Raw genomic sequence first — 56,870 nt, 5'->3', positions numbered from 1 at the left:
GTTGCCGCTGCGTAACCTCGCAAAGCCGTGATCGTGTGCGGCTCAGGCGCCACGGTTTCGCCTGTTTCCGGTCCGATGGGGGCCTTGCCCGCAACGCTTTCGCGCCGCGAACGCTGAGAGGGCTCCTCCCCTGATCGACCGCGAGTAATGCGGCCGGCGCTTACTTAGGTGTATGAAATGACCTCCAGGAACTTCGCCCGCGTGGGCGGGATCGCCCTGACGACCGCCCTGCTGGCCGGCGTCGCCGCCCCGGCCATGGCCGGCTCCTTCTATGTCCAGGAACAATCGACCCGCGGCCAGGGTCGCGCCAATGCCGGCGTCGGCGCCGACAAGGGCGTCCAGTCGCTGTGGTGGAACCCCGCCGCCATCGCCGGAACCCAGCGCGAAGTCTATGTCGGCATGCACGGCCTGATCCTGGACTCCGACGTCGACAACCGCGGCTCCACGCTCAGCTACAACCTGCCTGCCCCGACGCCGCCGTTCCCGGCCGGCACCATCCTCAGCGGCTCAACCGTTGTGGCTGGCGACCCGCATGTCCACGACGTCGTCGAAAGCGGCATCGTGCCGAACTTCGCCGTCTCCATGCCGATCGGCGACCGCTTCAACGTCGGCCTGGCCGTTCAGGCGCCCTACAACTTCACCACCAAATACGAACAGCCCGACTTCGCCCGCTACGACGCCCTGACGTCGGAACTGCGTTCGGCCAACGTCAGCCTGGTCGCCGCCATGACGGTCACCGACTGGCTGGACATCGGCGCCGGCTTCGACGCCCAGTACGCCAAGGCGACCCTGTCGTCGGCGCTGCCGAACCTGCCGACCATTGCTGGCGTTGCTCCGCTGGTGCTGATCCCCTCGGCCACCGACGGCCGCAACCAGCTGGAAGGCGACGGCTGGGATTACGGATGGAACGCCGGCGCCCAGATGCACTTCGGCAAGCTGGACCTCGGTCTGTCGTACCGCTCCAAGATCGAGCACGAACTGGAAGGCTCGGTGAACATCTCCGGCCTGACTGGCGCATTGGCTGCGGCAAACGTTTCGGCCGACGGCCAGGCCAGCTTCAACACGCCCTGGTACGCCACCGTCTCGGCCCGCTACGCCGTCAACGATCGCCTCACGCTGAACGCCCAGGTCAACCAGATCGGCTGGAGCGAGTTCGACGCTATCCGCGTGACCTATGGCGCGAACGGCCGTTCGACCATCGTTCAGGACTATGACGACGTCACCACCGGCGCGATCGGCTTCGACTACAAGATCGATCCCTCGATGACCTTCCGCGCCGGCCTGGGCTACGACCCGACCCCGACCTCGGACGATCACCGCACCGCCCGTATTCCGGACGGCGACCGCTGGCTCTACGCCGCCGGCCTGTCCAAGACGATCGGTTCCATGACCTTCGACGGCGCCGTGACCTACATCGACATCGACACCGCGACGATCAACGACACGCGCGACGTCTATGGCAACGGCCTGGTCATCTCGAACCTGCGCGGCGAAGCGCAAGGCTCGGGCGTCGGCTTCTCGCTGGGCGCGACCTGGAACTTCTGAGTTCCGCTCAGCCCCGGCTGACATGAGAACGGCGGCTCCTTCGCAGGAGCCGCCGTTTCTTTTGTCTCAACATGAAGGCGGGGGGGAGCAAACGCTCCCCGACCCGCAGGCTCAGCCCTTGGCGGCGCCGCCGTAGCCCTTGCCGCCGTTCGACGGGCGGCGACGGGGGCGGCGCTTCATTTCGCCTTCGGCCGGTTTGACGTTGTCGTTGATCGAGGGCACGCGCTCGCCGGCCAAGGGGTTGTAGGCGCGCTCGGGACGCGGAGCCGCCGCCTCGCCGCCGGGACGGTTGCGGCGCTGACGGTGCGGCTGGCCGCCGCCTTCCGGACGCACGCCGTCGCGGTGGGGATTGCGACGGCCGCGACCACCCCGTCCGCCTTCGTTGCGTTCGCCGCCTTCGCGTTCGGGCAGGGTCGCCTTCTTGCCGACGCCGGTGGCCATGATGGTGGCGTCCAGCTGGCCCAGGGCCTTGTCGTTGCGGCGGTCGATGGCGGGGATCTTCTGGCGCGTGACCTTCTCGATGTCGCGCAGCAGCTTCATCTCGTCGCCGGCGACGAAGCTGACGGCGGTGCCGTCCTTGCCCGCCCGCGCGGTGCGGCCGATGCGGTGGACATAGCTTTCCGGCACGTGCGGCAGTTCGAAGTTCACGACGTGCGAGACGCCGTCCACGTCGATGCCGCGCGCGGCGATGTCGGTGGCGACCAGCACGCGTAGCTTGCCCTTCTTGAAGGCTTCCAGGGTGCGTTCACGCTGGGGCTGGCTCTTGTTGCCGTGGATGGCCCCGGCCTCGACGCCGCCGGCTTCCAGATAGGCCGCGACCTTGTCGGCGCCGTGCTTGGTCTTGGTGAAGACCAGGCAGCGCGTGTATTCGGGATCGCTGAACATCTCGGTCAGCAGGGCGCGCTTGCGGCCCTGTTCGATATAGACGACCGACTGGCTGATACGCTGCACCGTGGTCGACTGCGGCGTGACCTGGACCTTGACCGGATCCTTCAGCAGCTCGCCCGCCAGCTTGCCGATCTCAGACGGCATGGTCGCCGAGAAGAACAGGTTCTGGCGCTTGGCCGGGATCTTGGACACGATCTGGCGGATCGGCTTGATGAAGCCCAGGTCCAGCATCTGGTCGGCCTCGTCCAGCACGAAGATCTCGGTCGAGGACAGGTCCAGGTTCTTCTGCTGGATGTGGTCCAGCAGGCGGCCGGGCGCGGCGATCAGGATGTCCAGACCCTGTTGCAGGGCCCGCTCCTGGGCGCCGTATTTCACGCCGCCGAAGATCACCGCGACGCGGAAGCCCAGGTGCGCGCCATAGGCCTTGAAGCTGTCGCCGATCTGGGTGGCCAATTCACGCGTGGGGCTCAGGACCAGCACGCGCGTCGTGCGGGGCCGGGGCGGAATGCGGTTTTCGGCCAGGCGATGCAGGATCGGCAGGGCGAAGGCGGCGGTCTTGCCGGTGCCGGTCTGGGCGATGCCCAACAGGTCCTTGCCGGCCATGACGTCGGGGATGGCCTTTTCCTGGATCGGGGTCGGCTTGGTATAGCCGGTCGAGGCCAGGGCCTGCAGCAGGGCCTTGTTCAGGCCCATGGATTCGAATGTGGTGCTCACGGCAGTCTATCTTTCGCGTAGCGGCAGGGCGCTATCAGCCATGGCATGACGCCGTCGGGCCGCGCACCGCCAGTCCCGACGGGGCCTCGGGGAGGAGGCCTGCGGGGTGGATCGGGCGCCGCCCCGCGTGTCCGGGCAGCGAATGGATATGAGGGGCCGGCGGCTTCTACAGACAGGTCCGAAGGGGACCCACACGCGCTGGAGACGCCGGAGATCGCGAGTGTGCGACGCCGCGCAAATGGGCGCTTATCGCCGATAAGTCAACTGCGGCGCCCATCAGGGCGCGTATCGCGTCGCCGCCTCGGGCAGGCCGTCGGGCAGGCCGATGGCCGCGCGCCAGTCCTCGGGATGCAGCCGCGCCATCTCCAGATCCAGCCACGCCAGCGGCTTCAGCGCCCCGTCGTCGTCCCAGAACCGCTCGGCCCACGGCTGGCCCGTCTCGATCGCCCGCGCCCGGTCCCGCGCCGTCGCCTCGGGCCCCAGATGCGTCGCGCGCCAGTGATACAGCCACGGAATATGCCAGTGCGGCGCCCGGCTCAGCCGCTCGTCCGTCATCGCCGCCGCCAGACATTCCGCCAGCGCCCGCGCATCCTCCAACTGGGCGTTGAAGGCGTCGCGCCGCGCCTGGATATGCCGGTCCCAGCCCTCGGCCGGCTCGATCGGCGCCAGCGTCGGCTCGGGCCGTTTCCAGCCTTCCGCCTCGCGCCGCTTCCACAGGGCGTGCACCCCGACGTCATAGCGGGCGGCGACGGACCGCGCGGTCTCGCCGTCCTCCCACGCCTTCCTGACCTCGGCCCAGACGGCGTCCGGCCGGATCTTGCGATGTATGCCCTGGCTCATGGGTACAGGGGTGTCGCACGCCCCTGCGTCATCATCGGTCGCACCCGCGCCTCGTGCACAGCTGGCGCGTGACCCCTGACATGTCGCGAGGTGGAAAATCAAATCTCTAGCCTCGAAAATCGGCCTTCTTCCGGCCTGGGGTAGAGACCGCCCCATAATGCCCGCATGGAAAAACGCCGCTACAAGATCAAACCGCCCGAGGTCTGGACCCAGGTCCGAAAGGACTATCTGTCCGGCCTCGACGCCAAGACCGTCGCCGCCCGCCACGACGTGACCGAGGCCTCCATCCGCGCCCGCGCGACGAAGGAGGGCTGGTCCCGCCATCCGCGCAGCGAGGCCGCGACGCCTGCGCCCCAGCCCCTGTCGCCTCAGGACGCGGCCGACCTGTCGCCCGACGACCCCAACGATCCTGCGGCTCTCGCCCGCGCCGCCGCCCAGGCCTCGGGCCGCGCCCTGCACGCCCAGGACTTCGCCCAGGCCCGCGCCCTGGCGGCCCTGGCCGAGACCTATCGCAAACTGGCCGACCGCGACGGCCCCGGCCGCGCCGCCCGCCTGACGGTGAAGAACGCCCCCCTGCAACTGGTCTTCGACATCCTGACCAATGAGGCCGAGGCCGAGCGCCGCTTCGCCATGAACACCAGCGACAAGAGCGACTGGGAACTGCGTGGCCAGTACTGGCAGGCGAAGCAGAAGCTGGAGCGCGCCAACACCGAATGGGGCCACGCCCAACTGGCCCGCCGCGTCCAGCTGGAGCGCCGCATCGCCGCGCTCGAGGACCAGCTCCGCGCCGCCGGCCTCGACCCCGTCATCGAACGCGAACAGGACCGCCGCATCTCCCAGGGCCTCGACCTCTTCCTCGGCCCCCTGCGGGGGAGAGTGACGATGGAGGAATGGGAGAAGACGCTGGATGAGTTGTGACCACCAATCCTTCTCCCCTTGCGGGAGAAGGTGGCCGAGCGAAGCGAGGTCGGATGAGGGGTCGTTTCGGCTCAAACCACAAAAGGCGGTGAAATCCCTAATCTGATCTTGCTTCCAGCAGCTAATCTCTTCGGATAATCAGTAGGCGCAGTTATAGTAAATGTTAACGGCGCAACAAGTCAGTGGCAAAGTTGCCGCCTGATATTCCCGACATTTTAGTCAGCAGCAGCTATGGGATTGGCTTGAGCATCTCAATAGCTTGGGCTAGCCACGCAAATCTTTCAGGATATGCATTGGCGAGGGTAATGGCAACTTTACTTGTAAATAACGCGACGACTAATCCCGCCATACTTGTGCCGACAACCTTCGCCAAGTTTTCTCTGAAGCTAGTCCAAGCGTCGCCTAAAAAGCGCTTAGCTTCACGCACGATCCAGGTGATGAGGCTCCGGAAAAGGTTTTCGACGCTGGCAAAGGCATTGAAGACGGCAAGCTTCTGAGCATCATCACTTATATCGACTTCTTCCGCGACTATTTCGATAGCTCGTGGTACTTGAGACTCGCAAGCGTCTTGATAATTGTCCAAAACATTCGCTACTTCCGCACTGCTGTTTTTGGCCGCTTCCCGATCGTCGGTCGAATATGGAGCTAGCGCAGCTTCTTCTAAAAATGCCTTCCACTTATGAGACTGACTGATGAATAGGAAATGTTGAAGTAGGATTGCCCTCATGCTTCCGACAGCGTCAGGAAGCATTTCGGGAGCATCAGCATCATTGGACCCTGAAACAGCGGCAAAAATAGTCTGCATCTTTAATCCACGAACGCCGATCATGATGATGTCGCCATCATCTTTTCTAAGTTCCTCGACGTAACGATTTACCGCTCGGACCAATTCAGGAACGTTACCCCATCGAGGCATTAGTTGCTCGATGTCAGCAAGAATTTCTCTGCGCAGAGCAACGGGGTCGGCTGTTGATGCAAAATGCGCATCGCCAGGTTGTCGGGAAAGTTGGACGATACCGCCGATAACAGCAACTTCAACGCTGGCGGGTATGATGCGAAGATCTTCGATGCCTTCGTCGTCATTATGGCGCTCGCCTTCATAAATGTCCCAGCTTGCAGGCGCATAAAGGTGGTGTGGGAGACGAGTACGACCATCCCCAATAGCGTCATCAAGCTGCGCTTGGTCTAGTCCACGGGTGCTGCTTAAATCCACCCCGCGGAGGTCGCAGCCTATGATCGACGCAGACGTGAGGCTGGCGCGACGTAAGTCTGCACCTCGCAGATCTGCAAAGTCTAAAATCGCGCCTCTCAAGTAAGCGCGCGACAAGCGCGCATATCGTAAATTTGACCGAGAGAGATTTGCCTCGATCAGCCGGCATTCATGAAGATCTGCATAGGCAAGATCGACGCTCTCTAGGTTTGAGCGCGATAGATTCGACCGATAAAACGAAACATTTGTAAGATTGTATCCCGAAAATCGGCGATCGGTTAAGTCTGTGACTGAAAGATTTACGCGCGAACGTTGATGATCGCCAAAAATGTCGCTTTCCTGACGCCATGCGTTCCATGCGTCAGCATCGCCCGAGCGAGCAAGCTCGTAAGCGATGAGACGTTTGCCGCCTTTGATGAAGGTGCCGGTTCTAGAGTTCACAACTGATCAATCTACTTGATCGGAAGTGATTCGCGGAGTCGGCTTACAGCCGCCCCTTCCTGAACCGCTCCTGCGCTTCCGCCGCCGCCTCGGCGCGCCAGCGTTTGGGCGCGGACTTGTCGACGGTTTCGCCGGCGCCGGTCAGGGCTTCGTTGGCGAACTCCAGGTCCATCAGCTTCATGCGCTTGATCTCGTCGCGCAGGCGGCCGGCTTCCTCGAACTCCAGGTTGGAGGCGGCCTCGCGCATGCGGCCTTCCAGGTCGCGCAGGGCGGCCTGGAAGTTGGAGCCGACGAAGGGTTTGGAGGCTTCGGCCACGCCCGGCTTGGTCAGGCGATCCATCTCGCGCGACTCATAGGGGCTGTCCATGATCTCCTTGATGTCGCGCTTGACCGTTTCGGGCGTGATGCCGTGTTCGGCGTTGTAGGCCATCTGCCGTTCGCGACGGCGGTCCGTCTCGGCGATGGCGCGCTCCATGCTGCCGGTCATGCGGTCGGCGTACAGGATGACGCGGCCGTCCACATTGCGCGCGGCGCGGCCGATGGTCTGGATCAATGAGGTCTCCGAGCGCAGGAAGCCCTCCTTGTCCGCGTCCAGGATGGCGACCAGGCCGCACTCGGGGATGTCCAGACCCTCGCGCAGCAGGTTGATGCCGATCAAACAGTCGAACGTCCCCAGCCGCAGGTCGCGCAGGATCTCGATCCGCTCCAGCGTGTCGACGTCGGAGTGCATGTAGCGGACGCGGATGCCCTGCTCGTGCATGTATTCGGTCAGGTCCTCGGCCATCTTCTTGGTCAGGGTGGTGACCAGGCTGCGATAGCCCTTGGCCGTCGTCGCCTTGACCTCGTCGATGACGTCGTCGACCTGGTTGCGGGTCTTGCCGGAGACGGGGCGGATCTCGACCGGCGGGTCGATCAGGCCGGTGGGGCGGATGACCTGCTCGACGAAGACGCCGCCCGCCTGTTCCATCTCCCACGGGCCGGGGGTGGCTGACACGTGTACCGTCTGGGGGCGCATGGCCTCCCATTCCTCGAACTTCAGCGGGCGGTTGTCGATGCAGGAGGGCAGGCGGAAGCCGTATTCCGCCAGCGTCGACTTGCGGCGGTAGTCGCCCCGGAACATGCCGTTGATCTGGCCGATGGTGACGTGGCTCTCGTCCACGAACAGCAGGGCGTTGTCGGGGATGTATTCGAAGAAGGTCGGCGGCGGCTCGCCCGGCGCGCGGCCGGTCAGCCAGCGGCTGTAGTTCTCGATGCCGGCGCAGCTGCCGGTGGCCTCCATCATCTCCAGGTCGAACCGGGTGCGTTGCTCCAGCCGCTGGGCCTCCAGCAGCTTGCCGTTCTCGACCATCCAGTCCAGCGTCTCCTTCAGCTCCGCCTTGATGCCGGCGGCGGCCTGGTTCAGCGTCGGGCGCGGCGTCACATAGTGGCTGGCGGCATAGACGGTGATCTCGTTCAGATCGGCCGTCTTCTTGCCCGTCAGCGGATCGAACTCCTGGATCGCCTCCAGCTCGTCCCCGAACAGGCTGATGCGCCAGGCCCGGTCCTCCAGGTGGACCGGGAAGATTTCGATCACGTCGCCCCGCTTCCTGAACATGCCCCGGTCGAAGTTCAGATCGTTGCGCTTGTACTGCAGCGCGATCAGATCCGCCCGCAGCTTCGCCTCGTCGATCTGGTCCCCCACCTTCAGCGTGAACGTCATCGCCGTATAGGTCTCAACCGACCCGATCCCGTAGATGCAGGACACCGACGCCACAACAATGACGTCTTCTCGTTCTAGTATAGCCCGCGTCGCAGAGTGCCGCATACGGTCAATCTGCTCATTGATGCTTGAGTCCTTTTCAATGTACGTGTCCGTACGCGGAACATAAGCCTCTGGCTGATAGTAGTCGTAGTAGCTGACGAAGTATTCTACCGCGTTATCGGGGAAAAACGACTTGAACTCGGAATAGAGCTGGGCCGCCAGCGTCTTGTTCGGCGCCAGAATCAGGGCGGGGCGCTGGGTTTCCTCGATCACCTTGGCCATCGTGAAGGTCTTTCCCGAGCCGGTGACGCCCAGCAGGACCTGGTCGCGGTCCCCGGCTTGGGCCTGGGCCACCAATTCGGCGATGGCGGCGGGCTGGTCGCCCGCGGGCGTGTATTTGGTCTCCAGCCGGAAGCGGCCGCCCTTCTTCTTGCCCTCGTGCGAGGGGCGGTGCGGCACCCAGTCGGCGGGCGCGGCGACCGGCTCCTCCGGCGTCAGGCGCGGCCCGGCGACCGGGGCGAACATCGGCATCTTGCCGGTGTCGCGGATGAAGGCGGCCGAGGCCTCCTGCACCCCTGGATTTGGGACGTGAACGGGCTTGGCCGGCTTGGCGGCGGCGGGCTTCGGCGTCGAAGAACGGTTCATGAACAGAACTTAGTGAGTGAGGGCGTGTCTCGCCATAGCGCGCTGAGTTGCGCTGAGTTGCGGTCGGTTCAGCTTGACACCCTCGCACAGTATGTCCCATACACTGTGTGTCACACACTATGTGGCGTACGGAGGTGGTGGGTGAGCGAGAACGACGAGGCGCTGCTGTTCGAGAGCCTGCGGCTGGAGCTGCGGCGGGGGTCGTTGATCCTGGCCGTGCTGGCGAGCCTCAGGCGTGAGCAATACGGCTATTCGCTGCGGGTCGCCTTGGGCGAGGTCGGGGTCGAGATGGAGGAGAGCACCCTCTATCCGCTGCTGCGCCGGCTAGAGAGCCAGGGGCTGCTGGATAGCGAATGGCGCGAGGAGGAGCGGCGCAAGAAGCGGTTTTACCGCTTGTCGCCGCGCGGGGAGGCGATGCTGGAACGGCTCGCTGTGGAATGGCGCGGCCTGTCGGCCTCGCTGGAGAAGATGCTGTGAACATCGGGAAAGAGGGAGAGACCGGCATGGACCTGGTCGAACGTTATCTGAAGGCCGTGGCGGCCCAGCTGCGGAAGGACAACCGTGACGACATCGTCGCCGAGCTGCGCGACGAGATCATGGGGCGTCTGGAGGCGCTGGAGGCGCATTTGGGCCGGGCGCCCACCGACGACGAGGTCGAGGGCCTGCTGCGGGAAGTCGGTCACCCGCTGAGCGTAGCGGCGCGCTATCGCGCAGGACCGCAGGCGCTGATCGGGCCTGAGCTCTATCCGTGGTGGATGTTCGGGCTGAAAGTCGGGCTGACGGTGATGGCGGCCGTCACCCTGATCGGCCTGGCCGTGCGGGTCATGGTCGGCGACGTCTATGTGGGCCAGGCGATCGGGCAGGGGATCTCCAGCCTGATCAGCGGCGCGATCACGGTCGTCGGTTTGCTCACCGCCGTCGGCTTCGTGCTGGAGCGTCAGTCTAAGAAGCCGGACTTCATCGCCAAATGGCGCGTCAAGGATCTGGGCCTGTTCGAGCTGGGTGGCGATTTCGACGCCGAGCAGTGGGGACAGAAGCTGGCGAACGGCGACTGGTCGGGACGGAACATGGGTCAGGCCAAGTCAGGCCGCGCCGTGCGCAAGAGCGCCGAGATGTCGCCCGTGGCGCGTGCGGTGGCCAGCGCCATCGGCTGGACCGTGGTGCTGTTGTGGTGGACGGGCCTGTTACAGGTGGCGCCGATCCGGCCGGAGGAACTGGCCGGTGTCGTCGACGGCGTCGATTACGGGCGCATTCTGGCCGACATGGTGCGGGTCGCCTATTGGCCGGTCGCCCTGTTCGCCGCCTGCCGTATCGGCTTCGATCTGATGCGAGCGGCGTCGGGCGGCAATGTGCGGGTCACGGCGCTGGGCGACCTGGCTTTCGGGATCGCCGCCGCCTTGGGCCTGCTGTGGGTCTGGTTCTGGTCGGCGCTGTCGCCGCTGATCTGGGTCGGCAGCGTCACCGATTTCGTGGATCGGATTCGGGTGCTGATCGGCCGCTCCGGCGACGATGTCGGCGGGGTGGCGACGATCCTGATGGTCGTGGTCGTCTGGGCCTTTGCCGCAGAGGTGGTGCGGGTCATCCGGGCGGCGGCGCGACTGGTCGTCGGTCGATAAGGCGACATCCCCTCTTGACGGCGTGTAACCTATAGGTGATATGTAACCTCAAGGTTACTTCAGGAGAAAGTTGTGAACAAGGACGAAAACGCCGCAGTTCTGCGGGTGCAATCGAGCCGGCGTCGATACTGGTGGGGCGGCGTCGCCATGCTCGTCATCGGCGCCGCCGCCTTGGCCGGCGGCGCCGGTTTCGCGCTCATGCATGGAACGGAGGGCGATCAGGCGACGACCGCGGGCGTGGCGGCCGGCTTCGGTTTCGGGCTGTTGATCATCGGCGCCATGATGGCGTGGTGCGGCCGCCCCGGTCAGCCGATCGATGTGGCGGAAAGCCGTGACGGCGCCCGCCGCGAAAAGCTGCAGCGGGGGCGTACGCAACAGCTGGTCCTCTATCCGTTGGTGCTGCTGCTGTTCATGGCTCAGGCGCATCTCGCCATGCAGAGGGTCCTGGGCGGCGACCACAACCTCGGCGCCTATGTGCAGATCCTGCTGCCGGTTCTGTACGGCTGGCTGATTCCCGTGCTCGTCATGGGCTGGGATTGGAATGCGCAGAAAAATCGCCGCTTAATGGAAGACGAGCTGACGCAGGTGCTGCGGGCGCGATCGATGATCCTGGCCTTCGTCGTGCTGATGGGCGGGGTGACCGTAGCGCTGGGTCTGGGTCTGTGGCGCGCGGACTATGGCGTGCTGGCTCTGCCCTATGTCCTGGCGCTGGGCGGGGCGTCAGCGGGTCTGCGATTCGCCTGGCTGGATCGCGAGGCCGGTCGCGATGGGTGATCCCAGGCTCGGCTCGCGGCTGAAGGAGGCGCGCACCGCCGCAGGCCTGACGCAGCAGGGGCTGGCCGACAAGGCCAGCGTCTCGCGCAAGACCATCAACACGGTCGAGAACGGCGTCTTCGTGCCCTCGACCGTGCTGGCCCTGGAACTGGCGCGGGCCTTGGACACGACGGTGGAGGCCTTGTTCTTCCTGAGAGACTGATCCGATCCATGTCCGAAAACCGCGAGACATCGTCGGGCCGGCGGCGCATCCTGCGGGCATGGATCAGCTGTTGGATCAGAAGGCCTGCTGGCGCGCCGTCGTGGCGCGGGACGCCCGTTTCGACGGGCGTTTCTTCACCGGCGTCACCTCGACCGGCATCTATTGTCGGCCCGTCTGCCCGGCGCGGACGCCGAAGCGCGAGAATGTGGTCTTTCACCCCAGCGCAGCAGCGGCCGAGGCGGCGGGCTTACGGGCCTGTCTGCGTTGTAGGCCGGAGACGGCGCCGGAAATGGGCGCCTGGCGCGGCACGTCCAACACCGTCAGCCGGGCCCTGGCGCTGATCGAGGCGGGCGCGCTGGATATCGGCGACACGGACGCTCTGGCGACACGGCTGGGCATGGGGGAGCGGCAGCTGCGCCGCCTGTTCCGTCAGCACCTGGGCGCGGCCCCGGTCAGCGTGGCCCAGACGCGGCGCGTGCTGCTGGCCAAACAGTTGATCCACGAGACCGACCTGTCGATGGCCGAGGTGGCGATGGCGTCGGGCTTCGGCAGCGTGCGACGGTTCAATGAGACGTTTCAGACCCTTTACGGTCGCGCACCGTCCGACCTGCGGCGTCGCAAGGTCGAGGCCGAAGCGGGCGGGATGATCAAGATCGGTCTGTCCTATCGTCCGCCCTATGACTGGGACGCCATGATGACGACCTTGGCGACGCGCGGCGTCGCGGGCGAGGCGATTGTCGATGGCGTCTGGGCTCGGCGGCTACGCCCCGACGTGGATGGCGCGGAGGGTGCGGTGACGGTGCGCCCCGCCCAACCGGGCAAGGCGGCGGTCGAGGCGCGGATCGACAATCTGAAAGCCTTGCCGGGCGTGCTGGCGCGGGTGCGGCGGGTGTTCGACCTCGCCGCCGATCCCGAGGCGATCACGCGCGACCTGTCGGCCGATCCCGTTCTGCACGCCGCAATCAGGGCGAGCTCGGGGTTAAGGCTTGCGGGCGACTGGATCGACGCCGGCGAGGATGCGCCCAGCGACCGGTTGGCGACGACGGACGCCGCGCTGCTGGCGCGCGCCGAGCGATGGCGGCCGTGGCGCGCCTACGGCGCACTCTACTGGGCCCTGAGCGAGGAACGGCGAAATGACCGAGCAGCCTGACATGCATCTGACCCTGGATCGCATCCCGTCCCCCGTCGGCGAGGTGCTGGTCGTCACCGACGCCGACGGCGCGGTGCGGGCGCTTGATTTCCACGACTACGAGGCCCGTCTGCGCCTGCTGCTGCGTCGACACTACGGTGAAGTCGTGCTGACCGAAGGCCGCGCGCCGGAGCCGGTGCGCCGGGCGGTTGAGGCCTGGTTCGGCGGCGACCTGACCGCCTTCGACGCCATCACGGTCCGCACCGGCGGTACGGAGTTCCAACGCGCGGTGTGGAAGGCCTTGCGCGACATTCCGACCGGCGAGACCCGCACCTACGGTCAGCTCGCTGTGGCCATCGGCGCGCCAAAGGCCGTCCGCGCCGTGGGCCTGGCCAACGGCGCCAATCCGGTCGGCGTCATTGTGCCCTGCCATCGCGTGATCGGAGCGAACGGGACCCTGACCGGCTATGCGGGCGGGCTTGAGCGCAAACGCTGGCTTCTGGCGCATGAAGCGGGCGGTCGGCTGCTCTAGCGGATTGGTGGAGCAGGCGTCGGCGAGAGCGGAGAGAGCACTTGGGGCGCAGTAGGCGATGCGCCACCCTTCAGTTCAGCGATATATTCCAGTTCGCGTTTGGCGTTTGCGTCGTCCGGATCGATTTTAAGCGCGGCCTCATAAGCGGCCTTCGCCTCGTCCAATCGGCCTAGTTCGATCAGGCTGAAACCGCGCCGGCGATGGAATGGGCCGCGATGCAAAAGCATCAGCATATCGTCGTCCGCCAATGCGGCGTCAGCCAGAACCAGGGCGTCATTCCAACGTCTCAACCCCTGCAGAGCGGCGGCCTTTTCGACAAGCAACAACCAGTTTTTCGGCTGTACCTTCAGCACGCGATCTAGATAGCTGATGCCTTCTTCGTACCGACGCGCCTCGACGGCTTCCGAAGCGAGCATCAGGGCGATGTCGCCGTAGACATTGGGCAGGGCCGTCGCGCCTTTTGCGCCGCTTCCATCCTTGCCGGCGGCTGCCGATAGGCCGACAATCATCATCAGCACGTCGCCGGGATCGGAGACTCTCACAACGTGCTGGCCTGCTTGCTCGACCAACTGTCCATAATCCGCAGGCATCCGATCCAGCGCCTGACGGAGCGCGGGAAGACGCCGGGCGAGAGCGGGATAGCCCCGTCGTTGAAAGTCGGTGTTGGCCTGAACGAAAAGGTCGTGATCTCGGGATTCCTGGCGCGACATCTGTGGCGTAGCGGCTCTGGCCGCCGCGAGAGCCGGCGTAGGCGGCGTCGTCAAAGCAGCCGTCGAAAGCGCCAGTGCTGCAGCCAAAATTCTCAGCATGATTTTTCGCTCCCCATCAATCGTCTGACCATAGGCGCAACCTGGACGATTTGGCGAGGCTTAGCGCGCAGCGCCTGTCGTTAGCCCCGCGTGAACCGTTCAGGCGGCAGGGCGGCATGGGTGAAGCGGGCCTGACGCATCGCGCCCTTGAAGTAGTTCACGCGGTTGATGCGGCAACCGACCGAGGCGCGGCCTGGCCCTTGCGGCTTGAACTGCACCGGGTGCTCGCCCTGCAGGACCCCATCGACATAGGCCCGGTACAGGACGCCGTCGAAAGTCTGCGCGACGTGGAACCACTGTCCGCACGGATGGAGCCGCTCGGGGAAGATCAGGGTGTGGTTGTAGCCGGGGCCGCGCGTGAAGGCGTCCAGATACCAGCGGTCCCGAACCACGCGGATCTCGAACAGGAAGCGCGTCTGCGACGGCGGCTGACCGGCTGGCGCCTCTTCGGCGAGATGAAACCAGCGTTGCTCGAAGGCGCCGCCGTCGGGTCGGAAAAGAGCTTCGAAAGTGAAGGTTTCGGCCCCGGTCAGCGGATGCTGATCGATGAACAGGGCGTCGTCCACGCCGTCGAACTGAATCGCTCGGCCAAAGGGGCTGTCGATCAGGCCCGGCGCGCCCTCGACGCGGGTCTCGATCCCCCCGATGTCGGCCAGGCGATCGAAGGTCCATACCGACTGGCGCGGCGATGCAGCCGTCATGGTCGCGCACCCCGGCAGGATCGCAGCCGCGGCGCTTGATGCGCCCAGGGCCATCAGGCGGCGGCGGTCCAGCGGCAGGACGTCAGGCATGGTTCATCTCCCGGCGGTTTTGTCGCGCGACACTATGGGATCGGCGGCGTGAGGCAACGGCCTGCGTCCCGGTTCGTTGTCCAGGTCCCTACACACTGGAGTATCGACGATGAAACTTTCCAATGGCGCGCTGGTGGCGGTGGTTGATGGCGAGAAGCTGGCCCTGTTCAAGAACACGAACGCCTCGGACATCAAGCTGACGCCGCTGGAAACCCCGGCCATCGCGGATCGGGTGTCGGGTTCGGCCGGCCGCCGATCCAATGAGGCGAACCCCGACAATGACACCCAGGCCGAGGACGGTTTCGCCATGGGCGTCGCCGAGGTGCTGAACAAATGGTCGGTCACCAACAAGATCGACGAACTGCTGGTGATCGCCGCGCCCAAGACGCTGGGCGAGCTGCGCAAGCATTGGCGCAAGGACCTTCAGGCCAAGTTGGTCGGCGAGATCGCCAAGGACCTGACGGGCCACTCCAGCGATCAGATCGCCGCCGCCATCGACAAGGCGTGAAGACAGGCGGGCGCTGTGCGTGACGCCCGTCCCCTGATCAGGCGGCGTGTCTCGACTGCGCCGTCTGACCCAGATCAAAGCGACTGATCAGACCCTCCAGTTCGCCGGCCTCGTTCGTCAGGGCGTGGCTGGCGGCGGTGGATTCCTCGACCATGGCGGCGTTCTGCTGGGTGAACTGGTCCATCTGATTGATCGCCACATTGATCTCGCCAATGCCGACCGACTGTTCGCGCGTCGCGGCGGCGATGGTGCGAACCAGGGCGTTGGCCTCCGCGACCTGGACAGCGATGGCGCTGAGGCTATCGCGCGTCAGCGACACCTGATCGGATCCGCGCTGCACATTGCTTTGCGACAGGGCGATCAGCGCCTTGATCTCTTTTGCGGCGCTGGCTGACCGTTCGGCCAGGCCCCGCACCTCGGAAGCGACCACAGCGAAACCGCGCCCGGCTTCGCCAGCCCTGGCGGCCTCCACGCCGGCGTTCAGGGCCAGGAGGCTGGTCTGGAAGGCGATCTCGTCGATGACGCCGACGATCTGATTGATCTGGGTCGAGGACTGCTCGATCTCCGACATGGCGCCGATTGCGTCCTGCACGACGGCCTCGCCCCTGTCGGCCGCCGCCTGAGCGGCCTGAGTGATGTCTCGGGCGCGCTCGGCGTTTTCGGCGCTGCTGCGCACCGTTTGCGTCAGCTCGTCCAGCGCGGCGGCGGTCTGCTCCAGACCGGCGGCCTGCTGCTCGGTGCGGCGCGACAGGCTGTCGGCGGCGGCGGCGATGTCCTGGCATCCGCCGCGCATCGACTGGGCCGTGGTCCAGATGCCGGTCATCGTCGTGTGCAACTGATGCAGGGCGGCGTTGTAATCTTCCGGGATGCGACGCGTGTCGGCGGTGAAGCCCGCCTCTGGCATCCGCCAGGCCAGTTCGCCGGCGGCGAGACGCGACAGACCTTCGCCCAAAGTCTCGACAGCGCGCGTTTGCGAGGCGGCGAAAAGCTCGGTCTCCTCGGCGTGCCGGCGACTGTCGGTCTCGGCAGCGGCACGTTCGCGCTGTTGCTGGTCGCGCCGCGCCAGTCCGTCCCCAAGCTCGAGCCGGAACCCCTCAAGCGCCCGCGCAATCCGGCCCAGTTCGTCGGCCTTGTCCGCACCGGCGACGGGGATGTCATAGCGTCCGTCGCTCATGGTCCGCACATCGGCGGTCAGACGCGCCAGCGGGCGTCGGATCAGACGGTCGCTGGTGATCAAAAGGGCGACGATGATCGCGGCGATGATCAGGACGCCGCCGACCAGAAGCATCAAGGCCAACTGCCGCGCCGGGGCCTCGATCGTCTTGACGGGGATGTCCAGCACGACGGCCCAAGTCGCCTTCTGACCGGGTAAGACCACGGGTTGGATCAGACGTCGAACCGGCTCGCCGTTCACGCTGACGCCCTCGACCGCCTGGGCCTGTCGTTTGGCGATGACGTTGCGCACGATGTCCGCGCCAGCGTCGGCATAGGCCTGGCCTCGCACGGCGGCGTCGGGATGCGCGACCCAGACGCCCTTGTTCGACACCAATGTCACGCGGCCCGTGCCCAGCGGCTTCATCGCCGCCAAGCGCTGCGACAGGTTGGCCAGGGTGATATCCAGGCCCGCGACGCCGATGATGCGGCCGTTGGCGCGCACCGGATAGGCGACCGAGGTCATCGCGACCTTGCCGCCGCCAATGTTCTCTTCATAGGGCTCGACCACGACCGGCGCGCCGCTGGCCATCGGCTCGGTGTAATAGGCTTGTTCGAAGTCCGAGCCGTCAGCCTCGGGCTCCAGGGAAATCTGATCGTCGCGGCGCACCCAGTAGATGGAAAGTCGTCCGTTGACGTTCGAGCTGGTCGCCGCATCACCCATGTGGGCGGCGTCGGCGCCGACGGCGTCCGGGGCGGCCATGAACCAGGCACCCATCACTTGGTCGGTGGCTTCGGCGTTCGGCTTGACCAAGGCCATATAGGCGGCGCGGTCGGTCAGGCCCGTCTGTCGTGCGGCGCCCAGGGTTGCCGCCAGGGTTTTGGCGCCCGTGCCGGCCGAGACGATTTCGTTGCGGATCTCTTGCGAGGCCTCTTGCGCAGCGCTTTCGGCGTATCGGCTGGCCATGTCGCGGACGATCGCGCCGGAATAGGCCGTCACGCCAATGGCGGCGACGATCATCAAGGCGCCGATGGCGAGCCCCGCCACGACGGCGAGCTTCAGGGCGATGGACAGGCGATTGAACGAGAACATGACGAGCTCCGTAGGCCTGTCCCTATGCATCCGCGCCCGCAAACGCCCGGTTAAGGGCGCACTACGTAGTTACGCGCCGTCCAGGAACAGGCGGCACGCCGGATTGGCGGTCTCATCAACGTAAGGGTAGCCCAGATCGGCCAGGGCGGTGGTCAGTTGGTCCTGTTCCTCGGGCGGCACGCTGATCCCCGCCAGCACCCGGCCGACGTCGTCGCCGTGGTTGCGATAGTGAAACAGCGTCAGGGCCCAGGCGGGCTGCAGGCTGTTTAGGAACCGCAGGAAGGCGCCGGGGCGTTCGGGGAACTGGAAGCGCAGGATGCGTTCGTGGGGCAGTCCGACGGTGCGGCCGCCGACCATGTAGCGGACATGCAGCTTGGCGGTCTCATTGTCGCTCATGTCCTCGACCGCATAGCCGCCGGAACGAAGCGCCGCGATCAGGTCGTCCCGCTCGGGCGGACCGTTTCGCAGGGCGACGCCGACGAAGATTTGCGCCTGACCGTCGCCGGCCCAGCGATAGTTGAACTCGGTGACCGAACGACCGTCCAGACTGTCAAGGAACCGACGGTAGTCGTCGCGGTCGTCCTTCATCGCCACGGCCAGCAGGGCCTCGGCGCCCTCGCCGATCTCGGCCCGCTCAGCGACATGGCGCAGCCGATCGAAGTTCAGATTGGCGCCCGAGTTGACGGCGATCAGACTGCCGCTACCGGGATGGGCGGCGGCCCAGGCCTTCAGCCCGGCCAGCGCGACGGCTCCGGAGGGTTCGGCGATGGCGCGGCTGTCGTCGAAAATGTCCTTGATTGCGGCGCAGATGGCGTCGGTGTCCACCAGCACGATCTCGTCTAGCAGATCCTTGCACAGGCGGAATGTCTCGGTCCCGGCTCGACGAACGGCGACGCCGTCGGCGAACAGACCGACCTCGTTCAGGGTCACGACCTGACCCGCATCGATGGCGGATTTCATCGTCGGGGCATCCACCGGCTCGACGCCGATGATCCGGGTCTTGGGCCGCAGGAATTTGACGATCGCCGCCACCCCGGCGGCCAGGCCCCCGCCGCCGATAGGCACAAAGATGGCTTCGATCGGATCGGCGTGCTGACGGGCGATCTCAAGGCCCACCGTGCCCTGGCCCGCGATGACGTCGGGGTCGTCGAAGGGATGGATGAACGCCGCGCCGGTACGGCTCTCCAGTTCACGGGCGTGGGCATAGGCTTCGTCGAAGCTGTCGCCGTACAGAACCACCTCACCGCCCAGGGCGCGGACGGCCGCGACCTTGATGCCGGGTGTGGTGGTGGGCATGACGATGGTGGCGGGAATGTCGCGACGTGCGGCCGCCAGGGCCACCCCTTGCGCGTGATTGCCGGCCGAGGCGCAGATGACGCCCCTGGACAGTTCGTCCTCCGACAGGCCGGCGATCTTGTTGTAGGCGCCGCGGATCTTGAACGAAAAGACCGGCTGCAAGTCCTCGCGCTTCAGCAGGACGGGCCGGTCGAGCCGGGCCGACAGGCGGCGCAGCGGGTCGACGGGCGTTTCCTCCGCCACGTCATAGACGCGGGCGGTGAGGATGCGGCGGATGGTATCCTGCATGGAAATGTCGTGAATAGGCGCTTGGCGGCAAAGAAGTGGGCTGCCATCTAGGCGATATCCATCCACTTGGGAACGGTTTTTGCAAATCGCAGTCATAGATGACTTGCAGGAAGAGTACTGCATTTCCTCTTGCACACCGCCCGCATCGGCCTACATTGCGCCTGCTTATGCTAAATGTGAGCATAAGGGTATGGAGATGATCATGGCTGACGGCGCCTTTGGTCTGACGAAAGAGTTGGAGCGGGAAACCGCGGGGGTGTGGGCCAAGGTCAAGGACCACGTCACGCCGCTGGAATGGCCCGCGCAGGCGCGACTGATCAGCGAAATCAATCGGCTGAAGCGCGAACGCGACGCCGTAATCCTGGCCCACAACTATATGACGCCCGAGATCTTCCACGGGGTCGGGGACTATGTCGGCGACAGCCTGGGGCTGGCCAAGGAGGCCGCGCGGTCGGACGCGAGGGTGATCGTTCAGGCGGGCGTTCACTTCATGGCCGAGACGTCCAAGATCCTGTCGCCCGAGAAGATCGTGCTAATCCCCGACCTGCGCGCCGGGTGTTCGCTGGCTTCATCAGTCACGGGGGCGGATGTGCGGCTGATCAAGCAGCGCTATCCGGGCCTGCCGGTCGTGACCTATGTGAACACCACCGCCGATGTGAAGGCCGAGACCGACATCTGCTGCACGTCCGCCAACGCCGTTCAGGTGGTGGAATGGGCGGCCAGGGAATGGGGAGTGGACCGCGTCATCCTGATCCCGGACGAGTTCCTGGCGCGCAATGTCGCGGCCCAGACGACGGTCGGGATCATCGCCTGGAAGGGCCGCTGCGAGGTGCACGAGCGGTTCACGGTCGGCGATATCGCCGAGATGCGCGCCGCCTATCCGGGCGCCGAAATCCTGGCCCACCCCGAATGCCCTGAGGACGTGCTGGCGGCGGCGGACTTCGCCGGCTCGACGGCGGCGATGACCGACTATGTCGAAGCGCGCCGGCCCAAACAGGTGGTGATGATCACCGAATGTTCCATGGCCTCGAACGTGGCCGGCGACGTACCGGGCGTGCAGTTCATCGGCCCGTGCAACCTGTGCCCGCACATGAAGCGGATCACGCTTCAGAACATCCACGACTGCCTGCTGAACATGCAGTTCGAGGTCACGGTGCCGGCCGACATGATCGAGCGTGGACGCCTGGCGGTGCAGCGAATGATCGACCTGCCGCCGCCAGCCATTCCCGCGCGCTACGATCTGGTCAAGGCGCGCCACCACGTGGATGTGGAACTGATCTGAGCGTGACGCGGCGATCGGTCCCGGAGACGGGACGGTCGTCCGCGCCCATCTGGACGCCATGAGCAACACAGACACCACAGATCAGACGCCCCACCGCACGCCGGGGCCTTGGGACGCCAAGCCCGACGCGACATCGGCGCGTGAAACCGCGCCGGCGCCCGCGGCCGAGGCGCCGATCGAGAAGGACCAGAGCCTGGTGTGGGCGATGCTGTCCACGGCGTTGATGGGCGGCTTCCTGTGGTGGATCACGGGCAGCGCCATCGTGGCGGGCGCGGTGCTGATCGGCCTGTTCGTCCATGAGGCGGGCCACGCCCTGGCGATGAACAAGCTCGGCATGGGGCCGGCCCGCATCTACATCATCCCCTTCCTGGGCGGCCTCGCCAAGGCGCGGCGTGAGCCGAAAAGCGAGTGGGACGGGGTTCTGGTGTCGTTGGCCGGACCGGCCTTCGGCCTGCTGGCGATGATCCCCTTCGTCGGGGTCTGGATGGTTCTGGGGCAGGGAGAGTGGCTGATGGGCGCCTTCTTCATCGCCATGCTCAATCTGGTGAACCTTGTGCCTGCGCCGCCTCTGGATGGATCCAAGGCTCTTGGCCCGGTGCTGACGCGTGTGCATCCGCGTCTGGAGCAGATCGTGCTGCTAGTCATCGGCGTGGCGGTGGTCTGGTGGGGGCTGACGACCGGGCGCTTTATCTTGGCCGCCTTCCTGGCTCTGTCGGTGTTCAGCCATCTGAAGCGTGGCGTCTGGCGCGCGGCCTGGGGCACGCTGAGCTGGCCCGAGGCGGGCAAGAGCTTGGCCCTCTATCTGCTGACCCTCGCGATCTGCGCGGCGGCGGCCGTCGGCGCCTTGATGCTGATGACGGGGGGCGATCCGGCCGGCGCGGTGCAGTTCGGCCTCAACTATTTGGGCTTTGGACGATGAACCGAACGCGGCACGATGGACCTCTGATCGTCGGGGCGGGGCTGGCGGGGCTGTCGGCTGCGCTTGAGGCGGCGAAGGCTGGGGCAAAGGTTCTGGTCGTGACGCCCGAGCCGTTGCTGAACGCCTGTTCGTCCGCGTGGGCGCAGGGCGGGATGGCGGCGGCGCTGACAGGGCAGGACTCGGCCGCATTGCACGCCAAGGATACCGAGGCGGCGGGCGCGGGTCTGGTCGAGCCGGTCGCGGCGCGCGCCCTGACCGAAGCCGGGCGCGAGACGGTCGAGTGGTTGGCGGCCTTGGGCGCGCCGTTCGACCGGGATGCGGACGGCGGCTTTGTGGTCAGTCTGGAGGCGGCTCATTCCGTTCCTCGCGTGGCCCGGGTCGGCGGCGACGGCGCTGGCCGAGCCATCCTGTCTGCTGTCGTTGCGGCGGTGCGGGCTGAAAAGTTGATCGAGGTCTGGGACGACGCGCGGCTGAAGGCCCTGTCGCAGGATGCCGACGGCCGAGTGGTCGGGGCGATGGTCGTGCGCGGCGACCGCCTGGTCGAGATCACGGCGACGGCGGTGGTGTTGGCCACGGGCGGGGCGGGCGGTCTGTTCGCAGCGACCACGACCCCGGCGGCGTTGAAGGGCGAGGGGATGGCCCTTGCCGCGCGCGCCGGCGCGGAAATCCTCGATCCCGAGTTCGTACAATTCCACCCCACGGCTATCGACGTGGGACTGGAGCCCACGCCGCTGGCGACCGAGGCTTTGCGGGGCGAGGGCGCGCGGCTGATCGATGGTCAGGGGCGCTTTCTATTGGGCGAGGCGGACGACGCCGATCTGAAACCGCGCGACGTGGTGGCGCGGGCGGTCCATGCGGCGCGCGCCGACGGGCGAGGGGCCTTTCTGGATGCGCGGGCAGCGATCGGGGACGAGTTTCCGCACGCGTTTCCCGCCGTCTTCGGTGCCTGTATGCGCGCCGGTCTGGACCCGCGCGTCAGCCCGATCCCGGTGATGGCGGCGTGCCATTATCACATGGGCGGGATCGCCGCCGATGCCGACGGCCGCACGACGGTCGCGGGCCTTTATGCGGTCGGAGAGTGCGCGGCGACCGGCGTCCACGGCGCCAACCGGCTGGCGTCCAACTCTCTGCTGGAAGCGGCGGCCTTCGGTCGGCGCACAGGCAGGTCGGCGGCCCAGGAAGTCGGCGGCGGCCGCGCGTTGGCGACCGAGGTTTCGCCCGACCTGCCGGATGAGGCGATGGCCGAACTGCGGACCGCCATGACGGCGCATGCTGGCGTGGTGCGCGATGCGGCGGGGCTGCAGACCCTGACCGCCCTGATCGACCGGCTGGAGAGGCAGTGCGGGCCAGCGGCTGTTCTTCTGGCGGCGCGGCTCATCGCCCAAGCGGCGCTGGACCGGCATGAGAGCCGGGGCGGGCACTACCGCTCGGACTATCCGCAGACGGGTGGGGCGGCGGTGCATACGCGGGTTCGGATTCCCCATCCGGCGGCGCTGGAGGCGGCGGAATGAGACGACTTCCAGAAGTCCTGATCGAGCCCGTCGTGCGGCTGGCGCTGGCTGAGGACTTGGGTCGTGCCGGCGACATGACCGCCATGGCATGCATCCCAGAGGATGCGCGGATGAAGGCGGCCTTTGCGGCCAGAAAACCCGGCGTGCTGGCCGGCATCGACTGCGTGCGCTTGGCCGTGCTGGCCATGGACCCCAACGCCTCGGTCGATCTGCGGCTGAGGGATGGCGACGCCTTCGAGGCCGGCGCCGTGCTGGCGGTTGTCGAGGCCGACGCGCGGGCCTTCCTCTCGGCCGAGCGGACGGCGCTCAATCTGGTCGGACGGCTCAGCGGGGTGGCGACCTTGACGCGCACCTATGTCGAAGCCGTCGCCGGGACGAAGGCGCGGATCGCGGATACGCGCAAGACCACGCCAGGCCTGCGCGCGCTGGAGAAGCACGCCGTGGCCTGCGGCGGCGGTATCAACCATCGCTTCGGGCTGGATGACGCCATCCTGATCAAGGACAACCACGTCGCTGTCTGTGGCGGCGTCGCCGAGGCGGTGCGGCGGGCCAAGGCCTTCGCCCCGCATTTGATGAAGGTCGAGGTCGAGGTAGATGGGCTGGATCAACTGGGCGCCGTATTGGCCCTGATCGACGAGGGCGCGGTGCCCGATGTCATCATGGTGGACAACTTCAGCCTCGACGACCTGTGCGCCGCCGTGGCGCGCGTCGCAGGGCGGATCGTGCTTGAGGCCTCGGGCGGGGTCGATCTGACAACCGTGCGCGGCATCGCCGAGACGGGGGTGGACGTCATCTCGGTCGGCGCCCTGACCCATTCGGCGCCGGTTCTGGATATCGGCCTGGACGCGCTCTGACGGCCTCCAGGCCTCCGCCGATCAAGCGGGGCTGGAGGCCGTTTCGGCGACGTCGGTCTTGGCCGAGGTCTCGTTCGCCCGCGCAGGGCGGGAAGCCGGTTGGGACACGGCGGCGCGCGTGGCGGCAGGCGAGGACGTCGTCGACTGGGCCGCCGGCGCGGGCAGGGCGCGGCCTTCCTGCGCCAGCACCATCGAATAGGCGACCGCTTGTCCGGCTTGGCGCGCGGTTTCGACCGGGTTTAGGCCGGCCTGGATCAGGCGTGGCTGGTCCGCCGGCGCCGCGCGACGGGCGGCGTAGGTGAAGGTCCCGCCGGTGCTTGAACGGCCGCCGAAGCGATAGAACAGATGGCTGCCGACCTGGCTGACCTGCACCAGCGACGAACGCCAACCCGGCGTCACGGCGGTGGTGTGGAAGTGGGTCGCATTGCCGACGCGCGAGAAGACCGACCCCGACATGGCGTTCGAGGCCACGGTCCTGGCGCGGTTCCAGGCAGCCTGGTTGACGCGTCCACGCATCGCGCCGGAGCAGGTGAAGGAGAACTGGCAACCGGTGCTGCGCGCCGCCCCTTGGAAGACGACGCCGCAGACCGTCTTGGGGAAGGCGGGGTGGCGCACGCGGTTCAGGACGACCTGGGCCACGGCCTTCATGCCGTCGGCGCCTTCGCCACGGGCTTCATAATAGACGGCCTGGGTCAGGCAATCGAGATCGCGGCTGGCGTCCAAGGCGTTGGCGACGCGGAACGCGGGCGCGGCGGTCGGTGCGGTTAGGCTGGCGCGGCGAAGGTTGGGGTCGCCCGGCGCACGGAGTTGTTCGAGACGGGCGGCCAGCAGTTCGGCCTGGCGATCGCGCTGGGCCGAGCCCGCGCTGGTGTAGGGATCGTGTCGACGCGCGATGGTCAGGGCGCTGGCGTCGAGGCCGCCGGCGGCGGCGGCGAGAGCTTCTTCCGTGAAACCGGCGGCGGTGGCGCCTTGAATCCGTTCGGCCTGGGCGCGCAGCGTCGTCGCGCGCGCCGTCGTGCCGCCCAGATAGGCGCATCCGATCGCCAGTCCCAACAGACCGCCAAAGGCTGCAGCAGCCGTCATGGGCTTGATCTTGGCCACACGATCGGCGCGCAAAATGGCGCGCGTCTGCGAGGAATGCGACAACGAGATAGTCCTGTTCAGCAGGGCGAGAAACGCGGCCCCCGGGGTAGTCTTGCCGGCGAGGCGACCCATTGCGGTCGCGGTCCAGCCTGCAAATTCCGGCGCTCGGCTCAGTGGCCCGGGCGTCGAGGACGGGCCTTTAGCCAGCCTTTTATGGCCTCAATGTGTTCGATTTGCAATCCGATGGTTAACGCCTCGAATTCGGTAGGTATTTTTCAGTCGCGGCGACCCGTGTGGCTGCAAAACGGCAAGGCTAGATAAATCTATAGGCCGAATACTGTATCCATCAACAGTTGAACTTGTTATGTCTAGATATGCTGCATCGCAGCAAACTAACTGGAGCGAACAAAGCTGTTTAGAATTGTGGCGGTGGTCGTCGGCGCAACTAGAGCCTAAGCCAGGAACCGCTATGCCGCGCTCGCGTTCAAGCGTGGCCTTTGGAGAGAAACCCATGACAAAAATTATCACCGTGACCGTAGCGGCTGCGGCGGCCATCTCCCTGTCTGCCTGCGGCGCGACCATCGAACAGAAGGCCGCCAGCGGTGCTATCGCCGGCGCGGTCGTCGGCGGCCCGGTCGGCGCCGCCGTGGGCGGTGCGGCTGGGACAGCTGTCGGCCAAGCGCAAAAGCCGAACTAAGACCGCCTCGGTCGACGCACGCTCTTATCGCCGCGCTTGCGATCAGGGCTGCGGCACCTATCTGATCGAAGTGTTGCGGCCACGCCGCCGCGACGCTCCAAATGACGCATCAGGCCGATTTGCGGGCTGCGAACCTTGATTTCCGCGCGCTTATCGGCTTTGTGCGCCCCGCTTCGGGCCGTGCGTGGCGCAGCCTGACCCCCGACGACCGCCCTGGTCGCTCACAAGGAACCCTGACGCTTTCGCATGAAAGATCTGAAGACCGGATTCTCCGACCGCATTACCGCCCAGCAAGAGGCCAAGAAGGCCCTGCTCGCCAAATTCAAGCCCAAGGCCGCCGCGCCCGATCCCGAGTTCGAGCGTCTGGCTGAGAAGCGCGCCGCCGAAAAAGAGGCCCTGCGTCAGCAGCACGAGCTGGCCAAGGCCGAGCAGCGTCGTGAAAAGGCTGAAAAGGAAGCCGCTCGTCTGGCCGCCGAACTCGCCGCCCAGGAAGAGATCGACGCGGAAAAGCGCGCCGACCGCAAGGCGCGCAAGCAACTGACCAAGGAAGAGCAGAAGGCCAAGCGCGACGCGCGTTACGCCGCCCGCAAGGCCCGCCGCTAAATCCAGCTGCGGCTCCAAACAGATCGACGCGTCGCATCGCTGCGGCGCGTTTTTCTTTGGCGTTAGTTCCCTTGTTAGTTAGTTCGTCGGCGCGGCGCTGAGGCGTTCCAGCAGGGCGCGCAACTGGTCCGACGAATAGGGTTTGCGCAGCAGCGGCCAGATCGTGTCGGCCAGCACCGCATCCACGTCCTCGCCGACGTAGCCCGAGGTCAGGGCGATCCGCAGATCCGGCCAGCGCGCCGCCGCCTCGCGCGCCAAATCGATCCCGCTCATGCCGCCGGGCATCACCACGTCGGTCAGCATCAGATCGAAGTCGTCGGCCTGAAGGAACTTCAGCGCATCGTCGCCCGTCTCGGCCCAGTCGACCTCCAGCCCGAAACCTTCCAAGATTTCGAGCGCGATGGCGGCGACGCCGGCGTCGTCCTCCACCAGCAACATCCGCCCGCCCTCGACCAAGGGGGCGCCATCGGCGGCGACCAGGTTCGACGTCATCGCGGCGTCCTCTGCCGACAGGGGCGGCAGGAAGATGCAGATCTCGGCCCCACGTCCCGGCTCGGAGATGATCTGGACGCCGCCGCCTGACTGGCGTGCGAACCCATAGACTTGGCTCAGCCCCAGGCCCGTCCCCTTGCCGACGCCCTTGGTGGTGAAGAACGGTTCGAACACTCGGTCGCGTATGTCCGGCGACATGCCTTCGCCGTTGTCGGCGACGCTGACGCAGACATAGTCGCCGGCCGCCAGCTCGGCGATCTGTCCCGCCTCGACGGCGCAGGCCCGCGTCTGCACGGTGATGCGGGCCTGGCGGCCCTTGGCCCCGGTCACATCGCCCAGAGCGTCGCGCGCATTGACGATCAGGTTCAGCAGCGCGGCTTCGAACTGGGCCGGATCGACATTGGCGGGCGCGCCGCCGCGCTTCAGCTTGACCTTGAAGTCCACGGCCTCGCCAACGGCCCGGCGCAGCAGCGGTTCGCTCTCGCGGATCAGGGCGTTGAGATCGATCGGCTCGGGCCGCAGAGCCTGACGACGCGAGAAGGCCAGCAACTGATGCGTCAAGCTCTCGCCTCGTCGCGCCGCCGCCAGCGCCGCCTCGCCCAGCTTCTTGCGCTTGGCCGCGTCCTCGCTGCGCAGGATGATGTCCAAGGCCCCGATCACGACGGTCAGCAGATTGTTGAAGTCATGCGCGACCCCGCCGGTCAGCCGCCCGACGGCCTCCATCCGCTGGGCATGGACCAGTTGCGCCTCGGCCTGGGCCTTTTCGATCAGGGCCTCGTCGACCCTTTCTTCCAGCAGTTCATTGATGCGTTTGAGGTCGTCTTCGGCCCGCTTGGCGTCGGTCACATCCAGGCAGGCGCCGACATAGCCCTGGAAAAGACCCGAGGCGTCGAAGCGCGGCACGCCTTCAGTCCGCAGCCAGCGCGGGCCGAGCGTCGGGTGGTTGATCCGCGTCAGCGCCTCGAACCGATCCCGGGCCTCGAAGGCGCGCATGAAGGCGGCGGCGAAGACCCCCTCGTCGTCCGGATGGATCAGTCGCCTCCAACTGTCGGGCAGATGCGCGTCCGCCTCGACGCCGAAGAAGGTGCGGTAGCGCCTGTTGGCGAACACCATCTGGGCGGCGTCGTCGCTCATCCAGATCAGGGCGGGCGCGCTGTCGGCGACGGTGCGGAAGCGGTTCTCGGATTCCTCTAGTCGGGCCTGGGCCGTGCGCATGTCCGTCACGTCGAAAGCCACGCCCACGAAGCCGACGACCTCCTGGCCCGCCAGACGGGGACGGGAGAAGGACTTCAGCCACCGCCATTCGCCATCGTGACGGCGATAGCGCGCCTCCATCGAAAAGGGCTCGCGCGTCGCTTCCCCGTTAATCGATTCCGCCAGGATGCGCGCCTGATCCTCGGGATGCAGCGCGCTTCGCCAATCCAGGTTGAGGACGGTCTGATAGTCCGACCCATGGAAATCGACATAGGCGCGGTTCACGAAGGCGCGCGTGCGATCCTGTTTGGTGACCCAGATCAGCACCGGCGCGGTGTCGGCGATGGCGCGGAACCGCTGTTCGCTCTCACGGGTCTCGTTTTCCGCGCGGGCGCGCTCGACCTCGGCCCAGGTGCGCGCCGCGACTTCTTCGACAAGGCTGACCTCGGCCTCGGTCCAGTCGCGCGGCGTCGCCGAATGGACATAGAGAAACGCGCGCAAACGTCCGGTCCGGATCAGCGGCGCGCGCACCAGAGCGCGGGTCTGGATGGCGTCGAAGGCGTCGGCGACCGCCGCCGTGCGAAGGTCCTCGCGCACATCTGAAATCTGGATGGTGCGGCCTTCATTCAGGTCCGAGATCAGACCTTCGCCAAAAGCGTTCAGGCTGAATTGTCCTTGGGCGCTCTCGACGCCAGCGGTCCAATCGCGGCTCATGGAGACGACGCCCGCCGATTGATCGACCTCGCCATAGCCGACCCGGTCGACGTCTAGCAGCGCGCCAAGCGTGCTCTCCACATCGGCCATGATGTCTTCGGGATCGGTCAGGTCGCGCAGCCGGTCGCTGAGGTCCAGCAGGAACGCCTGACGTCGCGCGGCGCGCGCCGCCGCATCCAGCGCCTCACGGGTTTCGGTCACGTCGAAGGAAATGCCGGCATAGCCCACGAAGACGCCTTGGCCGTCGAAGCGCGGACGCACGACGGCCCGCATCCAGCGCCAGACGCCGTCCTGCCCCAGAACGCGCGCCTCCATCTGAAACGGCTTGCGATCAGCGGCGCCGGCCTTCTCGGCCGCCTTCACGGTCTCCAGATCGTCGGGGTGAACGGCCGTCTTCCAGCCGCCTTCGCGCAACGCCTCGATGTCCAGCCCGTGCAGGGTGAAGACGGCGGCGTTGACGAACTCGAACTCGCCCTTGGCGTCCAGCAGCCAGATCGGCGAGGGGGCGGTATCGGCGAGTTCGCGGAACCGGGTCTCGCTTTCACTCAGCCGCGACAGGGCCTTGCGGAGCGACGCCCCCACCGCCGCGATGAACAGGCCGACGAGAACGAAATTCCAAGTCGCCGCACCACCGATGGCGTCAAGCACGCCATCCCGGCCGGTCGCCGTCAGCGCGACGATCGCCCAGCCGCCGCCGGTGCACACCGCCAGCGCCGTCAAGGCTCCGGTCCAGCCGGCCGCCAGAGCCGCCAGGGTCACCGCCGGCAACAGGATGGTGAAGCCGGTCACCTCGCCATACAGCGGCGACGCCGCCGCACGGATCGCCAAACCCGCGAGGGCGACGCCCATCCCGATCAAAAGGCGATGCGTCGGCGAGGCCGTCGACAGGCGCGCCAGGCCGATCAGCCAGCGATCCATGACCGCGATCCGCCGTTTCGATCCGCCTGCGCTCATATCGTCGGTTCGTCCCACCAGCGACGCGTTTGCCCCGCTGGAACATAGTTTTACACCTTGCGTTTGGGGCGACCACCCCTGACGCGCAGAGGGGTTTGATAACGGCGGTCGTCGTGACGCCGGAAAATCGCCTATAAGTCGGACTAGATGCGCGATCTCAGCGAAAGGCCGGTGCGCCGATCGCGGCTATTGGACCCTGAATGACCCGGTTGCCCTGGAAGACGATGTGGAAGGCGCTGCGGCGTTCGGCGGCGGCCTTGCCCGCGGCCGGCGCGGTGCTGGGCGTCGCCATGGCGGCGGGGTCCAGCGTGCGGCCCGATATGGATCGGACGGCAGAGGCTGTCTCGCGCATCACCGGCGGCGACCTCGGCGCGGGCGGGTTGGCCGCGATTAAGGGGCGATTGACGCCGTCGCAGCTGGCCGTCGCCATGCGGCATGATCCCAACCTTCTGCAGCCGGCTCTCTACGGACTGACGCCGGGCTGGGAGAGCTTGACGCTGGCCGGCAAGCCAGGTCTGGAATCGGGCAAGAGCGGCCTCGAGGCCCAACGTCTGAACGCGGCCATGGCGCCCGCGTCCGGCGCGCTGCGTCCTGCCCTGCCGTTCGTGTTCAAGGGCAGCGCCGAGGATCGCAGGCGGGCTTTGCGCTGCCTGACCCAGGCGGTCTATTACGAGGCGGCGCTTGAACCGGACAACGGCCAGGCGGGCGTGGCGCAGGTGGTCCTGAACCGCGTGCGCGATCCGAACTACGCCAACACCGTCTGCGGCGTGGTGTTCGAAGGCGCCGAACGCGTCACCGGCTGTCAGTTCAGCTTCACCTGCGACGGCTCGCTGGGCCAGGCTCCGGTCGGTTGGGCCTGGGAGCGGGCGCGCAAGGTCGCTGAGCGCGCGCTGAACGGCGCCGTGGCTCAAGAGGTGGGGACCGCCACACACTATCACGCCGACTATGTGCATCCCTGGTGGGCGCCGACGGTGGCCAAGGTGACGCAAATCGGCGCGCACATCTTCTATCGCTGGAAGGGCGTCTATGGCGAAACGGCCGCCTTCCGCAAAACCTACAATGGGCGCGAGCCGGCGATCGACGAGGCGCGTTTTTCGCGTCCCCGTATGACGATCGCGGCCGGCTCTGCCACCGGCGGCGCCGATCCCGACGCTCCGCTGAAAGACGCGCCGTTGAAGACGGTCGAGATCGATGGTCAGCAGCGGGTCGTCGGCGTGGTCAGCCTGGGCGGTCGCCGCCTGCCGACGCGTGATGAAGTCGCCGCCATCAACGCGCGCTTGAACGCCTTGGAGCGGCCCGCATCGTCCACCAAACCCGCCGCCCCGGCGCCCACAGGCGTCACGACGATGGATGTGGAGGAAGTCGGTCGCCCCGCGAACTGACATCCTGCATTGCAACGCTTCGCCACTCCGAGCATTGATGTCGATGGCCGGACATGACCGGCCCAGCGAGGACGCCTGCTTGACCCACCCCGAAGTCGATTGTCCGAGGTGGGACGAAGCCGACCGTCTGAAGGCCCTCACAAGTTACGGCGTGCTGGACACGACGCCCGAAGGGTCGTTCGACGATCTGGCGTCGCTCACCGCGCGCATCTGTGAGGCGCCGATGGCCGCCGTCAGTCTGGTCGATTCCCAGCGTCAGTGGTTCAAGTCCGAGGTCGGTCTGGGCGTGCGCGAGACGCCGCGGCCGCTGTCGTTCTGCGCCCACGCGATGCTGGGCGACGACGTCATGGTCATCCCCGACGCGATGCAGGATGACCGCTTCATCGACAATGATCTGGTGACGGGCGCGCCGCACATCCGCTTCTATGCCGGCTATCCGCTGAGGACGCCCGACGGCGTGCCGCTGGGCGCCCTGTGCGTGCTGGACGACACGCCGCGCCCGCAAGGTCTGACCGAGCTTCAGCTGATGGCGCTCAAGACCCTGGCGCAACAGGTGATGACGCAACTGGAGTTGCGCCGCGCCCTGTTGGACCGGGACCTCAGCGACCGCACCGCGCGGTTGGCGATGGAGGCCTCAGCCTATGTCGGGGCCTGGGACTGGGACATTCCTGAGAACCGGGTGATCGCCGACGAACGCTTTGCGCGGATGTACGGCGTGGATCCCGAAGCGGCGCGCGAGGGCGCGGCCATCGAGGTTTTCACCTCCAGCGTCCATCCCGACGACGCCCAACGCGTCACCGACGAGATCGACCGGGCCATGACGGACGACGGCGCCTTCGTCAGCGAATATCGTTTGGGCCAAGGCGATGACGTGCGTTGGATTCTGGCGCGCGGTCAGGTCTATTTCGACGCGGAGGGCAAGCCGATCCGCTTCCCCGGCGTCGCGGTGGACATCACCGAACGCAAGACCATCGAGACGGACCTCGCCGAAACCGCCGTGGCCCTGAGCGAAAGCGAGAGCCGGTTCCGGGTCTTGGCTGACGCCATGCCGCAGATGGTGTGGTCCACCCTGCCGGACGGTTTTCACGACTACTACAATGCGCGCTGGTACGAATTCACGGGCGTGCCCCTGGGCTCGACGGATGGCGAGGGCTGGAACGACATGTTCCATGCCGACGACCGCGAACGGGCGTGGACTGTGTGGCGCAACTCGCTGGAAACCGGCGAGCCCTATGAGATCGAATATCGGCTGAAGCATCACAGCGGCGTCTATCGCTGGACTCTGGGCCGCGCGGTGGCGATCCGCGACGAGGCGGGCGAAATCACCCGCTGGTTCGGCACCCTAACCGATATCGACGAGTTGAAGCGGCTGGAGCAAGGCCGCGAGCTGGTCAGCCAAGAGCTGAGCCACCGGATCAAGAACATCTTCGCGGTCGTCACCGCCCTGGTCGCCCTGTCGGCGCGCCAGTATCCGGAGGCCAAGGCGTTTTCGGCCTCGCTGCGCACGCGCATCGCCGCCCTAGCCCGGGCGCATGAGTTCGTGCGGCCGCACACCGAGACGTCCAAGACCACGATCGGGGCGACGACCCTTCATTCCTTCCTGTCCGACCTGTTCAAGGCCTATGCGAACGAGACCGGTGGGGCGCGCGTCGTCATTCAGGGCGAGGACGCCGTCTTTGACGATCAGGCGGCGACCTCCGTGGCCCTGCTGTTCCACGAACTGGCGACCAACGCCGCCAAATACGGTGCGCTTTCCGAGCGTGGCGGCGTGGTCACCCTGACGACGGAACGGCAGGAGGACCGCTTCGTCCTGACCTGGTCAGAAACGGGCGGTCCGGTCGTCCAGGGCATGCCGCAACGCACCGGCTTCGGCTCATCCCTTGCCAGCCTCTCGGTCGAGGGACAGCTCGGCGGGCGTTTGTCGCGCGAATGGCGGCCAGAAGGGCTTCAGGTCATCGTGGACCTGCCGGCGACGGCTCTGTCCCGACGCCGAGCGGCGGGCGGATATACAAATTAGTCCTCTGTTGAAACCTATCCCTTACACTGACGTTACGTACGTTCCCGAACCCCCGATCGAGCCATGACTGCGCGTATCCTCATCATCGAAGACGAAGCTCTCGTTGCGATGGAGCTCAGGTTCGTCCTGGAGGATCTCGGTCACGAGGTTCTGGGCGTCGCCGCGACCGCGCAGGCCGCGCGCGATCTGGTGCGCGAGAACGACGTTGATCTGGCGCTGGTCGACATCCACCTTTCCGATGGTCCGACAGGGATCAACCTGGGTCGCGAACTGGGCCAGGACATGGGCGTCTCCGTCCTGTTCATGACAGCCAATCCCGGCATGGTGCGCGAGGGCGTGGCCGGCACCATCGGCGTCCTGTCCAAACCGACCGACGAACATGCGGTGCAGACGGCCGTGGATTACGCGCTGCGTCGGCGTCAGGGCCAACCGGTCGATTACGCGCCTCCGGGTCTTCAACTCTTCGGCTGACCGCCGCCGAGGCGGTTGCGGTCGTAGCGATGCGGCATATGTCGAGGGCTCCCCAGAGGAGACCTCCCCATGACAACCCTTCCCAAACGCAAGCTCGGCTCCAGCGGCCTGGACATCGCCCCCTTGGTGTTCGGCGGCAACGTCTTTGGCTGGACGGCGGATGAGGCGACGTCATTCGCCCTGCTGGACGCCTTCGTCGAGGCCGGCTTTGACGCCATCGATACCGCCGACGCCTATTCGCGCTGGGTCCCGGGCCATTCCGGCGGCGAAAGCGAGACGATCATCGGCAAGTGGCTGAAGGCGCGCGGTCGGCGCGACAACATCAAGATCCTGACCAAGGTGGGATCGGACATGGGGCAGGGCCACAACGACCTGTCGCCGGCCTGGATCGAGACGGCGGTGGAGGCGTCGCTGCGCCGGCTCCAGACCGACTATATCGACCTGTATCAAACCCACTGGCCCGATCCGAAGACGCCGCAGGACGAGACGCTGCGCGCGCTGGACAAGCTGGTGCAGGCCGGCAAGGTGCGCGCCATCGGCACGTCCAACCATTCTGCCGAACAGCTGTCCGAAGCTCTGGACATCTCGCAACGTGAGGGTCTGGCCGCCTATGCGACGATCCAGCCGCACTACAACCTCTACAGCCGCGACACCTTCGAGGGCGGGTTGCAGGATCTGGCCGTCCAGAAGGGCCTGGGCGTCATCACCTATTTCAGCCTGGAGAGCGGCTTCCTGACCGGAAAATACACGACCGTTGACCAGATCGCCGGGACCAAGCGCGAGGGCATGCTGAAGGACAAGTTCGATGAGCGCGGCGTGCGCATTCTGGCGGTCCTAGACGCCGTGGCGCAGAAGAACGAGGCCACGTCCGCGCAGGTCGCCTTGGCCTGGCTGCTGGCTCAGCCGGGCGTCACGGCCCCGATCGTCAGCGCCACCTCGACCGAACAACTGGCCGACACGCTGAAGGCGGCGACGCTTAAGCTATCGGATGAGGATCTGGCGGAACTGACAGAGGCGAGTGCCTACTGAAGGGGCAGGATCGGGGTCACCACACCCCGATCTTCTCCGCCTCGGCGTGGCTGATGGGGTGGTGGGCCTTAGCGTGGTCTTCCTCGGCGAGGAAGCGGCTGACTTCCAGCGCGGCCATACAGCCCATGCCGGCGGCGGTCACCGCCTGGCGATAGACGTCGTCCGTCACGTCGCCGGCGGCCCAGACGCCTTCGATTTCGGTCGAGGCGGTGCCGGGCTTGACCCGCAGATAGCCGCCGGCGTTGGTCTCAAGCTGGCCCTTGAACAGTTCCGACGACGGGGCGTGACCGATGGCGATGAAGACGCCGTCGGCGGGGATTTCCCGGGTCGAGCCGTCCTGGACGTTCTTGAGCCGAACGCCGGTGACGTTCTTGGCCATGCCGTCCACGACGCCGACGATCTCCTCGATCGCCGAGTTCCAGATCACCTCGACCTTGGGGTGGGCGAACAGCCGGTCCTGCAGGATCTTCTCGGCGCGGAACTCGTCGCGGCGATGAACGACCGTGACCTTGGAGGCGAAGTTGGTCAGGAACAGCGCCTCTTCGACGGCGGTGTTGCCGCCGCCCACGACCACGACTTCCTTGCCGCGATAGAAGAAGCCGTCGCAAGTCGCGCAGGCCGAGACGCCGAAGCCCTGATAGGCGGCCTCGCTCTCAAGCCCCAGCCATTTGGCCTGGGCGCCGGTGGAGATAATCACCGTCTCGGCCAGCATCTCCTCGCCACTGTCCAGCTTGAGGCGGAATGGGCGTTGCGACAGGTCGGCAGACACCACGATGTCGTGGATGACCTCGGTCCCGACATGCAGGGCCTGGGCCTGCATCTGCTCCATCAGCCAGGGACCCTGGATGGTGTCGGCGAAGCCGGGATAGTTCTCGACGTCGGTAGTGATGGTCAGCTGGCCGCCGGGCTGGATGCCGGCGATGACGACGGGGTTCAGCGAGGCGCGGGCGGCGTAGATGGCGGCGGTCCAGCCGGCGGGGCCAGAACCGATGATGGCGACGCGAACGGTACGAGCTTGGGTCATGGCCCCTATTTAGGCGGTGATTCCCGTTTGCGCGATGCTAGTCTCGCCCGACATGAAGGGGAGATGGGGATGACGAACAAGAACGCGGCCTTCCTGCCGATCGGGATCGGTCTGGGCCTGTCGATCGGCGTGGCGCTGGGCGTGGCCCTCGACAACGTTGGCCTGGGTCTCGCTCTGGGCACGGCCATCGGATCAGGGTTCGGCGTGGCTCTGATGGGGGCGGCGAACATGAAGGCCAAAAAGGGCGGCGGGTCGGACGGGGGCGCGGTCACGCCGCCGTCGGATACGTCGCAGCACAGCGCCTCAGACTGCAGCGCGGACAGCGGCTGTGACGGCGGCGGCGGGGGTGGCGGCGACTGAAAAGGCCACTCCGGAATCTTTTAGTGCACTTTCGTGCAGATTTTTGCGAGCCGTTCTTAGAAGGCCTCCCTATGACGGTCGCCACCATGGGGCATGGCGGCGTCAGGAACGGACGTAGGTCTCGCTATCGGGTTTGCATCGCTTCCAGAACGGCGCGCGCGGCGCGGTCGGTCTCGGCCAGCGGCTCGTAGGTCCAGCCGTCCAGCGCGCCGTCGAACGGACGGGTGGCGCCGCGCGATTGCAGGTCGTCGTACAGGCGAGCGAACTTGTCGCCCGCCTTCAGCGGGATCATCGGCAGGACATGGACCGGCTTGCCGGTGGAGGCGGCCTCGGCGGCCATGTTGGCGCTGTCCTCGGTGACCAGGATGTGGTCGGCGAAATGCAGGAAGCCGAACAGGGGATTTTCGCCCGTGCCATCCCAGATCCAGCCCGGTAAATCCGAAAGGCGAGCGGTCATGACGGCCTTGGCCGCATCGGGCGTGCGGCGTGAGAAGGTCAGCATCAGTGCGCCGCCCGACGCCCGAACGGCCTCCGCGATCTGGTCGGCCAGGTCGGCCGCATGGGCGGGGGGCAGGTCGAAGGCCTTGGACTTGCCGCCGATCAGCACCGCGATGCGCGGATGGGGCAGGGGGGCGATCCGGTCGGCGAAGGCGGGTGCGGCCTGGGCGATGCGCTGGGGCGTGATGCGGTGCGGCGAGCCGGTGATTTCAAAGACATTGTCGCCCGACAGACCGTCATGGGCGGGGGCGACGATTAGATCGTAGCGGTCGTTGGCCCAGCGGGGGTCCTGGGTCTGAACGACGAAGGTCTTGCCGCCGCTCCAGGACTTGACACGGGTCGACAGCGGCAGGGTCGCGCGCCCCGTGGCGATCCACAGATCGGGCCAGGGGCCGGTCAGCGGCGCGGACGCCAGCATAGCCGGGGTCTTCAACGCCGACGGGAGGCGGTCGAAGATCGACCGCCAGCGGACATGTTTGATCGTGATTTCGGCCGGGGTCAGGCGCTGAACGGCCTCGGCGAGACCCAGCGCCTGATTCTCGATGCCGGCGCGGCCGTCGGAGACGACCCAGATGGCCAAGGGATCGGAAGAGAGGGGGCGCGCGGACGCTGCCCCCGCCATCACTTTTACTTCCACTCGACCTTGAGGATCTCGTAGGCTTTCACGCCGCCGGGGGTGTTGACCTCCACGACGTCGCCGACCTCCTTGGAAATCATGGCGCGCGCGATCGGCGAGGCGATCGAGATCTTGCCCTTCTTCACATCGGCTTCGTGTTCGCCGACGATCTGATAGGTGGCCTCTTCCTCGGTGTCTTCGTCCACCACGGTGACCGTGGCGCCGAACTTGACCTGACTGCCCGACAGTTTGGACACGTCGATGACCTGGGCGCGGCTAATCTTGTCCTCGATCTCGGCGATCTGGCCTTCGATCCAGCCCTGACGCTCCTTGGCGGCATGGTATTCGGCGTTTTCGGACAGGTCGCCGTGCTCACGCGCCTCGGAAATGGCGGCGATCACGCTCGGCCTTTCGACCGACTTCAATTGCTTCAGTTGATCGTCGAGGACGCGGTAGCCCTCGGCCGTCATCGGCACTTTTTCCATTGTGTCGTGATTTTTCTGGTTCGCCCGGAGACTGGAAAGACGCGAGATAAGCACACAAAAGGCCGCGGGGCGGGCGCGGCCGGGCATCAAGACTAGGGTTTCTCGCTCAGCAATTCAAGAGCGTAACGCCCGCCCCGGTTGACCCCTCAGGCGCGGGCCGGCGGTTCGGGCTTGTGGTCGCGCCGCAGGACACCCTTTATGAGGCTGTAGGCCAGCCAACCCACGGCGGCGAGGCCGGCGAGCATAAAGACGCCGGAGATCAAGGCGGCTCCTGCCGCCATGAAGGCGAGGACGAAGGCGACGGCCGCAGCCAGTCCGGCCACGATCTGAATGGTTTGAAGGCGCATGAGACCTTAACGCCCTCGACCACGGCGGGTTGCGCCGTCGCGATCACGATCCGATCACGCGTAGCTGTAGGGACCGCCGCGTTCGAGCGCGCGCTGATAGGCGGGCCGCGCATGGATGCGGTTCAGGAAGGCCTTCAAACGGGGCTTAGTCTCGGCGTCGAAGGCGCGGTCGGCGCCCGCCTCGACCGGAAAGCTCATCATGATGTCGGCGGCGGTGAACTGGTCGCCCGCGAACCATTCCGAGCGGCCCAGTTCGTCTTCCCAGAAGCCGACATGGGTGCGCAATTGCGGGTCGACGAAACTGGTGATCGCCTTGTTGGCGACGCCATTGACGATGGGTTTCAGAAGGGCGGGCGCGCGGCGCGGCAGCATGCTGAAGACCAGCTTCAGCAGCAGGGGCGGCATGGCCGACCCCTCGGCATAGTGCAGCCAATAGGTGAAGCGACGGCCGTCTTCGGTTCCCGCCGCCGGACGCAGCCGGCCCTGTCCGTAGGTATCAAGCAGATATTCGACGATGGCCCCGGTTTCTGCGACCTTGACCGCGCCGTCCTCGATGACCGGCGACTTGCCCAGCGGATGAATCGCCAGCAGTTCGGGCGGCGCCAGCCGGTTTCCAGGGTTTCGTTCGTAGCGGACCACCTCATAGTCCAGGCCCAGCTCTTCAAGCAGCCACAGGACGCGTTGCGAGCGGCTGTCGTTCAGATGGTGGACTTTGATCATGGGTCGGCTCCGGGCAGCGAGGCGTGACTATTCGCAACGCCGCCCGAGAAGTCGAGCGGCGATTGCGGCCTCAGCGCGGACGGCGGCCGCTCCAGCGTCCGCGCGGCTGCGGCGCGACCTTGGGCTTGGCGCCTTCGCGGCGGTTGCGCCAGACCTCATAGGCCAGGGTCGCCAGGGCCAGTTTGCCGGCGTGACGACCGGCGACGCGGCGGCCACCCTTTGAGAGCAGCAGGCTGCCGATCAGCGGGACGAGTTTATGCAGACGGGACATGATTGAGTTCCTTTCGTCCCATCAACGCGTGGTGTGCGACCGGGGTTCGCCCTGCGACGACATGAACTGTCAGCGACCGACAGAAGGTTTGGCGCGCGCGATGCGCCAAGCGGTGCTAGCGCTAGGGCATGAGCCAATCCCGCATCGCCGCCTTCTTCACCTCTCTGAGCTTTTTCGTCATCGCGGCCCTGGTCGCCGGCGTCGTCGTCGGCGCCCTGGCGCAAGGGTCGCAGGCCGCTTGGCTGACCGGCGCCTTGGGCGTGGTCGAGAGCCTGGGCCAGGTCTGGCTGAACGCCCTGCGCATGACCGTCATTCCTTTGGTGTTCAGCCTGTTGGTGACCGGCATCGTGTCGATCGCCGATGCAGCGGCGACGGGCCGGATCGCGGTGCGATCGCTGGTGGTGTTCGCCGTCCTGCTGGTCGGGGCGACGATCTATGCGATCCTGGCGGGCCTGGGCCTGCTGGCGGTTTGGCCGATCGATCCGGAGGCGGGGCGTGGGCTGCTGGCGGGCGTCAGCGCCGAATCCTTGGCGACCGTGGGCGAGGCGGCGCGCACCGACGGCCTGCGCGCCTTCCTCGCCAGTCTGGCGCCGGCCAATGTCATCAAGGCGGCGTCCGACGACGGGGTGCTGGCGGTCGTGGTCTTCGCCGTCGCCTTCGGTTTCGCCGCGACGCGGATCAAGGCCGAGCTGCGGCGGCCCCTGGCCGGCTTCTTCGAGGCGGTGGCCGAGACCATGGTCGTCATCGTCCACTGGGTGCTGCTGGCCGCGCCGTTCGGTGTATTCGCTTTGGCGCTAGGCGTGGGTTTGCGGGCCGGACTGGGGGTGGCGGGGACGCTGGCCCACTATGTCGCCATCGTCTGCCTGAGCCAGATTGGGCTGATCCTGATCATTTATGTCGTGGCGATCGTGTGGGGACGGATTTCGCTGGCCCGTTTCGCGCGCGCCGTGGCCCCGGCCCAGGTGGTCGCCGTTTCGACCCAGTCGTCGCTGGCCAGCCTGCCGGTCATGATCGAGCGCGCGCGCGACTGGCTGGGCGTGCCGCAGACCTCCGCCGGCCTCGTTCTGCCGCTGGCGGTGGCGGTGTTCCGCATCACCAGTCCTGTCGCCAACCTGGCGGTCTGCCTCTATGTCGCGCAGTTGCACGGGGTGGAGCTGGGGCTCGGCGTGCTGATCGCCGGCGGACTGACGGCCATCGCCGTGTCCATCGCCTCGGTCGGTTTGCCGGGCCAGGTCAGCTTCTTCGCCGCCATCGGCCCCATCTGCCTGGCCATGGGCCTGCCGCTGGGCGTGCTGCCGCTACTGCTGGCGGTCGAGGTCATCCCGGACATCTTCCGCACCGTAGGCAATGTCACCGCCGACCTGGCCGCGACCCGGATCGTGGCCGGCGAAGATGGGGCAGGCGAGGACGGTCGCGTTACAGAATGACCCAGGCGGCGCCGCCCGCCAGCAGGATCAGGTGAAGCAAGACGATCAGGCCGAACTCGGGCCTGAACGGCTCCTTGCGCGTCTTGTGGCGCAGGATGTGCTGCCCCATCCAGGCGCCCAGCCCGCCGATCAGGCCGAACAGGAGCAGCGTCGATTCCGGCGTGCACCACAGGCCGGCCTTGGCGCGCTGCTTGTCCCTGGCGAAGGCGAGGAACCCCAGGACTTCGCCGCACAGGATGGCGATCAGGGCCAGATCGAGATTGGACATCGGCGTGGCTCCGGCGTTCGGCCGCTACAGCCTTGCAGCGTGCGGCCGAAAACCGGAGATTTCGTCAACGTCAGGCGTAGTCCTGGATCGCCCGCACATCCAGGTCGCCGGCCTTGATCGCGCCGATGGCCTGGGCCGCCGCCAGGGCGCCGGCGGTGGTGGTGTAGTAGGGCATCTTCATCATCAGGGCGGTGCGGCGCAGCGAGAAGCTGTCCTGCAGCGACTGCTTGCCCGATGTGGTGTTGAAGACCAGCTGGACCTCGCCGTTCTTCATGGCGTCCACGATGTGCGGGCGGCCTTCCAGCACCTTCTTGACCAGTTTCACCTCCAGCCCCTGTTCGACCAGATAGGCGTGGGTGCCGCCGGTGGCCATCAGGCTGAAGCCTTCAGCCAGCAACGTCCTGGCGGCGTCGACGATGAAGGGCTTGTCCTCGTCCTTGACCGAGATGAAGGCGCAGCCCGAGGTCGGCAAGGTGGTCCCGCCGCCGATTTGGGACTTGGCGAAGGCGCGGGCGAAGGCGGGGGCCATGTCGGTCTCACCCGGCCGCTTGAAGTCCAGGCCCATGACCTCGCCGGTCGAGCGCATTTCCGGGCCCAGGACGGTGTCCACCCCGGCGAAACGGGCGAACGGGAAGACCGCTTCCTTGACCGCGATATGGTCGTAAGGCTTGTCCGCCAGACCGAACGACTTCAGCGGCACGCCGGCCATGACCTTGGCGGCGATGGAGGCGATAGGCTGGCCGATGGTTTTGGCCACGAAGGGCGCCGTGCGGCTGGCGCGCGGATTGACCTCCAGCACGAAGATGCGCGGGTTTTCGCTGTGCGGCTCCTCGATGGCGAACTGCACATTCATAAGGCCGCGCACCTTCAGGGCCTTGGCCATTTCGGTGGTCTGGCGTTTCAGCTCGTCCACGATCTCGGGCCGCAGCGAGAAGGGCGGCATGGAGCAGGCGCTGTCGCCCGAATGGACGCCGGCTTCCTCGATATGCTCGAGCACGCCCGCGACGAAGACCATCTCGTCGTCGCACAGGGCGTCCACGTCCACCTCGGTGGCGCGGTTCAGATAGTGGTCGATTAGGACGGGATCGTCGCCCGAGACGCGCATGGCCTCGTGGACGTAGCGGTCAAGCTGCTCGCGGTCGTGGACGATCATCATGCCGCGACCGCCCAGGACGTAGGAGGGGCGCAGGACGACGGGATAGCCGACCTCTTCGGCCTTCTGCGCGGCTTCTTCCGCCGAACGGGCCAGGCCGTTGGGCGGCTGGCGCAGGCCAATGCCTTCCAGCATCTGCTGGAAGCGTTCGCGATCCTCGGCCAGGTCGATAGAGTCGACGCTGGTGCCCAGGACCGGAATGTCGTCCTCTTGCAGGGCGTGGGCCAGCTTCAGCGGGGTTTGGCCCCCGAACTGCACGACGCAGCCGATCAGCTCACCGTTCGAACGCTCGACCTCGATCAGCTCCAGCACGTCCTCGGCCGTGAGCGGCTCGAAATACAGACGGTCGGAGGTGTCGTAGTCGGTCGAGACGGTCTCGGGGTTGCAGTTGACCATGATCGACTCGACGCCGATTTGGTCGAAGGCGAAGGCCGCGTGGCAGCAGCAGTAGTCGAACTCGATGCCTTGGCCGATCCGATTCGGACCGCCGCCCAGGATGATGGCCTTCTTCTTGTCCGACGGCTCGGACTCGCACTCGGGGATTTGGCCGAGCGCGCCAGTCTCATAGGTCGAATACATATAGGCGGTGGCGCTGGCGAACTCGGCGGCGCAGGTATCGATCCGCTTGAACACAGGGCGCACGTTCAGGCCGCGACGGGCGGTCCGGACGGATTTTTCGCTTTGGCCGGTCAGCTGAGCCAGACGGGCGTCGGAGAAGCCCTTGGACTTCAGGCGGCGGAACTCGGTCGGGTCGGTCGGCAGGCCCTTGACCCGGACGTGGCCTTCCTCGCGGACGATGTCGGCGATCTGGCGCAGGAACCAGGGTTCGTAGGCGCAGGCGGCGTTGACCTCCTCGACCGTCAGGCCATGGCGAAAGGCCTGGGCGATGACGCGGATGCGGTCGGGGGTTGGAACGCCGAGCGCCCGCACGACGGCGGCGCGGGCGGTCGCATCATCCTCGGCGCCGGCCACCCCTTCGATCTCGACCTCGTCAAAGCCCGACAGGCCGGTCTCAAGGCCGCGCAGGGCCTTCTGCATCGATTCCTGGAAGGTGCGGCCGATGGCCATGACCTCGCCCACCGACTTCATCGAGGTGCCCAAGAGGGGCTCGGATCCCGGATATTTCTCAAAGGCGAAGCGCGGGATCTTGGTGACGACATAGTCGATCGACGGCTCGAACGACGCCGGCGTGACCTGTGTGATGTCGTTGGTCAGTTCGTCCAGGGTGTAGCCGACCGCCAGACGGGCCGCGACCTTGGCGATTGGGAAGCCGGTGGCCTTGGACGCAAGGGCGGACGAGCGCGACACGCGTGGGTTCATCTCGATCACGACCATGCGGCCATCGGCGGGGTTGACGGCCCACTGCACGTTCGAGCCGCCCGTCTCGACGCCGATTTCGCGCAGCACATTGATCGAGCCGGTCCGCATCCGCTGATACTCCTTGTCGGTCAGCGTCAGGGCGGGGGCGACGGTGATGGAGTCGCCCGTATGGACCCCCATCGGATCGACGTTCTCGATCGAGCAGATGATGATGCAGTTGTCCGCCGTGTCGCGGACGACCTCCATCTCATATTCTTTCCAGCCCAGCACCGACTCCTCGATCAGCACCTCGGTGGTCGGCGACAGGTCCAGGCCGCGCAGGACGATCTCCTCGAACTCCTCGCGGTTGAAGGCGATGCCGCCGCCGGTGCCGGCCAAGGTGAAGGACGGGCGGATCACGGCGGGCAGGCCGACGAACTCCAGCCCCTCCAGCGCCTCTTCCATCGAATGGGCGGCCTTGGAGCGGGGCGATTCCAGGCCCAGCTTGTCCATCGCGTCGCGGAACTTCTGGCGATCCTCGGCCTTGTCGATCACCTCGGCCTTGGCGCCGATCATCTCGACCCCATGCTTGGCCAAGGCGCCGGATTCATGCAGGGCCAGGGCGGTGTTCAGCGCCGTCTGGCCGCCCATCGTCGGCAGCAGGGCGTCGGGCTTTTCCTTGACGATGATCTTCTCGACCATCTCGGGCGTGATCGGCTCGATATAGGTGGCGTCGGCCACCTCCGGGTCGGTCATGATGGTGGCGGGGTTCGAGTTGACCAGGATGACCCGATAGCCTTCCGCCTTCAGCGCCTTGCAGGCCTGAACGCCGGAATAGTCGAACTCGCACGCCTGGCCGATGACGATCGGGCCGGCGCCGATGATGAGGATTGACTTGATGTCTGTGCGCTTGGGCATCGCCAGCTCTTCTTCTTATTGAACGCTAGTGGGTCACGACCGCGCATTCCCAGCCGTCATACTCCAGCTGGAAGGCCGCGGCCCAGGTCTGCATCATGGCCGAGGTCGCCGCAAACGACGCCTCGTCCACCGCCATGGTCGTTTCGAGCACCGTCATGTCGTCGGCGCCGCGCGTCAGGAAGCCGGCGCGCCGGGCGACCTCGTTCAGGTCGCCGTGGTCGCCCTCGCCATAGAAGTAGAACAACGTATGGCGCGGCGTCACGCCGCTGTCGCCCTGTTCGGCCAGCGCCGCGCGCACCATGGCGTCGCGTTCGTCATGACGGATGTCCGAGGCGTCCAAGGGAGTGCGTCGTCCTTCGTTCTCTGTCGTTCTCTGGGCGCGCGAGAAGTCCCCGCAGAGCCTGGCCCTGCGACGCTCACGTCTGCTTGTCGGTTAAGCGGCCCGTTTAGAGAGGGAGGGGCGAGGGGGCAAGATGGAAAGCGGAATTCCGAGTGTTCGGTCTCGGTCCGGATTGGGCAAAAGGAAAGGGGCGACCGTCGCCGGTCGCCCCTCGTTTCAAGATCACAGGCTCTGTGAGTCTTAGAACACCTTGTAGTTCAGGCCGATAAAGAAGCGGCGGCCATAAGGATCGAAGTTCGAATACAGCGTCGTGCCGAGGTACGGCGCTTGTTCCGAATCGAAGGCGTTCACGACACCGGCGCGGAGCGTCAGATCTTGGTTGACGTTGTAGCGGACGGTGAAGTCGTTGCGCACGAAGTTGCCCGTGTCCAGCTGATCGGCCGAACGGCCATCCGCATTGTTCACGTAGTCGCGGCGGAAGACGATGTTCTGAGCCGACTGCCAGTCCGCCGTCCAATTCACGCTCCAGGTTTCGTTGGGGGTCCAGGTCAACGAGGAGGTGAAGCGAACGCGCGGGTATTGCAGCGTGCTGGCCAGTTCATCGAAATCGCCGGGATCGGCTTCATTTAGGAACTGCTTCTGTTCGATCAGCCACGAGCCGGCGAGCGAGTAATCGAACACACCCCAGTTACGGCCGAAGCTGTCGCTGGTGTCGAGGCGATAACGACCCGTGAAGTCCAGACCGCGGGTTTCCAGCGACGCATAGTTGAACGAACGCTCGATGAAGCCGCCGATCGGATCGCTAGCCGGCGCGCCAATGCCGAACGGAATGTTCGGATTGTTGCGGAAGATCGTCGAGCAGGCATCGACGTTCAGTTCCGCGCCGTTCACGCAGTTCGCCGCCGCCGTGTCGGCGGTGACAGCCGCGATGACGCGGTCAATCTTGATCTCGTAGTAGTCGAGCGCAAGGCTGAAGTTCGGCATGAAGCGGGGACGCAGCACCGTCGAGAAGGTGAAGCTGTTCGACTCTTCAGGCTGAAGGTTCGGGTTGCCGCCGGAGACGCCCGAGATGCCCGAAGTGTAGGTCGGGTTGAAGTCGTCGGTGTTTTGCGGGGTCGCGCCGGCGAAATCGAATGTCAGACCTTGCTGCGCGGCCAAGGCCGTGCAGTTCCGGATGCGGTTCGCCTTCGTTTCATTGTCGTTGACCGCAGCGATCGCAGCCGTGGTGCAGGGATCAGTGAACGAGTTGAGGAAGGTCTCGCTGTTCGGAGCGAAGTTTTCGGCCAAGTCGGGAACACGAACCGACGTGTTGTAGCTGGTCTTGAAGGTGATGTCCTGAATCGGACGGTAGACCAGGTTCACGCCGTAGACGTCGACATTACCGACCGTCGTATAGTCGGCGTAGCGATACGAACCGCTGAGTTCGGCATATTCGCCGAGCACGCTGTCGCGGAAGAGCGGAAGCGAGACTTCCGTGAAGACTTCCTTGGACTCGTAGCTGGCTTCGGGGAAGTCAGGGCCAGAGTTGAGGAACAGCAGACGACCGTCGGTATCGCGGTCGCGACCCGTGGCTTCCGTCGTTTCCTTGCGATACTCACCACCCAGAGCGACACCGATCGGGCCAGCGCCCCAGAAGTCCCAGAGGCTGCCGGAGACCGACGCGATCGCCTGCTGCTGCTCATTACGCTCGGTGATGCCGATTTCGGCGCCGACATAGTCAAGCGCTGCGGCGCTCTGATTGCCCTTGCCAAACACGTTGAGCGGGGCGCATTGCGCCACCGAGTCACGACCATACTGCGTGTCACGCAGATCGCCGCCGCGCTGATAGTCGTCTAGGGCGGCGCCCTGCTTCAGCAGCAGTTGCGAACGGCAGACGATCTCGCCGGCTCGGCCATTCACAACACCCAGGGTGTCGACAACCGCGTCCGCTGCGAGAGCGAAGCGTTGACCATCCACCGCGCGTTCACGGTTTTCGATTTCGACCTTGCCGTAGGTATAGCCGATGTCCCAGCTGACGTCCTTGACGAACGAAATCTGGTCATGGTTGCCGCGGAGGCCCAGGACGTAACGCTGCAGTTCACGGGTGTTGTCTTGCGTACGATCCGGCCCGAACAGGGTGTGGCGCGCATTCTGAAGCAGGACGCCCGTTTGCGCGGCGCCCGGGTTGGTCGCGGTCGGCGGAGCATAAGGCGTGACCACGTTGGTACGGATCGCATCCTTAATGTTCTGCGGCAGGAAGGCGTTGTCCGACCAGCGCAGGTCGAAGTTGTTGACGGCATAGATCGGGTTTACGGCGTTCGCGCCGTAAGAGTTCACCAGATCGATGTCGAAGAAGGTCGGCTGACCCACGTCGAAGGTGTCTTCGGTCACATACTTCGCCTCGGCGTACGCCTCGATCGAGTCGGTGACCTTGAAGGTGCTTCCGACCTGATAGCGTTGCGATTCCGAGCGCGGAACGCGAGAGCCGGTCGAGAAGTCGGCCGGGTTTTCGCCGTCGCCGCCGATGTTGTACGGACGGTTGATACCGGTATTGCCGACCCGTTGGCCAAAGTCGGCCAGGCGCGCGGTCGTGCCGTCATACCAGTACGTCTTGCCAGGCGTCACACCGAAGCAGTTGGCGCTGTAGCTGAAGTTTCCGGCGTCATTGCCGCCCGGGAAGCAGTTTGCGTACGGGACGTTCGGATTCGTCAGATCGCTCGGCTGCTGCACATTGGCGAGCGTGGTCTGACCCCAGCGCGGGATGTCCAGGCGACGAACGCCCGTGAACAGGAAGGCGTCCTGACGACCGTCGAAGGGCGCCGAGGTTGGGTCGGCGTCGACGCCGATGCGGACCGGCGCGCGACGGATCCAGTCGATGTCCATCGACGTGACTTCGTCGACCTTCTCATATTCGGCATGAGCGTAAACGTTCAGGCGATTGTCGAAGAAGTTCTTGCCGATCAGCGCCGAGACACGCTGATTGGCTTCGCCGTCCTGGTTGATCTGGCCGTAGTTGGCGTCGATCTCCAGACCTTCGAAGTCCTTGCGCAGGATGAAGTTCAGCACGCCGGAGACGGCATCCGCGCCGTACACCGACGACGCGCCGCCCGTGACGATTTCGATGTTCTGGATCAGCAGGCGCGGAATGGTGTCGATATCCACCGAAAGCGAACCGCCCGACGAACCGACATGGCGGCGACCGTCGACCAAGGTCAGCGTGCGGTTGGAGCCCAGCGAACGCAGGTTCGGCAGCGACAGGCCGCCGTCGCCCAGGTTGGAGCCCGTCGTATCCGACGGAACGACCGAGTTCGACAGGGCCGGAATGGTGGACAGGTAATCGATGACCGTGGTCTGGCCGGTCGACAGCAACTCGTCGCGCGACACCTGGATCAGGGGGGTGGGGGCGTTGGTGGCGTCGCGACGGATACGCGACCCGGTTACCACGATTTCAGCAAGCTCGGCGGCTTGTTGGCCTTCAGCAACGGGGGCGGTGCTGATGGGCTGGTCTACAGTCTGGGCGAAGGCGCTAGAGGCCGCCAAGGCGCCCGCAAGGACCGTCGAAGTCAGAAGGAAGTTGCGCATTTACTCTCCAATGATCGCAGCAGGGGGGATCAGGAGTGCTAGTAGAGCCGTCGCTGAACTGCCGCAGGCGTGCCACAGACCGGACACATCCAAAGGGGTCAAGCGTCGCTTTGGACTTTTGTGTCAATATAACGCCGGTATTGCTATAATGTGGTCTCAATGCAACGCCTTATTTGCCGCATTGATTTTCAGTCAGATATCGTTTTCGAGTCCAAGAATGAGCTGTGAAGGCGTTCATTTATTGAGATAATATTGATCTGATGTTGGATGGAATCTATTCAGTATACCAACTATCGATTGCGTCCTTTAGCTCCGCAATGCTGGACAGAGAAGTATAGCGTGGCTCATCCACCGGGGCGTCGGCCAATTCGTGGGCCCAGGTGACGTGATAGGGGATGTGGACGCCGAAGGCGCCGGCGGCGATGGCGGGCAGGACGTCGGATTTCATCGAGTTGCCGGCCATGACGGCCTCGGCGGGGCCGGTGCCGTGGCGGTTAAAGACCCGCTCGTAGGTGGCGCGATCCTTTTCTGAGACGATCTCGACGGCGCTGAACAGGTCGCCCAAGCCTGAGGCGGCCAGTTTGCGCTCCTGATCCAGCAGGTCGCCCTTGGTGATCAGGACAAGTCGGTATTTCTCGGACAGTTCGGCGACGACCGCGTCCACGCCGGGCAGTGTCTCGACCGGGTGGGCCAGCATCTCGCGGCCGGCGGCCAAAATCTCTCGCACGACATGGGGCGGAGCCTCGCCGTTCGTCAGCTCCATCGCCGTCTCGATCATCGACAGGGTGAAGCCCTTGATGCCGTAGCCATAGAGCCGCAGGTTACGTTGTTCGGTTTCGGCCAGGCGCGCCTCGATGGTCGCCTCATCGCCGTGGTCGGCCAGAAGATCGACGAACCGCGCATGGGTCAGGCGGAAGATCGTCTCGTTGTGCCAGAGGGTGTCGTCGGCATCGAGGCCGACCGTGGTGATGCTCATGCCGCGCCCCTATCATGGGACGAACGGGGAAGGGAGACGCGATGAACGGATCGGCGGTGGTGATCGGGGCGACGGGCGGCATCGGCCGCGCGATGGTCGAGCGGATCGTGGCGGACGGCGCGTTCGAGACCGTGTGGGCGGTGTCGCGGTCCGGCGCGGATGTGGCGGGCGCGCTAGGGTTGGCCGCCGATCTGGAGGATGAGGCCAGTCTGGCGTCCGCCGCCGAACGGATCGGCCAGGGGCCGGCCCCAACTCTGATCGTCGTGGCGACCGGGGTGCTGCACGACGGACTTCAGCCGGAACGGTCGTTTCGTCAGTTGGATGCGGAACACCTGTTGCGCGACTACCGCGTCAATTCGGTGGGGCCTGCGCTGGCGGCGAAACATCTGCTGCCGCTGATGCCGCGCGATCGGCGCGCGGTGTTCGCGGCCCTGTCGGCGCGGGTGGGGTCGATTTCCGACAATCGGCTGGGCGGGTGGCATGCCTATCGAGCGTCCAAGGCGGCGCTGAACATGATCCTGCGCAATCTGTCGGTCGAGATGGCGCGCAGCCATCCGCAGGCGGTGATCGCCGGTTTGCATCCGGGTACTGTGGCGACGGAACTGAGCGCGCCGTTCCAGAAGGGGGTGGCGGAGGGCAAGTTGTTCACGGCCGACTATTCCGCCGGGCGGCTACTGGCCGTGCTGTCGAACCTGACGCCGGCCGACAGCGGCGGCGTCTTCGCCTGGGACGGGGCGCGGGTGCCCGAATAGCGCGCAGTCGTGACTTGAGCGAAGCGGGCGACTGACGTCAGATGGAGCTCATGCGTCTGAGCGTTTCTGCCCGGCTTTTCAGCCTCATGTTGCTCGGCCTGCCGTTGAGCGGTCCGGCCGTGGCCCAACCGGTCGATTCGCCGGTTGTCGATCCGGTGGTCGCCGCAGCGTCCTCGCGTGACCGCGTGAGGCTGAACCAGCGGGTGTTCGATCGGGTGTGGAGCGAGGTGCGGCGGGGCTATTACGATCCGACCCTGCACGGCGTGGATTGGAACGCCGCGCGGGCGACGTTCCGGCCCCAGGCCCTGGCGGCGCGCGATGAGCGCGGGCTGTACCGCGTCATCAATGCGATGCTGGATCTGCTGGACGACGGTCATGCGGCGGCCAGTCCGCCGGCGGCGGTGCGGCGTCAGGAGGCGCAGTTCGCCCGGCGCGCCGTGATGGGCCTGACCCTGATGCGGGGCGAGACGCCGGACGACTGGACCGTCGAGCGTGTCCGGCCCGGCTCACCGGCCGAGGCGGCGGGGGTGCAGATGGGCTGGGCCCTGAATTCGGTCGACGGGAAGCCCTGGGGACCGGATGTCGAGACCTATGACGGGGTTCCGGTGCAACTGGTCCTGACCGACGATGCGGGGCAGAGGCGCGAGATTGCCCTGACGCCGCGGGTGATGGAGGCCATCGAACCATTCACCGCCGACAAGTCGCGGCCGGGGGTGCTGGTGCTGCGGGTCGAGCAATTCGACAAAGGCCTGGGCGCCTGGATGGGCAGCGAGTTGGAAGGCCTGCCGCCGGATGTGGACGTGGTGTTGGACCTGCGCGGCAATCCCGGTGGGCGGCTGATGGAGGCGGAATCGGTCCTGACCTGTTTCCTGCCGCGCGATCAGGTCTGGGCGACGCGGACGGGACGCAGCGGTCGGCCGGTGGTGCTGAGGGCGGCTGGCGACTGCGGCGATCGGCGCGATCCCCTGGCCAATGATGTGGCGGTTCTGGTGGATCAAGGCAGCCGCAGCGCCGCCGAACTGACGCCGGCCGCCTTGCAGGAGGCGCGGCGTGGCATCGTGGTGGGCGAGAAGACCGGCGGATCGGTGCTGATCGCTCAGGAGACCAATCTGCCGGACGGCGGGCGGCTGATGCTCAGCCGAGCGGACTTCGTGACTTCGGGGGGGATTCGGCTGGAGAAGCGGGGGGTCACGCCCGACATCGCCGCGCCTCGCACCGTGGCCCAACGCCGCGCGGGCGACGATCCGACACTGGAGACGGCGATCGCCGCCCTTCAGGCCGAGGATCGCGCCAGGGCCGACACCCCCGCCAGCGGCCTCTAGATCAGCAGCATTTGAACCCGCCGGCGCCGCCAAAGCGGCGCTGCTCGTGCAGGCGGAAGAAGGCGGTCTTGTCCAGCGGCGGCTGGTCGGGATGGGTCGCCGCCGCGTGATCGACATAGGCCTGATAATCCGGCTGACCGATCATGGCGCCGGCCGTGCGCCGGACGCCGCGACCCCACCGCAGGGCGGCGTCGCGGCACAGGCACAGCAGGTCGTCTTGCGACGGGTTAGGCACGGGCCGCATCCGCAGCCTCGTCGGCCGCCGTGAACTGGTGGCTTTCCGGATATTCGCGCACCGTCGGGCGGTTGTTCGCATAGGCCTTGCGGCACGCCAGCACGCCATAGACGACCATGGTGACGACCACGAACAGGAAGCCCGCCGTCAGGGTCGAGTTGACGTAGTCGTTGACCACGATGCGGTGCATGTCGCCGATGCTCTTGGCCGGGGCGATCAATTCGCCGGCGCCCAGCGCCTCCTGATACTTCCGGGCGTGGGACAGGAAGCCGATCCGGACGTCCGGGTGGAACAGCTTCTGGAAGCCCGCCGTCAGAGTGCAGATCAGCAGCCAGGTCGCGGGAACGATCATGACCCAGGCGAATTTCTCGCGCTTCATCTTGAACAGGACGACGGTCCCCAAGATCAGGGCGACGGCGGCCAGCATCTGGTTGGCGATGCCGAACAGGGGCCACAGGCTGTTGATGCCGCCCAGCGGATCGACCACGCCGGTATAAAGGAAATAGCCCCACAGACCGACCGTCAGGGCCGTGGCGACGACGTTGGCGCCCCACGACTTGGTCTCGCGCATCTTAGGCACGGCGACGCCCAGCAGATCCTGGATCATGAAGCGGCAGACCCGAGTGCCGGCGTCGACGGTGGTCAGGATGAACAGGGCCTCGAACAGGATCGCGAAGTGATACCAGAAGGCCATCATGGCCTTGCCGCCGATCACGCCGGACAGGATGTGCGCCATGCCGACCGCCAGGGTCGGGGCGCCGCCCGCGCGCGACAGGATGGAGTGTTCGCCCACGTCGCGCGCCAGCTGTTCAAGCTCTCCGGGCGTGATGTGAAAGCCCCACTGGGCCACGGCGGCGGCGGCGGAGGCTGCATCCTTGCCGATGACGGCGACCGGGCTGTTCATGGCGAAATAGACGGCCGGGTCCAGAACCGTGGCGGCGATCAGGGCCATGACGGCGACGAAGCTTTCGCACAGCATGGCGCCGTAGCCGATCATCGGGATCTGGGCTTCGTTCTCCAGCAGCTTGGGCGTGGTGCCCGACGAGATCAGGGCGTGGAAGCCCGACACGGCGCCGCAGGCGATGGTGATGAACAGGAAGGGGAACAGGGCGCCGGCGAAGACCGGCCCGGTGCCGTCGATGAAGGGGGTGATAGCCGGCATCTGCAGGTGCGGACGCACGATCAGGATGCCGACGGCCAGGGCCACGATCGCGCCGATCTTCAAGAAGGTCGACAGATAGTCGCGCGGCGCCAGAAGCAGCCACACCGGAATGACCGAGGCGATGAAGCCATAGACCATCATCAGAATGGCCAGGGTCGGACCGGTCAGGGTGAAGGCCGGCCCCCAAAACGGATCCGCCGCGATATGGCCGCCGCCGATGATGGCCAGGATCAGCAGGACGACGCCGATCACCGACACCTCGCCCACCCGGCCGGGCCGCAGGAATCGGGTGTAAAGGCCCATGAAGATGGCGATGGGGATGGTGGCGGCGACCGTGAACGTGCCCCACGGGCTTTCGGCCAGGGCCTTGACCACCACCAGGGCCAGAACCGCCAGGATGATGACCATGATCATCAGGACGCCGACCTGGGCGATGATGCCGGGGATGTTGCCCATTTCGGTGCGGATCATGTCGCCCAGCGACTTGCCGTCGCGACGCGTGGACATGAACAGGACCATCATATCCTGCACCGCCCCGGCCAGCACGGCGCCGACCAGAATCCACAGGACGCCCGGCAGATAGCCCATCTGGGCGGCCAGCACCGGCCCGACCAGCGGGCCTGCGCCCGCAATGGCGGCGAAGTGGTGGCCGAACAGCACGTTCTTGGGCGTCGGCACATAGTCCAGCCCGTCGTTGCGCCGCATGGCCGGGGTCAGGCGCGCGGGGTTCAGCTGCATGACCTTGTTGGCCAGGTAGCGGCTGTAGAACCGATAGGCGATCGCATAGGTGCAGACGGCGGCGACCACCATCCAGACCCCGCTGATGCTCTCGCCCTGATGCAGGGCTATGACGCCGAGGGACACCGCCCCCAGGATGGCGATGGCGCCGAAGATTATGGGTGTGCTGAGTTTGCCCACGACAGATCCCTCCCGGCCGGCTGACTGCGACCCTCGCGCTTGGTTTGCACCACAATCCGGGACAAGGCCAATCGACTAAAGTCGTAGAAATGAGGGATCAGAAGTCTCCTCCCTGCGGAGCGGGGAGGGGCCGAAGGTCAGTTCCGAACGACCTTCACACAGCCTGCGGCTTCGCGCGCGCGGTCGCGGGCCTGTTCGACGTCGGCGCCGCGGGCGACAGCGACGCCCATGCGGCGGCGTTCGAAGGCCTCGGGCTTTCCGAACAGACGCAGGTCGGCGGTCGGGACCGACAGGGCCTCCGCCACGCCCTCGAAGGCGATGCCTTGCGCGTCCAGACCGCCGTAGATGACGGCGCTGGCGGCGGGCTCGCGCTGGGTCACGTCGACGGGCAGACCCAGGATGGCGCGGGCGTGCAGCGCGAACTCGCTCATGGTCTGGCTGGCCAGGGTGACCAGACCGGTGTCGTGCGGGCGGGGCGAGACCTCGGAGAACCAGACCTGGTCGCCCTTGACGAACAGTTCGACGCCGAAGACGCCGTAACCGCCCAGGGCCTCTGTGACCTTGGCGGCGATGTCCTGAGAGGCGGCCAGCGCAGCGGGCGTCATGGCTTGCGGCTGCCAGCTTTCGACATAGTCGCCCTTGACCTGGCGGTGGCCGATGGGCGCGCAGAAATCCGTGCGGGTCGAGCCGTCGGCGTCGCGCGAACGGACGGTCAGCAGGGTGATCTCGAAGTCGAAGTCGATCCGGCCCTCGACGATGACGCGGGCGCTGGCGACGCGGCCGCTGTCCTGGGCGTAGGTCCAGGCGTCGGCGATTTCATCGGCGCTTTCGACAAAGGATTGCCCTTTGCCCGACGAGGACATGACCGGCTTGACGAAGTTTGGATAGCCAACGGCCTGCGCGCCCGCCGCCAGTTCCTCGGCCGAGCCGGCGAAGGCATAGGGGCTGGTGGGCAGGCCCAGCTCTTCGGCGGCCAGTTTACGAATACCCTCCCGGTTCATCGTCAGTTGCACCGCGCGAGCAGTCGGGATCACCGTCGCCATGCCGGCGGCCTCGATATCGGCCAGGACCTCGGTGGCGATGGCCTCGATCTCGGGCACGATGAAGTGCGGGGCCTCGGCCAGGATGACGCCGTTCAGCACCTGGGCGTCGGTCATGGGGATGACGTGGCTGCGGTGCGCCACCTGCATTGCCGGGGCGTTGGGATAACGATCGACGGCGATGACCTCGACGCCGAGCCGCTGAAGCTCGATGGCGACCTCCTTGCCCAGTTCGCCCGAGCCCAGCAGCATGACGCGCACGGCGGTGTCGGAAAGCGGGGTGCCGAGTTTCATGGGCGTCAGGCTCCGGTAGCGGGTTCGATCAGGTCCCAGGCGTTGCCGTAGAGGTCTTCAAAGACCACCACCTTGCCATAGGTCTCATGCCGCGGGGTTTCGCGGAAGTGGACGCCGGCGGCAAGCCAGGCGTCGTGGTCGCGCATCAGGTCGTCGGTCTCCAGAAACAGCCAGACCCGGCCGCCAGCCTGGCTTCCGACCTGGGCCTTTTGGGCGTCGGTCGTGGCGCGCGCCAGCAACAGGCTGGTCTCGCCGCCTTTGGGGGTGACGCGCACCCAGCGTTTGCCGCCGCCCATGTCGGTATCCTCGCTGAGATCGAAACCCAGCTTTCCGACATAGAAGGCGATGGCCGCATCATAGTCGTGGACAAGCAGGCTGATCGCGCCAAGCCGGTGCGTGGGCCGACTCATTTCGCAGGCTCCGCAAAGAGCTGGCGGAAGGCGTCCAGGGCCGCGCCGTGATAGATGGTGGCGTGGCTCTCGGTTGGGCGGGGCGTGAAGCTCCAGCTCAGGCCGGGCAGGGCGTGGTCGCGCAGATTGGCCGTCAGGACGTCCATCGGCGCCTGCATTTCGGGGCCTTCGTCGCCCAGGGTCAGGATCAGGGTGCGCGGGTCGTTCGACTGGTCGCGCAAATGGGCGCCGGATTGACGCGCCAGTTCGCCCCCGTCCCACCACAGGCTGGGGCTGACGGCGACATAGGCGTCAAACAACTGGGGCTCCTTCAGGAAGGTCTCGACCACGAAAAGGCCGGCGAGCGATTCGCCCACGAGGGCGGTTTCGCCGCTGGTGCGGAAGCGGGTCTGGATAAAGGGCAGGACCTCTTCGGCCACGAAACGGCGGAAACGGTCCGAATGGCCCTGTGTCGGATAGCGGGCGATCAACTCGGGATCTGTGGTCGGCAGGGCCAGTTCGTCGCGGCGATCCACCGAGGCGATCCCGACCACGATGACGTCGCGGGTCGTGCCGACGACGGTTCCCAACTGGGCGAGGCCGGAGATGTGGTGGAAGTCCTGATCCTGACCGCCGTCGAGGACATAAAGGACGGGATAGGTCTTGCCGCTGTCGGCATAACCGGGCGGCAGCCAGACGTTGATCTCACGCGTCGCGCCCATGATCGCGGAGGGCAGGGCGTAAGACCGGCCGATGACGATGGGGGTTTCGGCGATGGCGGGCGTCTGGGGAACGGTCTGGGCGAGGGTCGGTGCCGCCCCGAGGGCCAGAAGAAGACCGAGTGTGAGGCGTTTCATCGGAGGCTCCTGAAATCCTCCCCCGTGAAGCGCAGCGAAACGGGGGAGGATCTGAGGCTTAAAGCCGCGCCTTGACCGCAGCGACGATGGCGTCCGAGGTGATGCCGAATTTCTCGTACAGAACCTCGGCCGGGGCGGAGGCGCCGAAGCCGGTCATGCCGACGAAGGCGCCGTCTTCGCCGATGAAGCGTTCCCAGCCTTGCTTGATCGCGGCTTCCACGGCGACGCGGACCGTGCCGCGGCCGATGACCGAGGCCTGATAGGCGGCGTCCTGCTGTTCGAACAACTCGAACGAGGGGACCGAGACGACGCGGGTCGCCACGCCCTCGGCTTCCAGCGTCTCGGCGGCCTTCAGCGCCAGGGCCAGTTCGGTGCCTGTGCCGAACAGGGTGGCCTTGGCTTCGCCGTTCGCGGCCTTGATCTCATAGGCGCCCTTCGCCGACAGGTTTTCGGTCGAGGCGACGGTGCGGACGGCCGGGGTCTTCTGGCGCGACAGAGCCAGGGCCGACGGCGCGGTCTTGGTCTGCAGGGCGATCTGCCAGCACTCCATCGCCTCGATGGTGTCGGCGGGGCGGAAGACCAACAGGTTCGGAATGGCGCGCAGCGCCGCCAGGTGTTCGACCGGCTGGTGCGTCGGGCCGTCTTCGCCCAGGCCGATCGAATCGTGGGTCAGGACGTGGATGGCGCGCACGCCCATCAGGGCGCCCAGGCGGATGGCCGGGCGGCTGTAGTCCGAAAACACCATGAAGGTGCCGCCGTAGGGGATGACCCCGCCGTGCAGGGCCAGGCCGTTCATGGCCGCGGCCATGCCGAACTCGCGGATGCCCCAGTTGACGTAGCGACCTTCATAGGTCGGCGCGTCCAGGATCGGCGTGCCCTTGACGAAGGTGTTGTTCGAGCCGGTCAGGTCGGCCGAGCCGCCGACCAGTTCGGGGATGGCGGCGAACAGTTCGTCGAGCGCCGCGCCCGACGACTGGCGCGTCGCCTGGGCCGGCTGGGTCTCGACCAGTTCGGCGATCTTGGCGTTCAGGGCGTCGAAGGCGGCCTCGGGCAGGTCGCCCTTCATGGCGCGGGTGAAGTCGGCGGCCTGGGCCGAGGCGGCGAGGCGGGCCTCCCACTTCTTGCGGTCCTTGGCGCCGCGACGGCCGACCTTGTGCCAGGCGTCGGCGATGGTCTGAGGCATTTCGAAGGGATCGTGATCCCAGGCCAGGCCGAGGCGCGTGGCGGCGATTTCGGCGGCGCCCAGGGCCGCGCCGTGGGTCTTGTGGCTGCCTTCCATCGTGGCGGCGCCCTTGCCGATCTTG

The 56,870-nt window shown here is 66.3% G+C and carries 50 protein-coding genes and 1 pseudogene (2 of these 51 only partly in view); 24 read left to right on the top strand and 27 right to left on the bottom strand.

Annotated elements, in window-relative coordinates:
* Together BLR19_RS08490 and BLR19_RS08485 are read left to right on the top strand one after the other, a co-directional pair.
* On the top strand, window positions 1–15 hold the 3' portion of the coding sequence (locus BLR19_RS08490; protein ID WP_091749665.1) for a competence/damage-inducible protein A. Its footprint begins 753 nt before the window's first position; 15 of the gene's 768 nt are visible here — the last part of the coding sequence; the start codon falls outside the window, past its left edge; it ends in the stop codon at window positions 13–15.
* A 162-nt stretch (window positions 16–177) separates the two neighbouring features.
* Window positions 178–1,545 carry an OmpP1/FadL family transporter gene (locus BLR19_RS08485; RefSeq protein WP_176758310.1) on the top strand — a complete coding sequence of 456 codons (1,368 nt, stop codon included), beginning with the start codon at window positions 178–180 and terminating at the stop codon, window positions 1,543–1,545.
* A gap of 111 nt (window positions 1,546–1,656) precedes the next feature.
* Here the strand turns inward: BLR19_RS08485 and BLR19_RS08480 are convergent, their stop codons facing one another.
* A complete protein-coding gene (locus tag BLR19_RS08480) occupies window positions 1,657–3,147 on the bottom strand; it encodes a DEAD/DEAH box helicase (RefSeq protein WP_369818848.1) in 1,491 nt (496 codons plus the stop codon).
* Window positions 3,148–3,423: 276 nt separating this feature from the next.
* Window positions 3,424–3,987 carry a hypothetical protein gene (locus BLR19_RS08475; protein WP_091749655.1) on the bottom strand — a complete coding sequence of 188 codons (564 nt, stop codon included), beginning with the start codon at window positions 3,985–3,987 and terminating at the stop codon, window positions 3,424–3,426.
* Between the two features lie 165 nt (window positions 3,988–4,152).
* Here BLR19_RS08475 and BLR19_RS08470 point away from each other — a divergent pair, with 165 nt between their 5' ends.
* A complete protein-coding gene (locus BLR19_RS08470) occupies window positions 4,153–4,905 on the top strand; it encodes a hypothetical protein (protein ID WP_091749653.1) in 753 nt (250 codons plus the stop codon).
* 229 nt (window positions 4,906–5,134) lie between these two features.
* Here BLR19_RS08470 and BLR19_RS08465 read toward each other — a convergent pair whose 3' ends face one another.
* Window positions 5,135–6,556 carry a pentapeptide repeat-containing protein gene (locus BLR19_RS08465; RefSeq protein ID WP_082064341.1) on the bottom strand — a complete coding sequence of 474 codons (1,422 nt, stop codon included), beginning with the start codon at window positions 6,554–6,556 and terminating at the stop codon, window positions 5,135–5,137.
* Between the two features lie 43 nt (window positions 6,557–6,599).
* Window positions 6,600–8,942 (bottom strand): excinuclease ABC subunit UvrB, encoded by a 2,343-nt coding sequence (gene uvrB, locus BLR19_RS08460; protein WP_091749650.1) that lies wholly within the window; start codon window positions 8,940–8,942, stop codon window positions 6,600–6,602.
* A 141-nt stretch (window positions 8,943–9,083) separates the two neighbouring features.
* Between uvrB and BLR19_RS08455 the strand changes: the two genes are divergently transcribed.
* From BLR19_RS08455 to BLR19_RS08430, 6 genes are all read left to right on the top strand, one after another.
* The gene (locus BLR19_RS08455; RefSeq protein WP_091749647.1) at window positions 9,084–9,419 is read left to right on the top strand and encodes a PadR family transcriptional regulator; all 336 of its coding nucleotides are present in this window, start codon (window positions 9,084–9,086) and stop codon (window positions 9,417–9,419) included.
* Between the two features lie 26 nt (window positions 9,420–9,445).
* Complete coding sequence (locus BLR19_RS08450; protein ID WP_091749644.1) at window positions 9,446–10,558, top strand: hypothetical protein; 1,113 nt, start codon at window positions 9,446–9,448, stop codon at window positions 10,556–10,558.
* A 72-nt stretch (window positions 10,559–10,630) separates the two neighbouring features.
* Window positions 10,631–11,332 (top strand): hypothetical protein, encoded by a 702-nt coding sequence (locus BLR19_RS08445; RefSeq protein ID WP_091749641.1) that lies wholly within the window; start codon window positions 10,631–10,633, stop codon window positions 11,330–11,332.
* Window positions 11,325–11,534 (top strand): helix-turn-helix transcriptional regulator, encoded by a 210-nt coding sequence (locus BLR19_RS08440; protein ID WP_017504712.1) that lies wholly within the window; start codon window positions 11,325–11,327, stop codon window positions 11,532–11,534. The genes BLR19_RS08445 and BLR19_RS08440 overlap by 8 nt, the downstream gene beginning before the upstream one ends.
* A gap of 70 nt (window positions 11,535–11,604) precedes the next feature.
* Window positions 11,605–12,684 carry a bifunctional transcriptional activator/DNA repair enzyme AdaA gene (locus BLR19_RS08435; protein ID WP_255366554.1) on the top strand — a complete coding sequence of 360 codons (1,080 nt, stop codon included), beginning with the start codon at window positions 11,605–11,607 and terminating at the stop codon, window positions 12,682–12,684.
* Window positions 12,668–13,195 (top strand): methylated-DNA--[protein]-cysteine S-methyltransferase, encoded by a 528-nt coding sequence (locus BLR19_RS08430; RefSeq protein ID WP_091749635.1) that lies wholly within the window; start codon window positions 12,668–12,670, stop codon window positions 13,193–13,195. Before BLR19_RS08435 ends, BLR19_RS08430 begins: the two co-directional genes overlap by 17 nt.
* Here BLR19_RS08430 and BLR19_RS08425 read toward each other — a convergent pair.
* Both BLR19_RS08425 and BLR19_RS08420 read right to left on the bottom strand, forming a co-directional pair.
* Window positions 13,192–14,004, bottom strand: coding sequence for a tetratricopeptide repeat protein (locus BLR19_RS08425; RefSeq protein ID WP_091749632.1), 813 nt, complete (start codon window positions 14,002–14,004; stop codon window positions 13,192–13,194). The two genes, BLR19_RS08430 and BLR19_RS08425, sit on opposite strands and share 4 nt — an antisense overlap.
* 80 nt (window positions 14,005–14,084) lie before the next feature.
* Complete coding sequence (locus BLR19_RS08420; RefSeq protein ID WP_091749631.1) at window positions 14,085–14,795, bottom strand: LamG-like jellyroll fold domain-containing protein; 711 nt, start codon at window positions 14,793–14,795, stop codon at window positions 14,085–14,087.
* Window positions 14,796–14,904: 109 nt separating this feature from the next.
* Between BLR19_RS08420 and BLR19_RS08415 the strand changes: the two genes are divergently transcribed.
* Window positions 14,905–15,303: a host attachment family protein gene (locus BLR19_RS08415; RefSeq protein WP_091749628.1), complete on the top strand. Its 399-nt coding sequence runs from the start codon at window positions 14,905–14,907 to the stop codon at window positions 15,301–15,303.
* Window positions 15,304–15,340: 37 nt separating this feature from the next.
* On the opposite strand, the gene BLR19_RS08410 is transcribed toward BLR19_RS08415, so the two are convergent.
* Both BLR19_RS08410 and ilvA read right to left on the bottom strand, forming a co-directional pair.
* On the bottom strand, window positions 15,341–17,548 hold the full coding sequence (locus BLR19_RS08410; RefSeq protein WP_091749625.1) for a methyl-accepting chemotaxis protein: 2,208 nt from the start codon (window positions 17,546–17,548) through the stop codon (window positions 15,341–15,343).
* Between the two features lie 69 nt (window positions 17,549–17,617).
* Window positions 17,618–19,132, bottom strand: a complete 1,515-nt coding sequence (ilvA, locus tag BLR19_RS08405; protein ID WP_091749622.1) for a threonine ammonia-lyase, biosynthetic — start codon at window positions 19,130–19,132, stop codon at window positions 17,618–17,620.
* 190 nt (window positions 19,133–19,322) lie between these two features.
* Between ilvA and nadA the strand changes: the two genes are divergently transcribed.
* The 4 genes from nadA to nadC are packed head-to-tail and all read left to right on the top strand — an operon-like array spanning window position 19,323 to window position 23,698.
* A complete protein-coding gene (gene nadA / locus BLR19_RS08400; RefSeq protein ID WP_176758309.1) occupies window positions 19,323–20,414 on the top strand; it encodes a quinolinate synthase NadA in 1,092 nt (363 codons plus the stop codon).
* Between the two features lie 58 nt (window positions 20,415–20,472).
* Entirely contained in the window at window positions 20,473–21,333 is an 861-nt protein-coding gene (locus BLR19_RS08395; RefSeq protein ID WP_091749619.1) for a metalloprotease, read from the top strand.
* Window positions 21,330–22,844 (top strand): L-aspartate oxidase, encoded by a 1,515-nt coding sequence (locus BLR19_RS08390; protein WP_091749616.1) that lies wholly within the window; start codon window positions 21,330–21,332, stop codon window positions 22,842–22,844. Before BLR19_RS08395 ends, BLR19_RS08390 begins: the two co-directional genes overlap by 4 nt.
* Window positions 22,841–23,698, top strand: coding sequence for a carboxylating nicotinate-nucleotide diphosphorylase (gene nadC / locus BLR19_RS08385; protein WP_091749613.1), 858 nt, complete (start codon window positions 22,841–22,843; stop codon window positions 23,696–23,698). Before BLR19_RS08390 ends, nadC begins: the two co-directional genes overlap by 4 nt.
* 21 nt (window positions 23,699–23,719) lie before the next feature.
* Here nadC and BLR19_RS08380 read toward each other — a convergent pair whose 3' ends face one another.
* Entirely contained in the window at window positions 23,720–24,781 is a 1,062-nt protein-coding gene (locus BLR19_RS08380) for a cell wall hydrolase (RefSeq protein WP_200918550.1), read from the bottom strand.
* Window positions 24,782–25,292: 511 nt separating this feature from the next.
* Here BLR19_RS08380 and BLR19_RS08375 point away from each other — a divergent pair.
* Together BLR19_RS08375 and BLR19_RS08370 are read left to right on the top strand one after the other, a co-directional pair.
* Window positions 25,293–25,478 (top strand): hypothetical protein, encoded by a 186-nt coding sequence (locus BLR19_RS08375; RefSeq protein ID WP_091749610.1) that lies wholly within the window; start codon window positions 25,293–25,295, stop codon window positions 25,476–25,478.
* Between the two features lie 246 nt (window positions 25,479–25,724).
* Window positions 25,725–26,081: a DUF6481 family protein gene (locus BLR19_RS08370; protein ID WP_055752926.1), complete on the top strand. Its 357-nt coding sequence runs from the start codon at window positions 25,725–25,727 to the stop codon at window positions 26,079–26,081.
* A 78-nt stretch (window positions 26,082–26,159) separates the two neighbouring features.
* Here the strand turns inward: BLR19_RS08370 and BLR19_RS08365 are convergent, their stop codons facing one another.
* Window positions 26,160–29,435, bottom strand: coding sequence for a PAS domain S-box protein (locus BLR19_RS08365; RefSeq protein ID WP_091749606.1), 3,276 nt, complete (start codon window positions 29,433–29,435; stop codon window positions 26,160–26,162).
* 200 nt (window positions 29,436–29,635) lie between these two features.
* Here BLR19_RS08365 and BLR19_RS08360 point away from each other — a divergent pair, with 200 nt between their 5' ends.
* From BLR19_RS08360 to BLR19_RS08345, 4 genes and pseudogenes are all read left to right on the top strand, one after another.
* Entirely contained in the window at window positions 29,636–30,817 is a 1,182-nt protein-coding gene (locus BLR19_RS08360; RefSeq protein WP_091749602.1) for a cell wall hydrolase, read from the top strand.
* Between the two features lie 79 nt (window positions 30,818–30,896).
* A complete protein-coding gene (locus BLR19_RS08355) occupies window positions 30,897–32,834 on the top strand; it encodes a PAS domain-containing protein (RefSeq protein WP_255366549.1) in 1,938 nt (645 codons plus the stop codon).
* Between the two features lie 48 nt (window positions 32,835–32,882).
* Window positions 32,883–33,305, top strand: a pseudogene (locus BLR19_RS08350) (response regulator); the annotation flags it as partial.
* Between the two features lie 69 nt (window positions 33,306–33,374).
* A complete protein-coding gene (locus BLR19_RS08345) occupies window positions 33,375–34,334 on the top strand; it encodes an aldo/keto reductase (protein ID WP_091749599.1) in 960 nt (319 codons plus the stop codon).
* A gap of 16 nt (window positions 34,335–34,350) precedes the next feature.
* On the opposite strand, the gene trxB is transcribed toward BLR19_RS08345, so the two are convergent.
* The gene (gene trxB / locus BLR19_RS08340; protein ID WP_091749596.1) at window positions 34,351–35,358 is read right to left on the bottom strand and encodes a thioredoxin-disulfide reductase; all 1,008 of its coding nucleotides are present in this window, start codon (window positions 35,356–35,358) and stop codon (window positions 34,351–34,353) included.
* Between the two features lie 69 nt (window positions 35,359–35,427).
* Between trxB and BLR19_RS08335 the strand changes: the two genes are divergently transcribed.
* Entirely contained in the window at window positions 35,428–35,718 is a 291-nt protein-coding gene (locus tag BLR19_RS08335) for a glycine zipper domain-containing protein (protein WP_218119373.1), read from the top strand.
* Between the two features lie 124 nt (window positions 35,719–35,842).
* Here BLR19_RS08335 and BLR19_RS08330 read toward each other — a convergent pair whose 3' ends face one another.
* The 5 genes from BLR19_RS08330 to BLR19_RS08310 form a co-directional block, all read right to left on the bottom strand.
* Window positions 35,843–36,838 carry a mitochondrial fission ELM1 family protein gene (locus BLR19_RS08330; RefSeq protein ID WP_091749590.1) on the bottom strand — a complete coding sequence of 332 codons (996 nt, stop codon included), beginning with the start codon at window positions 36,836–36,838 and terminating at the stop codon, window positions 35,843–35,845.
* Window positions 36,839–36,843: 5 nt separating this feature from the next.
* A complete protein-coding gene (gene greA / locus BLR19_RS08325) occupies window positions 36,844–37,317 on the bottom strand; it encodes a transcription elongation factor GreA (RefSeq protein ID WP_017504734.1) in 474 nt (157 codons plus the stop codon).
* A 146-nt stretch (window positions 37,318–37,463) separates the two neighbouring features.
* A complete protein-coding gene (locus BLR19_RS08320; RefSeq protein WP_055752934.1) occupies window positions 37,464–37,664 on the bottom strand; it encodes a hypothetical protein in 201 nt (66 codons plus the stop codon).
* Between the two features lie 54 nt (window positions 37,665–37,718).
* Entirely contained in the window at window positions 37,719–38,384 is a 666-nt protein-coding gene (locus tag BLR19_RS08315; protein WP_091749587.1) for a glutathione S-transferase family protein, read from the bottom strand.
* A gap of 70 nt (window positions 38,385–38,454) precedes the next feature.
* Window positions 38,455–38,655, bottom strand: coding sequence for a cysteine protease (locus tag BLR19_RS08310; RefSeq protein ID WP_091749584.1), 201 nt, complete (start codon window positions 38,653–38,655; stop codon window positions 38,455–38,457).
* A 128-nt stretch (window positions 38,656–38,783) separates the two neighbouring features.
* On the opposite strand from BLR19_RS08310, the gene BLR19_RS08305 reads away from it, so the two are divergent.
* Entirely contained in the window at window positions 38,784–40,082 is a 1,299-nt protein-coding gene (locus tag BLR19_RS08305; RefSeq protein ID WP_055752937.1) for a dicarboxylate/amino acid:cation symporter, read from the top strand.
* Here BLR19_RS08305 and BLR19_RS08300 read toward each other — a convergent pair.
* The 5 genes from BLR19_RS08300 to BLR19_RS08280 form a co-directional block, all read right to left on the bottom strand.
* Complete coding sequence (locus BLR19_RS08300; RefSeq protein WP_091749581.1) at window positions 40,072–40,350, bottom strand: DUF1294 domain-containing protein; 279 nt, start codon at window positions 40,348–40,350, stop codon at window positions 40,072–40,074. The two genes, BLR19_RS08305 and BLR19_RS08300, sit on opposite strands and share 11 nt — an antisense overlap.
* A gap of 70 nt (window positions 40,351–40,420) precedes the next feature.
* A complete protein-coding gene (carB, locus tag BLR19_RS08295) occupies window positions 40,421–43,720 on the bottom strand; it encodes a carbamoyl-phosphate synthase large subunit (RefSeq protein ID WP_091749578.1) in 3,300 nt (1,099 codons plus the stop codon).
* A 25-nt stretch (window positions 43,721–43,745) separates the two neighbouring features.
* The gene (locus tag BLR19_RS08290) at window positions 43,746–44,060 is read right to left on the bottom strand and encodes a ribonuclease E inhibitor RraB (protein ID WP_038293704.1); all 315 of its coding nucleotides are present in this window, start codon (window positions 44,058–44,060) and stop codon (window positions 43,746–43,748) included.
* 240 nt (window positions 44,061–44,300) lie between these two features.
* Window positions 44,301–47,621, bottom strand: coding sequence for a TonB-dependent receptor domain-containing protein (locus BLR19_RS08285; RefSeq protein ID WP_091749575.1), 3,321 nt, complete (start codon window positions 47,619–47,621; stop codon window positions 44,301–44,303).
* Between the two features lie 274 nt (window positions 47,622–47,895).
* Window positions 47,896–48,597, bottom strand: a complete 702-nt coding sequence (locus BLR19_RS08280; protein ID WP_091749572.1) for an HAD family hydrolase — start codon at window positions 48,595–48,597, stop codon at window positions 47,896–47,898.
* Window positions 48,598–48,638: 41 nt separating this feature from the next.
* On the opposite strand from BLR19_RS08280, the gene BLR19_RS08275 reads away from it, so the two are divergent.
* Complete coding sequence (locus tag BLR19_RS08275) at window positions 48,639–49,349, top strand: SDR family NAD(P)-dependent oxidoreductase (RefSeq protein WP_091749569.1); 711 nt, start codon at window positions 48,639–48,641, stop codon at window positions 49,347–49,349.
* 50 nt (window positions 49,350–49,399) lie between these two features.
* Window positions 49,400–50,671, top strand: a complete 1,272-nt coding sequence (locus BLR19_RS08270; protein ID WP_255366544.1) for a S41 family peptidase — start codon at window positions 49,400–49,402, stop codon at window positions 50,669–50,671.
* Window position 50,672: 1 nt separating this feature from the next.
* On the opposite strand, the gene BLR19_RS08265 is transcribed toward BLR19_RS08270, so the two are convergent.
* The 6 genes from BLR19_RS08265 to tkt all read right to left on the bottom strand — a co-directional run.
* Window positions 50,673–50,915 carry a YbdD/YjiX family protein gene (locus BLR19_RS08265; RefSeq protein ID WP_255366543.1) on the bottom strand — a complete coding sequence of 81 codons (243 nt, stop codon included), beginning with the start codon at window positions 50,913–50,915 and terminating at the stop codon, window positions 50,673–50,675.
* On the bottom strand, window positions 50,899–52,986 hold the full coding sequence (locus BLR19_RS08260) for a carbon starvation CstA family protein (RefSeq protein ID WP_091749563.1): 2,088 nt from the start codon (window positions 52,984–52,986) through the stop codon (window positions 50,899–50,901). Before BLR19_RS08260 ends, BLR19_RS08265 begins: the two co-directional genes overlap by 17 nt.
* Window positions 52,987–53,123: 137 nt before the next feature.
* Window positions 53,124–54,320, bottom strand: coding sequence for a formate-dependent phosphoribosylglycinamide formyltransferase (gene purT, locus BLR19_RS08255; protein WP_091749560.1), 1,197 nt, complete (start codon window positions 54,318–54,320; stop codon window positions 53,124–53,126).
* Window positions 54,321–54,325: 5 nt separating this feature from the next.
* Window positions 54,326–54,730: a VOC family protein gene (locus BLR19_RS08250; RefSeq protein ID WP_091749557.1), complete on the bottom strand. Its 405-nt coding sequence runs from the start codon at window positions 54,728–54,730 to the stop codon at window positions 54,326–54,328.
* Window positions 54,727–55,566 carry an alpha/beta hydrolase gene (locus tag BLR19_RS08245; protein ID WP_091749554.1) on the bottom strand — a complete coding sequence of 280 codons (840 nt, stop codon included), beginning with the start codon at window positions 55,564–55,566 and terminating at the stop codon, window positions 54,727–54,729. Before BLR19_RS08245 ends, BLR19_RS08250 begins: the two co-directional genes overlap by 4 nt.
* A gap of 58 nt (window positions 55,567–55,624) precedes the next feature.
* A protein-coding gene (gene tkt, locus BLR19_RS08240) for a transketolase (RefSeq protein WP_091749550.1) crosses the window boundary here: on the bottom strand, window positions 55,625–56,870 show its 3' portion. 746 nt of this gene lie beyond the right edge of the window; only the last 1,246 of its 1,992 coding nucleotides appear in the window; the start codon falls outside the window, past its right edge; it ends in the stop codon at window positions 55,625–55,627.

The sequence above is a fragment of the Brevundimonas sp. 374 genome (assembly GCF_900102995.1).
GTDB lineage: Bacteria > Pseudomonadota > Alphaproteobacteria > Caulobacterales > Caulobacteraceae > Brevundimonas > Brevundimonas vesicularis_C.
The sequence above is the reverse complement of the archived record's forward strand: the minus strand, read 5'-3'. Positions and strand labels throughout refer to the sequence as shown.

Excerpts from the sequence above, each read along its gene's own strand:
- BLR19_RS08485 (WP_176758310.1), top strand. The coding sequence starts at position 178 with ATGACCTCCAGGAACTTCGCCCGCGTGGGCGGGATCGCCCTGACGACC.
- BLR19_RS08475 (WP_091749655.1), bottom strand. The coding sequence starts at position 3,987 with ATGAGCCAGGGCATACATCGCAAGATCCGGCCGGACGCCGTCTGGGCC.
- BLR19_RS08470 (WP_091749653.1), top strand. The coding sequence starts at position 4,153 with ATGGAAAAACGCCGCTACAAGATCAAACCGCCCGAGGTCTGGACCCAG.
- uvrB (WP_091749650.1), bottom strand. The coding sequence starts at position 8,942 with ATGAACCGTTCTTCGACGCCGAAGCCCGCCGCCGCCAAGCCGGCCAAG.
- BLR19_RS08450 (WP_091749644.1), top strand. The coding sequence starts at position 9,446 with ATGGACCTGGTCGAACGTTATCTGAAGGCCGTGGCGGCCCAGCTGCGG.
- BLR19_RS08440 (WP_017504712.1), top strand. The coding sequence starts at position 11,325 with ATGGGTGATCCCAGGCTCGGCTCGCGGCTGAAGGAGGCGCGCACCGCC.
- BLR19_RS08430 (WP_091749635.1), top strand. The coding sequence starts at position 12,668 with ATGACCGAGCAGCCTGACATGCATCTGACCCTGGATCGCATCCCGTCC.
- BLR19_RS08425 (WP_091749632.1), bottom strand. The coding sequence starts at position 14,004 with ATGCTGAGAATTTTGGCTGCAGCACTGGCGCTTTCGACGGCTGCTTTG.
- BLR19_RS08420 (WP_091749631.1), bottom strand. The coding sequence starts at position 14,795 with ATGCCTGACGTCCTGCCGCTGGACCGCCGCCGCCTGATGGCCCTGGGC.
- BLR19_RS08415 (WP_091749628.1), top strand. The coding sequence starts at position 14,905 with ATGAAACTTTCCAATGGCGCGCTGGTGGCGGTGGTTGATGGCGAGAAG.
- BLR19_RS08410 (WP_091749625.1), bottom strand. The coding sequence starts at position 17,548 with ATGTTCTCGTTCAATCGCCTGTCCATCGCCCTGAAGCTCGCCGTCGTG.
- ilvA (WP_091749622.1), bottom strand. The coding sequence starts at position 19,132 with ATGCAGGATACCATCCGCCGCATCCTCACCGCCCGCGTCTATGACGTG.
- nadA (WP_176758309.1), top strand. The coding sequence starts at position 19,323 with ATGGAGATGATCATGGCTGACGGCGCCTTTGGTCTGACGAAAGAGTTG.
- BLR19_RS08395 (WP_091749619.1), top strand. The coding sequence starts at position 20,473 with ATGAGCAACACAGACACCACAGATCAGACGCCCCACCGCACGCCGGGG.
- BLR19_RS08390 (WP_091749616.1), top strand. The coding sequence starts at position 21,330 with ATGAACCGAACGCGGCACGATGGACCTCTGATCGTCGGGGCGGGGCTG.
- nadC (WP_091749613.1), top strand. The coding sequence starts at position 22,841 with ATGAGACGACTTCCAGAAGTCCTGATCGAGCCCGTCGTGCGGCTGGCG.
- BLR19_RS08380 (WP_200918550.1), bottom strand. The coding sequence starts at position 24,781 with ATGACGGCTGCTGCAGCCTTTGGCGGTCTGTTGGGACTGGCGATCGGA.
- BLR19_RS08375 (WP_091749610.1), top strand. The coding sequence starts at position 25,293 with ATGACAAAAATTATCACCGTGACCGTAGCGGCTGCGGCGGCCATCTCC.
- BLR19_RS08370 (WP_055752926.1), top strand. The coding sequence starts at position 25,725 with ATGAAAGATCTGAAGACCGGATTCTCCGACCGCATTACCGCCCAGCAA.
- BLR19_RS08365 (WP_091749606.1), bottom strand. The coding sequence starts at position 29,435 with ATGAGCGCAGGCGGATCGAAACGGCGGATCGCGGTCATGGATCGCTGG.
- BLR19_RS08360 (WP_091749602.1), top strand. The coding sequence starts at position 29,636 with ATGACCCGGTTGCCCTGGAAGACGATGTGGAAGGCGCTGCGGCGTTCG.
- BLR19_RS08345 (WP_091749599.1), top strand. The coding sequence starts at position 33,375 with ATGACAACCCTTCCCAAACGCAAGCTCGGCTCCAGCGGCCTGGACATC.
- trxB (WP_091749596.1), bottom strand. The coding sequence starts at position 35,358 with ATGACCCAAGCTCGTACCGTTCGCGTCGCCATCATCGGTTCTGGCCCC.
- BLR19_RS08335 (WP_218119373.1), top strand. The coding sequence starts at position 35,428 with ATGACGAACAAGAACGCGGCCTTCCTGCCGATCGGGATCGGTCTGGGC.
- BLR19_RS08330 (WP_091749590.1), bottom strand. The coding sequence starts at position 36,838 with ATGGCGGGGGCAGCGTCCGCGCGCCCCCTCTCTTCCGATCCCTTGGCC.
- greA (WP_017504734.1), bottom strand. The coding sequence starts at position 37,317 with ATGGAAAAAGTGCCGATGACGGCCGAGGGCTACCGCGTCCTCGACGAT.
- BLR19_RS08320 (WP_055752934.1), bottom strand. The coding sequence starts at position 37,664 with ATGCGCCTTCAAACCATTCAGATCGTGGCCGGACTGGCTGCGGCCGTC.
- BLR19_RS08315 (WP_091749587.1), bottom strand. The coding sequence starts at position 38,384 with ATGATCAAAGTCCACCATCTGAACGACAGCCGCTCGCAACGCGTCCTG.
- BLR19_RS08310 (WP_091749584.1), bottom strand. The coding sequence starts at position 38,655 with ATGTCCCGTCTGCATAAACTCGTCCCGCTGATCGGCAGCCTGCTGCTC.
- BLR19_RS08305 (WP_055752937.1), top strand. The coding sequence starts at position 38,784 with ATGAGCCAATCCCGCATCGCCGCCTTCTTCACCTCTCTGAGCTTTTTC.
- BLR19_RS08300 (WP_091749581.1), bottom strand. The coding sequence starts at position 40,350 with ATGTCCAATCTCGATCTGGCCCTGATCGCCATCCTGTGCGGCGAAGTC.
- carB (WP_091749578.1), bottom strand. The coding sequence starts at position 43,720 with ATGCCCAAGCGCACAGACATCAAGTCAATCCTCATCATCGGCGCCGGC.
- BLR19_RS08285 (WP_091749575.1), bottom strand. The coding sequence starts at position 47,621 with ATGCGCAACTTCCTTCTGACTTCGACGGTCCTTGCGGGCGCCTTGGCG.
- BLR19_RS08280 (WP_091749572.1), bottom strand. The coding sequence starts at position 48,597 with ATGAGCATCACCACGGTCGGCCTCGATGCCGACGACACCCTCTGGCAC.
- BLR19_RS08275 (WP_091749569.1), top strand. The coding sequence starts at position 48,639 with ATGAACGGATCGGCGGTGGTGATCGGGGCGACGGGCGGCATCGGCCGC.
- BLR19_RS08270 (WP_255366544.1), top strand. The coding sequence starts at position 49,400 with ATGCGTCTGAGCGTTTCTGCCCGGCTTTTCAGCCTCATGTTGCTCGGC.
- BLR19_RS08265 (WP_255366543.1), bottom strand. The coding sequence starts at position 50,915 with ATGCGGCCCGTGCCTAACCCGTCGCAAGACGACCTGCTGTGCCTGTGC.
- purT (WP_091749560.1), bottom strand. The coding sequence starts at position 54,320 with ATGAAACTCGGCACCCCGCTTTCCGACACCGCCGTGCGCGTCATGCTG.
- BLR19_RS08250 (WP_091749557.1), bottom strand. The coding sequence starts at position 54,730 with ATGAGTCGGCCCACGCACCGGCTTGGCGCGATCAGCCTGCTTGTCCAC.
- BLR19_RS08245 (WP_091749554.1), bottom strand. The coding sequence starts at position 55,566 with ATGAAACGCCTCACACTCGGTCTTCTTCTGGCCCTCGGGGCGGCACCG.